Here is a 53739-nt window from a genome sequence, read left to right as displayed (position 1 = left end):
TCGACGAAGTCGTCGACGCCACCGGCACCGGCCACGCTGCCAACCTCGACACGGCGCTTGAGCGCGCCATCGCCCAGAGCGTCAACTCCCAACAGATCCTTGCCAGTGCCTTGGGCCATTTCACCACGCTGCGCCGCTGGCGCGTCGAGGTCGATGCCGGCAAGTCGCCCGGCGCGGTGCTCGACAACGCCCGCCCCAAGCCGCACTTTTCCCGTCGCTCCTCGATCGAACGGCAGCTTCGGCTGTGGACCGACGATGCGCTGAGCGCCGCGCTCGACCGGCTGCAACTCGCCGTGGCCGACAGCCGCAAGCGTTATGGCCTCGCCGACACCATCAGTCGCCGGGCGCTTCTGGCAGTTTGTACAATGGCTGCAGAGCGTTAGCCCAAGCGTTCCACGTGAAACACTTGTGAGTGTGCCCGCAGGGCGAGATCGCTCCAGTGGAACGAACTCAGGTAAGGAGGCCATGAGAGCTACGCTCGATTGGCAACGATGGTGACGCGGGCGCGGGACCGCCAGGACGCCGTCAAGCTCTCAAGATCAGTGCGCGTGGCGCCCCTCACCCCGGCCCTCTCCCCAGAGGGGCGAGGGGGCGTTGTGGCACGGCCGGTGCAAAGTGCGTCCCCTCGCCCTTCTGGGGAGAGAGTTAGGGTGAGGGGCGCCACACGCGCTGAGACCTCGTTCAACATCCCAGCCAGGCACGCCGCAAATGAAAGGGGCGCCCTGGGCGCCATCTTTGCCAACGTTGCCGCTCCACGTGAAACACTAAGCCGCCGGCTAAACCCCGTACCCGGTCAGCTTCATGCAAATCCCATCGAGCTGCTCGAGCGTCCGATAACGGATCTCTAGCCGGCCGCCCTGGTCCTTGTGGTCGATCGCCACATGCAGCCCGAGCACATCGGACAGACGCTTCTCGAGGGCCGCCGTATCGGCGTCCTTCTGCTCGGGCGCTGCCGGTTTCTTCTTCGGCGCATTGATCTCGCGCTGCGTCAGCGCTTCCGCTTCGCGCACCGAGAGCCCGCCACCGACGATGCGCTTTGCCAGCGCCACCGGATCTTCGGCCGTGATCAGCGTGCGCGCGTGCCCAGCCGTCAACTCGCCGCTCTTGAGCATGCCACGGACGTCGTCCGGCAGTTTCAGCAGGCGCAGCGTATTGGCGACATGCGAGCGGGACTTGCCGATCACCTGTGCCAAGTCGTTCTGGGTATAGTCGAACTGCTCGATCAACTGGCCGTAACCCATTGCTTCTTCGAGCGGATTGAGATCGACGCGCTGGACGTTCTCGATGATCGCCAGCTCAAGCGCTTCCTTGTCGTCGACGTCGCGGATGATCACCGGTACATCGTTGAGCCCGGCGCGCTGCGAGGCGCGCCAGCGGCGCTCGCCGGCAATGATCTCGAACTGGTTCGGATCATTGGTCGGCCGGACCAGCAGCGGCTGCATCACGCCCTTCTCGCGGATCGAGCTGGTCAATTCTTCCAGCTGGTCCGGGTCGAAATCCCGCCTCGGGTTGGCGCGGTTGGCAATCAGGAAGTCGACCGGCAGGCGCTTCGAGCTGCTGCCGTCAGCCAGCCGCGCTCCTTCCATCGTCGCCATGTCGCCGATCAGCGCCGCGAGACCGCGCCCGAGCCGTGATGGTTTCTCGTTCATTCCAACTTCCTCATGCGGCCATGAGCTGACGCTCACGCCGGATCACTTCGGTAGCGAGGCGCAGGTAGGCCTGGCTGCCGGCACATTTCAGGTCGTAGAGCAGCGCCGGCTTGCCGTAAGAAGGGGCCTCCGACAGCCGCACATTGCGCGGTATCACCGTGTCGTAAACGAGTGTTCCCATTTCCGACCGCACATCCGCAAGCACCTGCTCGCTGAGGTTGTTGCGGCGATCGAACATCGTCATTACAACACCCTGTATCGACAGCCGCGGGTTCAGGGTGGAGCGAATTTGCTCAATGGTCTGAAGCAGTTGGCTCAGACCTTCGAGCGCAAAGAACTCGCATTGCAGGGGTACCAGAACCGCATCCGCAGCCACCAGCGCATTGATTGTGAGGAGGTTGAGCGACGGCGGACAATCGATCAGCACATAGCTCACTGCCTGGCCATTGATCGTGAGGTCGTTCATGGCGCGGAACGCATCGCGGAGCCGGAAGGCGCGATCGGCCTGTTGTGCGATGGTCAGTTCCACCCCGAGCAGATCCAGTGTCGAGGCAACGATCGCCACATTCGGCACGCTGGTCATCACCGCCGCCGAGGCCACCTTGGCGTCGCCCATCAACAGGTCGTAGCTCGACACGTCACGGTCGGTGCGCGAAATGCCAAGGCCCGTAGAGGCGTTGCCCTGCGGGTCGAGATCGACGATCAGCACCCGTTCGCCAATCGCGGCGAGCGCAGTCGCGAGGTTGATGGCGGTAGTGGTCTTGCCGACCCCACCCTTCTGATTGGCGAGGGTCAGGATTCGAGGAGCCAAGGCACGGCCTCCGAGCGTTTCCGCTAACGAGTTGATTTCCGTCGCAAATTGCTGATCTCCAGCAACACGCCAGCCTCGTCGGTGGCGCTCTTGATTACTACCACGTCGAACTCCCACGCCAAACGACTTTCCTCGACCTCCACAGCATGATCCTTGCCCTTATGCAGGATCGCGCGGGTTTCCGGCCCGAAGAAGGGGTGGATAAGTTCCAGCAGCAGCGGCAGGGCGGCCAGTGCTCGGGAGGTGATCACATCAAACCCGAGACGGTCGCCGAGTGTTTCACGTGAATCAAAGCTGTCCGTGCGACCGGCATGCACCACTGCCGCAAGGCCGAGTTCCCGGATAACCTGTCTGAGAAACGCGACCTTCTTGCCGATCGGCTCCACCAAGGTGAAGCGTGCCCGGCCACCCCTGAGGGCGATTGCCAGCGGCAGGGCCGGCAGGCCGCCGCCTGAGCCAACATCGAGGAGTAGTTCATCCGTCGGTCGGAGTAACGGCAGGACCTGTAGTGAATCCAGCACGTGGCGCGACCACAGGGCAGTCTCTGTTTCACGTGAAACAAGATTCTGTACCGCGTTCCATTTCTTCAACAGCGCAGCAAACGATTCCAGGTCCCGCCGAACGGCGTCTTCCGGGCGAGTAAATCCCTCGGAGTAGGCCGCAAGGTCGCCCATCAACCCGCCTGACGCAGGCTACCGCGCCGTACCACCGACAGAATCAGCGTGATCGCCGCCGGCGTGACGCCATCAATGGCCTGCGCCTGGGCGATCGTCGCAGGCCTTTGTTGTCCAAGCTTCTGGCGCATCTCCATCGAGAGCCCCGGCAGGGCGGCGTAATCCAGCCAATCCGGAATTGCGCGGCTCTCGTCACGCTTTACCGCAGCGATATCGGCCTCCTGGCGCTGCAGGTAAACCGCATACTGCGCATCGACGGTCAGCTGCTCGAGGATGTCAGGCGCGATCTCGGCAATCTCGGGCCATAGCGGCACCAGATTGTCCGCCTCCACATTCGGATAGGACAGCAGCTCAAACGCGCTGCGCTCATGGCCATCCGCGTTGACTGCCAGGCCGACCTTGCGTGCAGCCGTGGGCGTAGTCCGCAGTCGATCGAGTGTCGCCCGGCCCGCGCTCAGCGCCGCAGAGCGCTCCTCGAAGTGCTGTTGCCGTTCTTCACCGACAAGGCCGACGGCCGCCGCGATCCGGGTCAACCGCTGGTCGGCGTTGTCGCTCCGCAGGTGCAGCCGGAACTCGGCCCGCGAAGTGAACATCCGGTAGGGTTCGCTGACGCCGCGGGTCACCAGGTCGTCGACCATCACCCCCAGATAGCTCTCGGTCCGCGACAGCTGCAGCAGTCCGGCACCCTTCGCTGCAAGGCCGGCATTGGCACCTGCATAAAGGCCCTGCGCGGCAGCTTCCTCATAGCCGGTGGTGCCGTTGATCTGACCGGCCAGATAGAGGCCGGGCAGTCGCCGCAGTTCCAGCGTTGGCCGGAGCTCGCGCGGATCGACATAGTCATACTCGATCGCGTAGCCCGGTCGGATGATCCGCACATTCTCCAGCCCGGGCATCGACTTGAGGAACGCCTCCTGCACCTCAGCTGGTAGCGAAGTCGACAAGCCGTTCGGATAGATCGTGTTGTCATCGAGCCCTTCGGGCTCAAGAAAAATCTGGTGGCTGTCACGGTCGGCGAAGCGAACCACCTTGTCTTCAATGGAAGGACAGTAGCGCGGGCCGCGGCTCTTGATCCGGCCGGAATACATGGCCGAACGGTGCAGGTTGTCCGAGATGATCCGGTGGGTGTCGGATGTTGTCCGGGTGATATAGCAGCTGATCTGTCGCGTGGTGATCGCCGTCGTCAGCGCCGAGAACGGCTCCGGCGGATCATCGCCGCGCTGCTCTTCGAGGCCGGAGAAGTCGATCGAGGTTGCATCGAGCCTGGCCGGTGTGCCGGTCTTCAGCCGGCCAAGGGTCAGCCCCAGCGCCTCGAGCCGGGTCGACAGCCCGAGCACCGGTTTCTCGCCGACGCGGCCTGCCGGCACCGTCTCCTCGCCGCGATGGATCAGGCCACGAAGGAAGGTACCGGTGGTCAGCACGACGGCCTTGGCGCCGAAGTGACGACCGTCGAGTAGAACCGCGCCAGCAATCCGGCCGTCGGTGACGATCAGATCATCGACCTCACCCTCAATCACGGTGAGGTTGGGTTGGCCGAGGATGGCCGCCTGCATAGCCTGGCGATACAGCTTCCGATCAGCTTGGGCCCGGGGACCACGAACCGCGGCGCCCTTCCTTCGGTTCAGTACACGGAACTGGATACCGGCCGCGTCGGCGACCCGCCCCATCAGCCCGTCCATGGCGTCGATCTCGCGCACCAGGTGGCCTTTTCCCAAACCGCCGATGGCCGGGTTGCAGCTCATCTCGCCGATGGTTGCGAGCTTATGGGTGATCAACGCCGTGGGCACGCCGAGCCGCGCCGCGGCCGCAGCTGCCTCGCTCCCCGCGTGTCCACCACCAACAACAATGACGCCGAAGTCGCTCATCTCTGGGAAATCCTTTGGAGCGGCGGGTCTAGTCCAATGTTTCACGTGAATCAACGTCCGGGCACCGCCGGCAATGTTCCACGTGAATCATTTGCCGATGCAGAACGCGCTGAACAGGCGGTCCAGCACCGATTCCGCATCCATCCGGCCGAGCAAACGCTCGAGGGCGAAGGACGCCTGCCGCAAGTCCTCGGCAGCCAGCTCGGAACTTTCGAGGTGCCCCGCCACCTGCCCAAGGCTAAGAACCGCCGCCACCAGGGCCTCACCATCGCGCTCATGACTGACCAACAGGTCCGATGCCTGGACCGAGCCGGCACCTGATGCCTCGTGGAGCCGCTCGAGCAGTGTGTTGATACCCGCACCGGTGGCGACCGAGACAGCAAGGTCGGCACCCGCAACCGGACCGAGGTCGCTTTTCGTACCGATGACCGCTATCGGTGGCTGACGGCCCGACTCCCCTGCGAGCGCCGGTGGCTCCGCCCCTTCGCCATCGACGTCCGGCGCTCGCAACCACAGCACCTGATCTGCACTGAGCATGGCCTGCCTTGCCCTTTCAACACCGATCGCCTCGGCCTTCGAGGCTGTGTCGCGGATCCCGGCGCTGTCCACCAAGATGATCAACTGCCCCTTGATATCGAGGGGTACCTCCTTGAGGTCCCGCGTCGTGCCGGGTTCGTCGGAGACAATTGCGGCATCCGAACGGGAGAGGGCATTGAGGAGGCTCGACTTGCCGGCATTTGGCGGGCCAGCCAGCACCACCCGGAAGCCGCTGCGGAGGATCCGACCCTGGCCGCGGGTGGCCAGCACGTCCCCGATTGCGTCACGCAACGCCTCGACCTCGGCGCCAAAGCTCGGCGGCAGCGCGCCGACGTCGCCCTCATCGGAAAAGTCGATCTGCGCCTCGATCTCGGCGCGAAGATCGAGCAACTGCTCGCGCCAGCCTTCGACTTGTCGGGTCAGACCGCCTTCAAGCCGCGCATAGGCGAGCGCTCGCTGGTTCTCGGTTTCGGCTTCGATCAGATCGCCAAGACCCTGCGCCTCGACCAGGTCGAGCTTGCCGTTCTCGAACGCGCGCCGGGTGAATTCCCCGGCCTCAGCCAGTCTGACGCCGGGTTGTGAGCTGAGCTTCCGCAGCAGCGCCCGCACCACCGCCGGCGAGCCATGCACCTGCAGTTCGGCGCAATCCTCACCGGTAAAGCTCTGCGGACCGGGCATCCAGGCCACGAGACCACGATCGAGAGTCTCGTCACCAATCCTTATATCAGCGAGCTTCAACTGCCGCGGGCGGGGCAGGGCGCCGAGCATGTCGCTCAGTACCGTGCCTGCCATCGGTCCCGATAGGCGGATGACCGCGACACCAGAGGGCACAGCGCCTGAGGACAGCGCGACGATCGTATCATCGCTACGCATGCCACCCTTTCCACCACCCGGTCATGCCAGCGAAAGCGGGAACTTCCGTTTCCGGCGCGCACCACGCCCTCCAAAACAGAGATCCCCGCTTTCGCGGGGACATCGTGTTTGCGGATCTGCTGGCAGGCATCCGAAGATGCTCGATCAGGTGTTCATCGAGTCGAAGAAATCGGAGTTCGTCTTGGTCTGACGAATCTTGTCCATCAGGAACTCCATCGCGTCGACGGTGCCCATGGGGTTGAGGATACGGCGCAGCACGTACATCTTCCTCAGGATATCCGGCTCGACCAGCAGCTCTTCCTTGCGGGTACCCGACTTCGTGACGTCCATCGCCGGGAACACGCGCTTGTCGGACACCTTGCGGTCAAGGACGATTTCCGAGTTGCCGGTGCCCTTGAACTCTTCGAAGATGACTTCATCCATGCGCGAACCGGTATCGATCAACGCCGTCGCAATGATGGTGAGCGAGCCGCCATCTTCGATATTGCGCGCCGCACCGAAGAAGCGCTTCGGCCTCTGCAGAGCGTTGGCATCGACGCCACCCGTCAGCACCTTGCCCGAGCTCGGCACCACGGTGTTGTAGGCACGACCGAGACGGGTAATCGAATCAAGCAGGATCACCACGTCGCGCTTGTGCTCGACAAGGCGCTTGGCCTTCTCGATCACCATCTCAGCGACCTGGACGTGGCGCGATGCCGGCTCGTCGAAGGTCGACGAGATGACCTCGCCACGCACCGAACGCTGCATGTCGGTGACTTCTTCCGGCCGCTCGTCGATCAACAGCACGATCAGGTAGCATTCCGGGTGATTGGTGGCGATGGATTGTGCAATATTCTGCAACAATACGGTCTTACCGGTACGCGGCGGCGCTACAATGATAGCGCGCTGGCCTTTGCCGAGCGGCGCCACCAGATCCATGATCCGGGCGCTCTTATCCTTGTTGGTCGGGTCCGGCAGCTCGAGCCGCAGGCGCTCGTCGGGGTAGAGGGGCGTCAGGTTGTCGAAGTTGATCTTGTGGCGGACCTTCTCAGGGTCCTCGAAATTGATGGTGTTGACCTTCAGAAGCGCAAAATAGCGCTCGCCTTCCTTGGGAGACCGGATCTGGCCTTCGACCGTATCGCCGGTCCTGAGCGAAAAGCGTCGGATCTGCGAGGGCGAAACGTAGATGTCGTCGGGACCTGGCAGGTAGTTGGCGTCAGGAGAACGGAGGAAACCAAAACCATCGGGCAGGACTTCCACCACGCCTTCGCCGGTGATGTCGACTTCACGCGCCGCCAACTCCTTGAGAATGGCGAACATCAGTTCCTGCTTACGCATGGTCGAGGCATTCTCGACCTCGTAAGTCTCGGCGAATTCAAGCAATTCGGCAGGCGTTTTGGCCTTGAGCTCGCTGAGCTTCATATTTTCCATTGCGCGGAAGACCCTTGGGCAATCGTAAGTGGCGGGAATGTACGGAGAGGGGGGTTCGCCCGGAAAGCGCCGGGGAGGCGCCCATCGATCAGGCAGTGCGCTTCAGATAGCTAAAAGCTTCGCCACATTCAAGCGGAATGCGGATTCACGTGGAACAACAGCTGCTCACGGTGGCGCTCAGAACGGCTTCACCACCACGGAAATCACGATGACGATGGCGATGACAAACGGCACCTCATTGATGGCACGGAAGAACTTCGCCGGCCTGGTATTCCGGTCGTTGGCGAAGTCGCGCAGTATCCGACCGTAGAAGCCATGGATGCCGCTCAGGAGGATCACCATCACCGCCTTTAGCCACATCCAGCCTTGACTGAAATCGACGATGCCGAAGCCGAAGGCCAGCCACAAGCCGAACACCCAGGTGGCGATCATCGCCGGCGTGGTGATACCGCGATAGAGCCGGCGCTCCATCACCTTGAAGGTTTCCGACTGCACGCCGCCCTTCTCGGCATCGGCGTGATAGACGAACAGCCGCGGCAAATAGAGCATCCCCGCCATCCAGGCGATCACCGACAGGATGTGCAGCGCCTTGACCCATTCCATCGTTTCAGGCTCCCCGCGCCACGGCAATCAGCCGTTCGACATGCGCAATCGGCGTTTCCGGCACGATTCCATGCCCCAGGTTGAAGATGTGCGGTCGTCCGCGGAATGCCGCAACGATTTCACGCACCCGATTGTCCATCTGCTCGCCACCCGCCAGCAGCCGAAGCGGATCGAGATTGCCCTGCACCCCCAGGCCCGCCGGCAGCTCGCCGGCAAAACCCAGCGGCATTGCATAGTCGAGCCCAAGCACATTGACGCCGGTTGCCTGTGCATAGGCCGGCAGGTTGCCTGCGGCGCCGCGCGGGAAGCCAATCACCGGCGCGCCGGGGATGAGCTTTCGCAACCCCTCGACGATCCGACGGTTCGGCCCAATCACCCAGTTGCGGAACGCCACTTCGTCGAGATTGAGTGCCCAGCTCTCGAACAGCTGCACCACATCGGCGCCGGCCCTCAGTTGCGCCGCCAGATAGGCGATGCTGGTTTCCACGAGGATATCGATGAGCTTGCCAAACGCCTCCGGCTCAGTCAGGGCGAACACGCGAGCGGCTGCCTGATCGGTGGAACCCCGCCCGCCGATCATGTAGGTCGCAACCGTCCAGGGCGAGCCGCAGAAGCCAATCAGGGCCTTGTCCGGAGCAAGGCCAGCACGAACCCGGCGGACGGTCTCGATGATCGGGCTGAGCTTCTCCAAAGCCCCTTCGGGATTGAGCCGACCAATCGTGTCGATCGTCACGGGCTCGAGTAACGGTCCTTCGCCCGCCTCGAAGCGCACGTATTGGCCGAGCGCATCGGGAATCACCAGAATGTCCGAAAAGAGGATCGCAGCGTCGAGATCGAAGCGCCGCAATGGCTGCATCGTCACTTCCGAAGCCAATTCCGGATTGTAGCAGAGGTCGAGAAAGCTGCCGGCTTTGGCGCGAAGCTCACGGTACTCCGGCAGGTAGCGCCCGGCCTGTCGCATGATCCAGATCGGCAGGCGCTGCTGGCGCCGTCCCAGCACCGTCTCGAGCAGCGGTTTAAGCACCGGCGTCTCGGTCATCGTCCTACCAATCCAAAAGAATCTAGATTCTTAATCATCATTATCATGGCGGTGTTTTGCAGGAATTCCGCTTTACCCACAACGGAAGTTGCGGCGACAGAAGCGCGCGGCGCAGCGGGTGATTGAGGCTGTGGATGGAGAACGGTGAACGAAGCAGAAGGCATCGGGAGTCGCCTGATTCACTAAGTCTTAACCATGTCACAATCGCTAACGATCGGTTAACGAGGTTGTTGATGACCGGGGCGAAGCCGCAAGCGGTTATCCCCATTGCCCACATTAAGCTTCCGTTAACGGTTCGGTGCGCTCGAGCTGTTGAAGGATCTCGTCCCAGCGGGGAGAACTCAGCCCCGTCTCGTCGCTTGTGGCTTTTCCACCGCCGCTGGACTTGAGTGAACAAGGACAGTGTGGAAAACCGGACCGATGCTGATACTCGCTTCCCAGAGCGCTACGCGAAAGGCCTTGTTGGCGGGCGCCGGGCTACGATTCGAAACGAGTCCAGCGCAAATCGACGAGCGCCGCCTCGAAGCCGAAGTGCTGGGGAAAGGCGGCGATGCGCGGCAGGTTGCGTGTCGCCTCGCCGAAGCCAAAGCCCTGGCCGTTGCGGCGTCGCCCACGGACATCGTTATCGGCGCCGATCAGGTGCTGGCCTGCGCGGGGGAACTGCTGCACAAACCGGAAAACCTTGCAGCCGCGGCAGCACAACTCGATCGGCTGGCGGGTAGAACACACCGTCTGCATGCCGGCTTGGCGCTTGCCGGTCATGGTCGGCTGCTCTGGTCGGGCACCGAGACAGCGGTCCTGACGATGCGCCGTTTCGATAGCGAAGAGCGCGATCTGATCCTCGCCCTCGAGGGTGGGGCGGTGCTGGGGTCGGTCGGAGCCTACCGGCTCGAGGGTCCGTCGATCCGCTTGTTCGAGAAGATCGAGGGCGACTATTTCACCATTCTGGGCCTGCCGCTGTTGCCTCTGCTCCAGGCCCTGCGTCAGCATGCGCCTGAAACCCTGAGCCAGTGATTCACGTGAAAAAAGCCTTCGTCATCGGGCATCCGATCAAGCATTCGCGCTCGCCGCTGATCCATGGCAGTTGGATTGCCGAGCACGGCATCGCCGGCAGCTACCAAGCGATCGACGTAGCGCCCGAGCACTTGCCCGCTTTCGTCGAGCGACTGCGGCAAGGCGAGTTCGCCGGCGGCAACGTCACCATTCCGCACAAGGAAGCGGTGTTCGCCCTCTGCGACAGCGTCGACCCACTGGCCAAGACCATCGGCGCGGCCAACACTCTGGTGCGTCAGCCTGACGGCCGCATCCATGGGTTTAACACCGACTATATGGGCTTTCTCGGCAATCTCGATCAGAACGCCCCTGGCTGGGCCCAGGGGCTCGAACGCGCCATCGTGCTCGGCGCCGGCGGCGCAGCGCGCGCCATCCTCGTGGCGCTCCGCGAACAGGGTGTCCCCGAAATCGTGCTGCTCAATCGCACAACCGAGAAAGCCGAAGCGCTGGCCAAGGAAATCCCCGGCCCGTTCGTGCCGGGGGCCCTCGCCGACTATCCCAACTATGCTGGCGCGGCCGGCCTCGTGGTCAACACCACCTCGATCGGCATGCACGATACCCGGTTTGACGATCTCGACCTGCGGCTGCTGCCCGGCACAGCGCTCGTCACCGATATCGTCTACGTCCCGCTGGTGACCCCGTTGCTCGCCGACGCGCGGGCGCTTGGGCTAAAAACCGTCGATGGCCTCGGCATGTTGCTGCACCAGGCAATTCCTGGCTTCGAGGCCTGGTTCGGCGTCCGCCCGGCGGTGACGCCGGCATTGCGGGCAAAAGTCGAGGCGACGCTCTGATGCTGAAGCTGGGCCTCACCGGTTCGATCGCCACGGGCAAGTCCACTGTCCTCAAGGTGTTCGCCGAGCTTGGCGTGCCGACCTTTTCGTCCGACGAGGCTGTGCATGAGCTCTACAGTGGCGCTGCGGTCGCGCCGGTCGAGGCAGCGTTTCCCGGGGTCACCGTCGACGGCGTCATCGATCGGGAAAAGCTCAGCCGTCAACTGCTCGGCGACCCCGAGCGACTGCGGCAACTGGAAGCGATCGTCCATCCCCTGGTCCGGGCCCGGATCCGGGAGTTTCTCGCCGATGCCGCCGCACGCGGTGAACCCATGGCGGTGGTCGATATCCCGCTGCTGTTCGAGAACGGCGTCGATTGGGGGCTCGACGCCATCATCGTCACCACTGTCGACGAAGCCGAGCAGCGTCGGCGCGCCCTGGCGCGGCCGGGGATGACGGTGGAAAAGCTCGACGCCATCCTTGCCCGACAGCTGCCGCAGGCTGAAAAGGTGAAACGCGCCACCTACATAATCGACACCTCCAGCACCATCGCAACGACCCGGCAGACGGCCGTCGAGCTGGTGCAGAGGCTGCGTCAACAAGCTCAGGCCAGATGACCCGCGAGATCGTCCTCGATACAGAAACCACCGGCCTGTCGCCGGTGACCGGCGACCGCATCGTCGAGATCGGCTGCGTCGAGTTGATCAACCACATCCCGACCGGCCGGCACTTTCACATCTACCTCAATCCCGAGCGTGATGTGCCCGACGAGGCGTTCAGGGTGCACGGGCTGTCGACGGAGTTTCTGCGCGACAAGCCGCTGTTCCGGGCCGAGGTGGATGGCTTCCTCGCGTTCATCGGCGACGCGACGCTGGTGATTCACAACGCCCCGTTCGACATGGGCTTTCTCAACTACGAACTCGAAAGGCTGGGCCGCCCGAGCCTCACCAACGAGGTGATCGATACCGTGATGGTGGCGCGCGAGCGCCATCCGGGCGCCCGCGTCAGCCTCGATGCACTCTGCAAGCACTACGGCATCGACAATTCGAAGCGCGTGCTGCACGGCGCACTGCTCGACAGCGAGATTCTCGCCGACGTCTATCTGGAGCTGATCGGTGGCCGGCAGGTGGCGCTGGCGCTGGTTGCCGACACCCATATCGAGAGCGGCATCACTGTCACTATCGCGCCGGCACGGCAGCGGCCGGTCCCGCTGCCGTCGCGCCTCAGCGACATGGAGTTCGCCGCACATCTGAAACTTCTGGGCACGCTCGGCGCCGACGCGTTGTGGAGTAACTATCCCACGGAGCAGGTAGCGGCCGAGTAGGCTAGGCCCAGACGAACGCCGATGCGTCCTAAGCTATCGCCGTGCCACAGCGACCGGGTCATTCCCGCAAAAGCCCGAACCTCTGTTTCCTTACTTGCGGTACCATCTCGAACGGAGATACCCGCTTTCGCGGGGATGACACGGCGGGTAGGGCCAGCACGGTGCGCACTGGCACCAACCGGCCTGAGCGAAACTAGTTCGGCTGCGCGTTTGCGGCCTGCTGCGCCTGCAGGTTCCGTACGTTCTGGATGTAGAGTGCCTGGAAATCCACCGGCTCCATCATCAGCGGCGGGAAGCCGCCGAGCTGGACGATGGTGGCCAGCACATGACGGGCGAACGGGAAGATCATCCGCGGGCATTCGACCATCAGGAGGGCCGGCAGTTGCTGCTCGGGCACGTTCTTGATCCGGAACACGCCGCCATAGACCAGCTCGACGTTGAACAGCACCGTCTTGTCGCGCTCGGCCTTGGCGTTGAGGCTGATCTCGACGGCGTAGAGGTCATCAGCCTGTTTCTTGACACCGACATTGATGCCGACGGTGAAGTTCGGGTTGCTGCCGCCGAGCATCACCGAGCCGGGCGCGCCCGGGTTCTCGAAGCTCAGGTCGCGGGTATACTGCCCAACGAGGCTGTAGCTGGGCGCCGTGCTGGCGTTCGCGGGTGCTGCCTCGGGCGGGGTCTGGTCAGCCATAGTCGAAAATTCCTCGAGCTTTCGGTGGCCGGCTGGCTAGCACCTTTGGCCCCGAGCCACAAGCATTGCGGCCTCAGCGCGGGCGCCACTCATCGGAATCGAGGTCGATCGTGCCGTCATCGACACGCCGCTGGGTGAAGCCGGGTCCGGCCCCGCCCGTGGTGGTCACCACTGTCACCCGCGACTTGAGGTAGGCGTAGATCGCCGAACGCACCGGCGGGATCAGCAACAGGATGCCGACGAGGTCGGAAAAGTAGCCAGGCAACAGCAGCAGCAGGCCGGCAAGGCCGATCATCATCGCATCGGCAAGCGCGCGGGCCGGCAACTGGCCACGCCCGACTGTCGAGCGCATCTCGTTGAGCAGCGACAACCCCTGCATGCGGATGACGAGGGAACCGATCAGCGCCGTCAGCACCACACCAGCCAGTGTCGGCCACAGGCCAATGGCGTTGCCGATCACCACGAAAAAGGCGATCTCGATCAGCGGCACCAGCAGAAAGAACAGGAACAACAGGCGGCCCAATGGGTAACCCTTTCGAAAGCGCTGCGTCATAAAGGCCTCGGCGGGCCCCTCAGCCAAACGTGAACTGGTTTCCGGCTGAGCGTTTCCCTATATATAGGGCACATTCCTGGCTCCGCGAGCCAGACGCCCCCTTTCTCTGGCGCGAGTAGCACGTCCGATGGATGAATTCTTCGATATCCCCACGCTCATCGTCATTGGTTTGGCGATCGTCGTGCTGTTCCGCCTGCGTCAGGTGCTGGGCACCCGCACCGGTCGCGAGCGCACGCCGCTGCAGCGCCAGCGCGAGGCCGCGCCGGTGAAGGCAGGTGAGGAGAACGTCGTGCAGATGCGTCCGCGCCCGGCCCCTGAAACCGACGAGGATCAGGCCCGCGCCGCCCGCAAGCTCGAAGCCGAGATCACCCAGTTCGCCCATGGCGACGACAAGGTGGCAGCCGGGCTCAAGGCGATTGCCGATGCTGATGGCAGCTTCTCGCCCAAGAGCTTCATGGAAGGCGCCAAGTCCGCCTACGAGATGATCGTCACGGCCTTTGCCGCGGGCGACCGGCAGACCCTGAAGAACCTGCTCGAAAAGGACGTCTACGATGGCTTCGAGCGGGTGATCAAGGATCGCGAGGCCGCCGGCCAGAAGGTCGATTTTACCTTTGTCGGCTTGCCCAAGATCGAGATCTCGGATGCCGAACTCGACAAACGCTCTGCCAATGTCACCATTCGTTTCCATGCCGAGGTGGTCTCGGCCACGCGCGACAAGGACGGCAACCTGCTCGAGGGCAATGCCGACCAGGTTACCAACATCGCCGACGAATGGACCTTTGCGCGCAACCCCAAATCGCGCGATCCCAACTGGAAGCTCGTCGCCACCAGCCAGCTCGAATAAGAGGCCACGCTCGGGGGCGATGCGATGGCCAAGCGCCGGTCGGATGGAAAGGGCCAGCTCCCCGACTGGCACCTTTGGCTCGAAGTGTCGCAGACGGTAGCGCCGCTCCGGCCGCAGCGGCCCATCGTCAACCTCGATGCCGAACCGCTGCCGATCCCGGCGCCCGCGCCTACCCCCAAACGGCACCGTCTGCTGCCTGCTATGGCGCCATATCAATCCGATGGCCGGCCCGGCCGGAAGGTGCCGCGAGGCGGAATCGAGCCCAATCTCAAGCAGCGGCTGCAGCGCGGTCGCGAGGAAATCGACGGCACCATCGACCTGCACGGGATGCGCCAGGTCGAGGCGCATGCGGCGCTCACCCGTTTCATCCACGCGCGCTCCGCCCGCGGCGACCGCACGCTGCTGGTGATCACCGGCAAGGGGCTGAAAAAGCTCGGCGACGATGCGGCGGTGATCGTCGAGCGCGGCGTGCTGCGTGCCATGCTGCCGGTCTGGTTGACCGAGCCCAACCTGGCGCCGCTGGTTGCCGGCTGGGACACCGCGGCGCAGGGCCACGGGGGCGACGGGGCCTTCTATGTTCGTCTCCGGCGGGAGCGCGATTACCGATGACACCACTGGGCCTCAAACTGCGCGCCATGCGCGAAGAGCGCGGGCTGACCCTCAAGGACATGGCAAAGGCACTGCGTGTCTCGAGCGCTTATCTCAGCGCGCTGGAGCATGGCCGTCGCGGCAAGCCGACCTTCGCGCTGCTGCAGAAGATCATCGCCTATTTCAACGTCATCTGGGACGATGCCGAGGAATTGCAGCGCCTCGCCGAGATGAGCGACCCGAAGATCACCATCGACACTGCGGGCATGTCGCCGCAAGCCACCGAGCTTGCCAACCGCCTGGCCCGCGATATCGGCCGGCTCGCGCCGGACGACTTGAGCTTTCTCAGCAACGAAGTTATGCGCCGGCTGAAATAGTCTGCCATCATTGCGTAACGGCAAGTACGCAGCCCCGTGTTGTTGCAAAAATATCGCAAAACAACCGTACCAATAATTACGCCTCGAAGTAATGCTTGCCTGGCATCAGCAACGGGCCTAAACGCCCGCTCCCCGGCGACGTGCCGGTGACTGGCAAAGGGTCGAGCTCGTGAGCTCTCGCCTGGCGCGGATGGCTTTGCCTCCCCGTGTACCGCCGGCCACTGGAACCGGGACCGCACATGTAGCTCAGCCTGGCAGAGCACCGGAGCGATCCGGAGGTCGTGGGTTCGAATCCCGCTATGTGCTCCACGATGTAGCTCATTTGGGTAGAGCATCAGACTGATAATCTGAGGGTAGAGGGTTCGACTCCCTCCATCACGGTCCTTCACCAGGGCCGCCAGCTTAGGGTGCTGGTTACTGAGACTAAGGGTTCTGGGGCCGGTCCACGTGGGATCGGCCGCGGCAGCAGAGGCGACAGCCCGCGCTGCCAAAGCCGGAACCGCCCTTCGAGGGGTGCTCCGGCACCGGCTGAAGGATGAACATGGTTCTGGCCCAGCCCGCGCACCCGTTTGCGCCACGGCTTCGCCATTCCCATCGACATCCCGCTCGCCGGCCTGCTCGCTACTCTCGTCGGTCGGCCGCCCCGGAACCTCATCTGCCATTCGACTGGTCTTGCACGGTGCGGGACCGCGAACCACCGGGCCCTATCGGGCCCAGACAAGTGAAAGGACGAACTCGGGTCATGACCTAGAGGCGTTTGAAGGAGGACTAACCATGGTGATCGAAATTCTGGATCGCGTGCGTGGTGTTTCGCGCGTGATCGTCAAGGAAAACCAGCGCGCCATTGCGCTGTACAAGGGCAAGTTCCATGGGGTCCTCACCCCGGGCGAGCACGTGCTGCGGGCTGACCGCGGCCGGCTGGAGATCGAGTGGCACGATCTCGCACGTCCGGAGTTCGTCTCGAGCTACGACAAGGCGCTGTTCCGCGACCACGCTGAGGTGGCGGGCCGGTACCTGACCGAGATTCGCGCCGGTGCCGACGAGGTGGTGGTCGTGTCTCGCGACAAGCGCCTCCATGCGGTGCTGAAGCCGGAGGAGCGTGAGGTATACTGGACCGAAGCCGGTCCGTGGACCGCCGAGCGGGTCGAGATCGCCGAGGACCTCGCCGTGCCGGTGGCGCTACAGAAGCGTTTGTCCGGCGTGGCGCGGCTCGGCCTCGTCACCGCTGTCGATGTTGCCGAAGGCCATGTCGGCCTGCTGTTCGTCGACGGCAAGTTCGTCCGCGAGCTCGAGGCGGGTGCGGCGATGTTCTGGGCCGTCGCCCGTAAGGCTTCGGTGAAGATCATCGATCTTCGCCGTCAGTCGCTCGACGTGACCGGCCAGGAAGTGCTGACCCGCGACCGCGTCACGCTGCGGGTGAACCTCGCCGCGGAATACCGGGTGGTCGATGCGGTGAAGGCTGCGACCTCGGTCAAGGATTTCGCCGATGCGCTCTACCGCGCCCTGCAGTTTGCGTTCCGCAAGTCGCTGGGTGCCAAGAGCCTCGATGAAATCCTCGCCGACAAGGTGACCGCCGAGGTCGAGGCGGTGGAGCGCGTGCGCGCCGACATGGCGGCGATCGGTCTTTCGGTCGGCGACATCGCGGTCAAGGACGTGGTGCTGCCGGGTGAGATGCGCGACATCCTCAACAAGGTTGTCGCGGCCGAGAAGGAAGCCGAGGCGAACGTCATCCGTCGGCGTGAGGAGACGAACGCCACCCGTTCGCTGCTCAACACCGCGCGGGTAATGGCAGAGAACCCGGTAATGCTGCGGCTCAAGGAGCTCGAGGCCTTGTCGGAAATCGCCGGCAAGGTCGAGCGCCTGACCGTGCACAACGGTACGGCGGGCCTGATGAACGATCTGGTCAAGCTCCGCGACCAGTAACGAAGACGGCCGCCGGGGGCAAACTCCGGCGGCCGAACCTGACGTCCGAGTGCGGCAGAGGGATTTGCCGGAGCCGGTGCGCTGCGTTACTTCAGTGGCGGGGGGTGACCGACCGTATGGGCCGACGCAGCAAGCTCGATTGCGACCTCGAAACCGAACGTTTTCATCTGCGTCGCTGCGGGCGACTACAGGCGTTTTTCTGGACGCGAGGGTGGCGGCGCGACCCGGAGCTACTCGAAGGGCTGTTCCAGTCGCCCCGATCGTATACCCTGCTGCAATGGTGGTTTCGCGGGCCGCGTCCCAACGGCCGCACGCGCTTTGCTCATGCCATTGTCAGCAAGGCCAGCGGCGAGGTCATCGGGCTGCACGTGGTCGTGCGTCGGCGCGACGGGTCTGTCGCCTATTGCCACGTGGCAATCCACGATCGGGCCTGGTGGGGACAGGGTGTTGTGGTCGAGGTGCGCGCGCGGATGCTCAGCCACTTCTTCGCCCATGGCACCGAACGGTTTGTCGCGACGATCGACGCCCGCAACGCACCCTCCATCTTCAACTATCGCCGGCTCGGCTTTAGGGCTATCGGGAATAGTACGACGCACAACCCCGATCCAGCGACCGGCCGGGGCCGGCCGGCAGTGGAGATGGAACTGCGCCGCAAGGATTGGGTCGCACCGGGGGAAGATCATCATGAGCTCTGAGCTTCGCGCCGCCGGGCTGGTTGCCCGGGCTCTCGACATCCAGGCCAGCGTGTCCGTGAACGACGACATGAACAGTCTCGCCGCCTGGTCCAGTCTCGCCCACGCCCGCCTCGTCCTCGAGCTGGAGGCGGAACTGGGCCGCCAGCTCACTGGGGAAGAGGTCGCTGGGATCATCTCGGTCGCTGCGGTGGCTCGGCTCCTCGGGTAGCACCGCGGATTCACGTGGAACATCGTCCGAAGGTGGACAGCCCTGCTGAACCAGCCTAAGCGCTACGCGACATATTCTGACTACTGCGGACAAGTTTCATGCTGCGCCGGTTCTTTGCCTATTATGGCCCTTACAAGCACCTGTTCTTTCTCGATTTCGGCTGTGCTGTGCTCGCCGGCATCCTCGAGCTCGGCTTCCCGCTGGCGGTAAAGCTGTTCGTCGACGACCTGCTGCCGGGGCAGAACTGGGGGCTCATCGCGGCGACCGCGGCGCTGCTGCTGGGCGTGTTCGCGCTCAACACCGTGCTCTCCGCCATCGTCAACTACTGGGGCCATGCGCTCGGCATCTCGATCGAGACCGATATGCGGCGGCAGGCCTTCGACCATATCCAGAAGCTGAGCTTCCGCTATTTCGACAACAACAAGACCGGCCAGCTGATCACCCATGTCACCAAGGATCTCGAGGAAGTCGGCGAAGTCGCCCACCATGGTCCCGAGGATCTGTTCATCGCGGTGATGACCTTCATCGGCGCCTTCGTGCTGATGTTCACCGTGCACTGGCAGCTGGCGCTGCTTACCACCATCATCGTGCCGCTGATGACCTGGCTGGTGAGCAAGTACGGCTCGCGCATGACCACCACCTGGCAGCAGCTGTTCCGCCAGGTCGGCGATTTCAACACAAGGGTGCAGGAGAGCGTCGGCGGCATCCGCGTCGTAAAGGCCTTCGCCAACGAGGATTACGAACGCGGGCTGTTCGCCAAGAACAACGAGGGCTACCGCGCCACCAAGCTCAGCGCCTACGCCATCATGACCGCCTCGATTGCGCTGAGCTATTTCAGCACCCGCTTCGTGCAGCTGGTGGTGATGGTGGCCGGCACCTGGTTCGTCATCGCCGGCGAGTTGAGTTATGGCGGCTTCGTCAGCTTCCTGCTGCTGGTCAACGTGTTCTTCCGGCCGATCGACAAGATCACCTCGGTGCTCGAGAGCTATCCCAAGGGCATTGCCGGCTTCCGCCGCTTCACCACGCTGATCGATACCGAGCCCGACACCGCTGACCGCCCCGGGGCGAAGCCTGTCGCGAGCCTCAAGGGCGATATCGTCTACTCGAATGTGAGCTTTGCTTACTCGGGCGATCCGACAGCCAGGGACAAGGTGCTCGACGGGCTCAACCTTTTGATCGCCGCTGGCGAAACGGTGGCCTTTGTCGGTCCGTCCGGCGCCGGCAAGACCACCATCTGCTCGCTGCTGCCGCGCTTCTACGATGTCACGGCCGGTTCGATCACCGTCGATGGTATCGATATCCGCGACATGACGCAGGCTTCGCTGCGCAGCCAGATCGGCATCGTGCAGCAGGATGTGTTCCTGTTCGGCTCGACCATCCGCGAAAACGTCGCCTATGGCCGCCTCGGCGCCAGCGACGAGGAAGTGATGGATGCGCTGCGGCGCGCCTCGCTCGACGAGTTCGTGCTGTCATTGCCCGACGGGCTCGACACCCCGACGGGCGAGCGCGGCGTGAAGCTGTCGGGCGGCCAGAAGCAGCGGCTCGCAATCGCCCGCATCTTTTTGAAGAACCCGCCGATCCTTATCCTCGACGAGGCGACTTCGGCGCTCGACACTGCCACCGAGTATGCCATCCAGCAGGCGCTGGCGGCTTTGTCGGAAGGTCGCACCACCCTGGTGGTGGCGCATCGGCTCGCCACCATCCGCAATGCCGATCGCATCGTGGTGGTGAGCAATGAGGGCATCGTCGAGCAGGGGACGCACGCCGAATTGCTCAGGCGCGAGGGCGCCTACGCCCGGCTGCACGGCGCGCAGTTCGGCGCGCTGGTCGATTCGTGAGTGGTTCAGTTTCAGCCGATAGCCGAGGCGGTCGCCTCCCTCCCCCTTGAGGGGAGGGATTGAGGGAGGGGGTGGTGCAGTCACCGCCGAGCGTCCCTCACCACCCCAGCCCCTCCCCTCAAGGGGAAGGGGAGCAGAGCGCTCAGCGCCCGAGAAACGCCTTCAGCCGCCCGACCCCGTCGCGAAGTTTTGCCGGATCGACGGCGTGGCACCAGCGCAGCCAGCCCTGGCCTTCCGATCCGAACGCGCCGCCGGGGGCGAGACCGAGCCCCGCTTCCTCGACCAGGCGTTTCGCCAGGGCCAGCGTGTCGTCAAAGCCCTCGATGCGGAAGAACACATACATCGCGCCGCCCGCATCGGGGACGCTGACACCGGGGATGCGGCTCAGCTCGTCGACCAGCAACTTCCGGGTGTCCGAAAGCTCTTTACGAAGTTTGGCAACTGTCGGCTCGCCCTCGGTGAGTGCAGCGGTCGCGGCGCGCTGCACCGGCTCGAGGATGCACGAGGTGTTGTACTCGATGACCTTGGTCAGGTCGTTCGACAGCGTCTCGGGCGTCGCCAGCCAGCCGACGCGCCAGCCGGTCATCGACCAGGCCTTGGAGAAGCTGTTCACCGAGATGATCCGGTCGCCCGGCTCGTAGCGGCGGAGGAACGAGGGGGCCGAGCGGCGCTGCGGGTCATGCACCAGCCGCTCGTAGACATCGTCGCTCAGCACCCAGATGCCGTGCTTGCGGCAATGCGCCAGCACCGCGTCGACCTGGTCCTCCTCGATGGTCCAGCCGGTCGGATTGTTGGGTGAGTTGATAATGGTAAGCCGGGTGTCGGGGGTCAGCGCCTCCAGCAATCGATCGAGGTCGAGCGACCATTTGCCGTTGGCGACGGTGAGCGGCACCCGCACCACCTCGGCCCCCAGAATTCTCGGGATCTCGACGATGTTTGGCCAGAGCGGCGTCACCGCTACCACCCGGTCGCCAGGCGACAGCACCATCTGCGCTGCGATCATCAGACCCGAGACGCCGGAGCCGACCGCGGCGATCCGGTTCGGCTCGACCGTCGTGCGGTGGAGGTTGCCGAGATAGCCGGCAATCGCTTCGCGCAGATACGGCCGGCCGAGATTCTGCGAGTAGAACGTCTCGCCCTCGGCCAGCGACGCCATCGCTGCCTCGCGGATGAAGCCCGGCGTCGGCTGGTCGGACTCGCCGAACCAGAACCGCAGCACATCGTTCCGGCCCATCCCGGCATTGGCGACGTCCCGGATCAGCGAGGCTTGCAGCGCCTGGATGTCGGGGCGGGCGGCGACGAGGTTGGTGCTCATTTGGCGAGATATGGCCGATGCGCCTCGGGCCCGCAAGCGTCCGCGGAGTGCGGTCCACCCCCAACCGAGCGACGCTAGTTCGCTTCGCTCACAAGCTTTGCTGCTCTCCCCACAAGGGGGAGGGAGGCGATAGCTGCAAGGTCGCGGTTCTGGCGTCTCCCTCCCCCTCGGGGCGACATCTTGTCGTCCCCTTGTGGGGAGGGATCAAGGGTGGGAGTGGCCCCGCGCTCCGTTGCTGAGGTTACAGCACGAACCGGCTGAGGTCCGTATCGGCTGCCATCTTGCCGATCCGCTCGTCGACATAACCCTTGTCGATGCGGATCGTCTCGCCGGCTTTGTCGGGGGCATCAAACGAGATATCCTCGACCAGACGCTCGAGGATGGTGGCGAGCCGGCGGGCGCCGATGTTTTCCACCGTGGCGTTGACGTGCACCGCCGCATCCGCGATCGCTTCGATCGCTTCGGGGGTGAAGTCGAGCGTCAGGCCCTCGGTCTTCATCAGCGCCACATACTGCTTGATCAGGCTCGCATCGGTATCGTTGAGGATGCCGATCAGGTCCTGTCGGGTCAGCGCCTTGAGCTCGACGCGGATGGGGAGACGCCCCTGCAGCTCGGGCAGCAGGTCCGAAGGCTTGGCCACATGGAAGGCGCCCGAAGCGATGAACAGGATGTGGTCGGTTTTCACCGGGCCGTACTTGGTCGAAACCGTGGTGCCCTCGATCAATGGCAACAGGTCGCGCTGCACGCCTTCGCGGCTGACGCCACCGCCGTAGCCGCCTTCGCGGTTCACGATCTTGTCGATCTCGTCGATAAAGGCGATGCCGTGGTTCTCGACCAGATCCACCGCTTCCTTGTTGAGCTGATCCTGGTCGAGCAGCTTGTCGGCTTCCTCGGCGACGAGCGGCGCATGCGCATCCTTGACCTTGACCTTGCGCTTGACGCCGCGACCGCCGAACGCTTTGCCCAGCATGTCCTGGATGTTGATCACGCCGATATTGGCGCCCGGCATACCGGGGATGTCGAAGCCACCCGGGTTGCCGGTCGGCTGCATCTCGATCTCGATTTCCTTGTCGTCGAGCTCGTTGGTGCGAAGCTTGTTGCGGAAGCTGTCGCGCGTCGATGGCGAAGCCGACGAGCCGACCAGCGCGTCGAGCACCCGCTCCTCGGCATTGTGGTGCGCCTGCGCCTGCACCTCGGCCCGCTTCTTGTCGCGCAACAGCGAAATGCCGGCTTCCACCAGGTCGCGGATGATCTGCTCGACATCGCGGCCGACATAGCCGACTTCGGTGAACTTGGTGGCTTCCACCTTGATGAACGGCGCCTGCGCGAGCTTGGCGAGACGGCGGCTGATCTCGGTCTTGCCGACGCCGGTCGGCCCGATCATCAGGATATTCTTGGGCGTCACCTCGGCGCGCAGGTCATCCGACAGCTGCTGCCGGCGCCAGCGGTTGCGCAGCGCCACGGCCACGGCGCGCTTGGCGTCATGCTGGCCGACGATATAGCGATCGAGCTCGGAGACGATCTCGCGCGGGGAGAAGTTGGTATCACTCATAATCCGTCACTTTCCGCTGCCCTCATCGAGGCGCAGCACCATGAGATAGTCATCGTAGAAGACGCCATCGACCTTGAGGCCGCGCGGGTCTTCGCCATAGATCACGAAGCCCTGCCGCTCGTAGAGCCGGCGGGCCCGGGGGTTGTCCTGCGTCACCGCCAGGTGCAGTTGCAGCACGTGGTTGCGGGCCTCGGCGATCACCGCGGCGATCAGCAGGTCGGCGCCGCCACGGCCACGTGAGCCGGGGCTGAGATAGACCCCCACCAGATGTCCGCGATGCGCCGATTTCTTCATCGCCTCGCGATAGAAGCCGGCAGTGCCGACCAGCGTATCGGCGTCGAACAGGCCGAAGACGAAGCCCTTGTCGAGCCGCTCGACCCACGCGGCGGCCGGCTTGTCGACCTCCTCGGCAAGGCTCGAGCCGAACGAGGCGGGCGAGTTCTGCAGCCCCTCGATCCGCAGCCGCCGGTAGGCATCCGCATCGGCAGCGGTGAGTCGGCGGGTGGTCCAGCTCACGCCAGCTCTCCGTCGGCGTTGCGCGCCATCATCAGCGCCGGGCCATATTCCGAGTGCCGGGTGTCGAAACGCTCGAACCCGGCCTTTTCATATGCCCGGATCGCTGCCACGTTGGCCGGATCGGGGTCGATGATCACCCGGATCGCGCCCTCATCGAACAGCAGTTCGACAAAGGCCTCGATCAGCCGCGGGCCGTGGCCCTTGCCGATCAGCTCCGGTAGCCCGATGAACTGGTCAATTCCCAGCGTGCCGGTTGGCTGGTCCTGGTACGGGTGCCCATCTTCGAGATGCGGGTCGTAGCTCTGGATGTAGCCGATCGGCTTGCCGTTGAGTTCGACGATGAAGGGCTCGACCGAAATGCTGTCGATATGACCTTCGATCGACTTCAGCCCTTCGAGGGGGTCGTCCCACCATTGCGCGACGTGCGGCTCCGCCAGCCAGCCGGCCAGAAGCGGCAGGTCGGCTCGCGTCACCGGCCGGAAGCCGTAGCGGTGGGCGTCAGACGGTTTCAATCGTTTCGACCGTCACGTTCTCGTTGGTGTAGATGCACACCTCGGCGGCGATCTTCATCGCTTTCCTGGCGATTTCCTCGGCGTCCATGTCGGTGTTCTCGCTCAGCGCCAGCGCCGCCGAATAAGCGTAGTTGCCGCCCGAGCCGATGGCGATGGTCGAATGGTCGGGGGTGAGCACGTCGCCGGTGCCGGTGAGCACCAGCGTCACGTCCTTGTCGGCGACGATCATCATCGCCTCGAGCCGGCGCAGGTACCGGTCGGTGCGCCAATCCTTGGCCAGCTCGACCGAGGCGCGCATCAGCTGGTCCGGATACTGGATCAGCTTGGCCTCGAGCCGCTCGAACAGCGTGAACGCGTCGGCCGTGGCGCCGGCAAAGCCGCCGATCACCTTGCCCTCGGCGAGCCGCCGGACCTTCTTGGCGGTATGCTTCATCACGGTGTTGCCGACCGAGACCTGTCCGTCACCGGCTACCACCACCTTGTTGCCCTTGCGGACGGCGACGATGGTCGTGCCGTGCCAGCCGGGAAACTCGTTGTCCTTCGACATCTTGGGAAAAACTCCAGAACTGTTCCGCCATATTTAGGGGCGCACCGGTGGATTGCAAACCGGGCTAGCCGGTTGGGTAGTTTCCTGGAGGTTACCGCGCGGAGGTTGCCTCACCACCGATGTCATTCCCGCGAAGTCGGGAACCTAGTGCGATCTCTCTACGCCATGGAGGTTGAAGCATCCCACTGGGTCCCCGCCTTCGCGGGGATGACACCGGTGAGTGGAAGGCGCCTTCACCGCATCTTCACCGCTCCGGCGCTATCTGCTACAGCCGCCGCGCCACGCCAGGGACTGCCAGGATGACGACCAACATGCGCACCGCCGAGATCAAGCGAAAGACCAACGAGACCGATATCCAGGTGTCGGTGAACCTCGACGGGGCCGGCAAGCACGACATGCAGACCGGCATCGGCTTTCTCGATCACATGCTGGATCAGCTTTCGAAGCACTCACTGATCGATATGACCGTGCGCGCCAGGGGCGATCTGCATATCGACTTCCACCACACCGCCGAGGATGTCGGCATCGCGCTGGGCGAGGCGATCAGGCAGGCGCTGGGCAACAAGAAGGGCATCCGCCGCTACGCCTCCTCCGACCTGCCGATGGATGGCACGCTCACCCGCGTGGCTCTCGACGTTTCCGGCCGTCCGTTCCTCGTCTGGAAGGTCGAGTTCACCCGCGACAAGGTGGGCGAGATGGATACCGAACTGTTCCGCGAATGGTTTCAGGCCTTCGCCATGAACGCCGGCATCACGCTGCACGTCGAAACCTTCTACGGCGACAACAACCACCATATTGCCGAGAGCGCCTTCAAGGCGCTGGCCCGGGCGCTGCGGTCGGCAGTCGAGATCGACCCGCGCGCCGCCGACGCCATCCCTTCGACCAAGGGCACGCTCTAGCCGCCGCTGATGTGAGCCGCTGGCCGCGGGTGGATGCCGACCCCCACCCCTAATCCCTCCCCCTGAACAAGGGGAGGGAGACGCTCTCTCGGAAGCTGGTGTCAGCCCGCACCCGCGCCCGAGCGCAGGCAGGAACTCAACTGAAGCCGTAATTGGCGCCGGCGGTGATCACCGTCAGGGTGAAGATCGCCATCAGTACGAGCAGCCCGACAGCGAGCCAGCCGATGAAGATGCCCTGGGTCGGTTCGGAACCCATGGTTCCATCGCCATGCGGGTCGTGGGAATCGTGCGACATGCAGCTCTCCTCAAGCCTGTTGAACAAACGGCGTGACTGGCGGTTGGGGCCCTCATCTTCCAACCGTGCGGATTTTGCTCTAAGGCGAACCCGCAACCACGCCGACCTGATGAGGATAACCGTGACCCTCTATTCCGTCTACGAGCGCCCGAGCGATGCGCCCACTGCAGTGGCCGATCGCTTCTCCTGGTCCGCAGCCCTGCTGCCGCCGGTACATGCGCTGTTGCACGGGCTGTGGTTGCTGTTGCTGCTCTGGGTCGTCGGTACCCTCGCGATCGCCGCCTTGGGCGTGCTGATCGGCGGCCAAGCAGCGTTCTGGCTCTATGTGCTGTTCGCCACTCTGATCGGATTTGAAGCCGCAAGTTTCCGTCGGGTGAAGACGGCGAAGCGCGGTGGTCTTTATCGCACCGAGATCGTTGCTGCCGGCGAAGACCTGGCACTGGTCGACTATCTGAAGCAGCAGACCCGATGAGCACCGTCACCATTATCGACTACGGTTCGGGCAACCTGCGCTCCGCCGCCAAGGCTTTTGAACGCGCTGCGCGTGAGGCCGGGACGGATGACGAGATTCTCGTCACCGATGACGTCGAGGCAGTACGCCGCGCCGATCGCATCGTGCTCCCCGGCGTCGGCGCTTTCGCCGATTGCCGCGCCGGGCTCGACGCGGTGACCGGCATGGTCGAGGTGCTCGAGGAGCGGGTGATCCGGGGTGGGGCACCGTTCCTCGGCATCTGCGTCGGCATGCAGCTGATGGCCAGCGAGGGTCGCGAGAAGGCGACGACCAGAGGCCTCGGCTGGATTCCCGGCGCAGTGGTGCGGCTCGAGCCAAAAGGCGATCTCAAGGTGCCGCACATGGGCTGGAACACTTTGACATTCCACAAACCGCATCCGCTGCTCGAAGGCATTCCCGACGGCGCGGCTGGGCTGCACGCCTACTTCGTCCACTCCTACCATCTCGCGACCGAACGGCCGGAGACGCTGGTTGCCACCGCGGAATATGGGCAGCAGGTCACCGCCATCGTCGGGCGCGACAACCTGCTGGGCACCCAGTTCCACCCGGAAAAGAGCCAGACGCTTGGCCTGACGCTCATTCGCAATTTCCTGGGGTGGAAGCCGTGATGTCGAGTGCTTGGCTACCCCTCACCCTAACCCTCTCCCCAGAGGGGAGAGGGGACGATTGGACCGCGGGCTGTGCAGCTATCGCCCCCTCGCCCCTTTGGGGAGAGGGCTGGGGTGAGGGGCAGCCGAGCGCTCAGGAGTCGGAGTTCTCCGCATGATCCTTTTCCCCGCCATCGACCTCAAGGACGGCCAGTGCGTCCGCTTGAAGCTGGGCGACATGGACCAGGCCACGGTGTTCAACGACGATCCGGCCGCGCAGGCCAAGTCGTTCGAGGACCAGGGGTTCGAATACCTGCACGTCGTCGATCTCAACGGCGCCTTCGCCGGCAAGAGCATCAACGGCGACGCCGTCGAGGCGATCCTCAAGGCAGTGAACTTTCCGGTGCAGCTGGGCGGTGGCATCCGCAGCATCGCCCACATCGAGGCCTGGCTCGGCCGCGGCCTCGCCAGGGTCATCCTTGGCACCATCGCGGTGCGCGATCCGGCGCTGGTGCGCGAAGCGGCGCGGCTGTTCCCGGGCCGGGTGGCGGTCGGTATCGATGCGCGCGGCGGCAAGGTGGCGGTGGAGGGCTGGGCGGAAACTTCCGAGCTCACGGCGATCGAACTGGGCCGGCGTTTCGAGGGGGCAGGGGTGGCGGCGATCATCTATACCGATATTGACCGCGACGGCGTGCTGAAGGGCATCAACTGGCCCTCGACGCTCGAGCTCGCCGAAGCCGTGTCGATTCCGGTGATCGCGTCGGGCGGCCTCGCCTCGATGGACGACATTCGCACCATGACCGAGCCGCGCTACCAGATCCTCGAAGGGGCTATCTCGGGCCGCGCCCTCTACGACGGGCGCATTGATTCACGTGAAGCAATGGCACTGCTGAAACAGCGAGCCGCCTGATGGCAAAGCTCCGGAACAAGCCCGTGCTGGTCAGGCGGGTGCGCCTCTGGTGGTATCCGCTGGCGCTGGCGCCCATCCTGGCGCTGGTCTATGCCGGCTTCACCGGCATCCTCCCCACCTTGTTCGGCCTCGCCGGGCTGTTCGCTTTCTTCTTCTGGGTGTTCTCCTTCGGTTTCGCCATCTATGCAAAGCTGAAGCGCCCGCCTTCGGATCTCCGCCAATGACCCTCAAGACCCGCATCATCCCTTGCCTCGATGTGAAAGACGGCCGCGTCGTCAAAGGCGTGCAGTTCGTCGACCTGATCGATGCCGGCGATCCGGTCGAAGCCGCCATCGCCTACAACGCCGCCGGTGCCGACGAGCTGACCTTCCTCGATATCACCGCCAGCCACGAGAACCGCGACACCATTTTCGATGTGGTGGCGCGCACCGCCGAGCATTGCTTCATGCCGGTGACGGTGGGCGGCGGCATCCGGAAGCTCGAGGATATCCGCAAACTTCTGCTCGCCGGCGCCGACAAGGTGTCGATCAACTCGGCGGCGGTGAACGACCCGGATTTCATTGCCCGCGCCGCCGACAAGTTCGGCGACCAGTGCATCGTCGTTTCGGTCGATGCGCGGCGGCGGCAAGTGCAGGCGCCGGGGCAGCAGAATATGGACGAATGGGAAATCTATACCCATGGCGGGCGCAACCCGACCGGGCTCGACGCAGTGGAGTTCGCCGCAAAGATGGTCGAGCGCGGGGCTGGCGAGCTGCTGGTCACCTCGATGGATCGCGACGGCACCAAGTCGGGGTTCGATCTGAAGCTCACCCGTGCGGTCGCCGACGCGGTGCATGTGCCGGTGGTTGCCTCGGGCGGCGTCGGCTCGCTCGACGACCTGGTCGACGGGGTGAAGGAGGGGCACGCTTCGGCGGTGCTCGCCGCCTCGATCTTCCACTTCGGCACCTACACGGTGGGCGAAGCCAAGGACTACATGGAGCGCCACGGCATTCCGATGCGGCGTGATTCCAACGCGGGAGAGTTTCTGTGAGCTTCAGCCTCGAAGACCTGGATAAGCGCATCGCTGCCCGTGCCGGCGCCTCGCCCGATGAAAGCTACACCGCAAAGCTCTTGGCCGGCGGGGTCGAACGCTGCGCCAAGAAGTTCGGTGAGGAAGCCGCAGAGATCATCATCGCCTCGGTGACCAAGGACAAGAAGGGCACCGAAGGCGAAGCCTCCGACGTGATCTACCACCTCTTGGTGCTGCTCCGCGCCGCCGGCGTGCCGCTCGCCGACGTGATGGCGCAGCTCGAGCGCCGCACGGCCCAATCGGGGCTCGAAGAAAAGGCGTCGCGCGGGAAGGCTCAGGGCTGATGGGGGTCAAGAAGCTCGAGCTCGCGCCCTACCACTATTTCAGCAAGGCCGAGTGGAGCGGCTTTCGCGCCGACGAGCCGATGACGCTCGACGCCGATGACGTCAAGCGTCTGCGCGCCCTGACCGACCCGATCTCGTTCACCGAGGCCGAGGAAATCTACCTGCCGCTGAGCCGTCTGATCTCGCTCTATGTCGAAGCGACGCAGCAGCTGCACCGCGCCTCGACCAAATTCCTCGGCGCCGACGGCCGCAAGGTGCCGTACATCATCGGCGTTGCCGGCTCGGTGGCGGTGGGCAAATCCACCACCTCGCGTATCTTGAAGGCGCTGCTCAGTCGCTGGCCGAGTTCCCCCAAGGTCGACCTCGTCACCACCGACGGCTTCCTTTACTCCAACGCGAAACTCGATGAGCTCAAGCTCGCCGACCGCAAGGGCTTTCCCGAAAGCTATGATCGCGGCGCGCTGATCCGGTTCCTTTCCGACATCAAGTCGGGCAAGCCCGACGTGAAGGTGCCGGTCTACTCGCACCTCGTCTACGACGTCATCGACGGCGAGTTCATCACCATCGACCGGCCCGACATCCTGATCGTCGAGGGGCTCAACATCCTGCAGCCGGGCGAGCTGCCGAAATCCGGCAAGCCGATCCTGTTCGCCTCCGACTTCCTCGATTTCTCGATCTTCATCGATGCCGACGAGAATGACCTGACCACCTGGTTCATGGAGCGCTTCCGGCGCCTCCGCGAAACCGCCTTCGCCGACCCCAAGAGCTTCTTTCACCGTTTTACCAAGATGAGCACCGAAGAAGCCGAGGCGTTCGGCATGTGGGCCTGGAAAGAGATCAACCTCCCGAACCTTCGCGACAACATCCAGCCAACCCGCAGCCGCGCCGACCTGGTGCTGACCAAGGGCCCGAGCCACGCGATCGAACGCGTGGCGCTGCGGAAGGTTTGAGAGTTCCGCTAAGGCGTGGCACGATCTCTCCGTGGTCCTCCACCGCGTGAGCGGGGGAGGGGGACCAAGCGAAGCTTGGTGGAGGGGGCGACCAAGTGCGCGGATCGATCGTCACGCTGAAGCGTGCCAAACGCTTGAGGCGAGAGATGACGCTGCCAGAGATCATTCTCTGGGGCGAGCTACGTCGCAGGCAGTTGGCAAAGCATTTTCGGCGCCAGCATCCGGCCGGTCCCTACATTCTGGATTTCTACTGCTCCAGCAGAAAGCTGGCCGTAGAGGTCGACGGCGCAGCGCATGACTTCGTGCAGCAGGCGCTGCACGACGAGCGGCGAGACGCCTGGCTTAACGAGCAGGGGATACGAGTGCTGCGGTTCAGTGCTGCCGACGTGCTGGATGATCGTTCGATCGAAGCGGTGCTGATCATGATCGGCCTGGCCCTGTCGGAGGTGGAGTAGCCTGTTCGTTTGGCCGCCCCCTCCACCACGCTGCGCGTGGTCCCCCTCCCCCGCTACGCGGTGGAGGACCAAGGAGAGATCGCGCCTAAATCCCGATGCTCTTCTCAGCCGCCAGCGCCTTGAGATCCGCCACCGGCCGGGCGCCGATATGCGAGATCACCTCGCTGGCGGCGAGGCACCCCGCCTGCAGTGCGGTGCGGAAGTCGCGTTCCCGCGCGATCGCCAGCAGGAATCCCGAGGCGAACAGGTCGCCGGCGCCGGTGACGTCGACCACCTCTTTCACCGCGTAAGCGGGGACGGTGATGATCTCGCCCTGGTGCACCACCATCGCGCCCTCGGCACCCATGGTGATGGCGGCCAGCTCCGCGTCCTTGGCGATTGCCTGCACGGCGCCGTGGAGGTCCGTCTGGTACAGCGACTTCAGCTCTTCGACATTTCCAAACACGATGTCCATGGTCTTCGACCGGATCAGGTCGAGGAACTCGTCGCGGTAGCGGTTGACGCAGAACGGATCGGAGAGTGTGAACGAGGCGGCGCGTTCGTGCTTGTGCGCGTAGTGCGCCGCCATCACGAAGGCCTTCTTGGCCTCGGTCGGGTCCCACAGGAACCCTTCCATGTAGGTGACCGTGGCGCCGCCGATCTCGTCTTCCTTGATGTCGGCGGTAGTCAGCTGGTGGCAGGCGCCCAGATAGGTGTTCATTGTCCGCTCGCCATCCGAGGACAGCAGGATCATCGAGCGGGCGGTCGCCGGGCCATCGGCGAGGCGCGACACGCCGTAGTGCACGCCGATGCGTTCGAGGTCGTCGGCGAACACGTCGCCCAGCTCGTCGTCGGCCACCTTGCCGACGAACGAGGCGCGGCCCCCGAGCGAGGCGACGCCGGCCGCTGTATTGGCCGAGCTGCCACCGGAGATCTGGCGCTTCTCCGCCGGCATCCGCTCATAGAGGTAGGCTGAGCGTTCGGCATCGACCAGATGCATGATGCCTTCCGACAGGCCTTCGCGTTCGAGGAAGCCGGGATCGATGGGAGCTATGACGTCGACGATGGCGTTGCCGATGGTGAGAACGTCGAACCGGGCCTCGGCCATCGGCGATCCTTCAATGAATGGGGGAAAAATGAGCCGCGCCGGGAATAAATGAGATTGCGCTCCCATGCAACGCCAACCTCAGGCGGGGTGCGGCTTGCCGAAGCGTTGCGCGTGCCGGCGGGTCAACGCTCGGATCAGCGGCTCGGCATTGGCGGCGGAAACCCCGAGCAACTGCTCGTCGAGCAGCAGCATCGAGAGCCCGTGAACGAAGGCCCAGGCGCTGATCGCTGCTTCGCCGGGGGAGTCGGGATCCGCCTTCGCCGCCGCCACCGCCAGGCTTTCATAGGCGGCATCGGCGGCGCGACGTAAATCCTTGTCCTCGAACCTGCCAAGCTCGGATGAGAACATCAGTCGATAGAGCCGCGGGTAGCGCAGGGCGAACTGCACATAGGCCTCGGCCATGGCCCCCAGTTGGTCCTCTGCTGCCACCCCCTCCTTGGCGCCGTCGACCGTTTCACGGAACAGCGCGAACCCGGCTGCCGCCACCGCCTGGATCAGCGCCTGCTTGTCGCGGAAATGCCGATAGGGCGCCGCGGCCGAGACGCCGACCCGGCGCGCCAGTTCACGCATTCCCAGCGCTTCGGTGCCACCCTCGATCAGCAGTTCCAGCGCCGTTTCCACCAGCGCCCGGCGCAGGTCGCCATGATGATAGCGGTCGGATGGTTCAGATGTTGACATTGCTCACATGCGGGATTATCTGGATGAGAACAGTGTTAACATGCTGCCTCCCACTGGTCGAGGCACATTCCGCCAGCCCAGGAGCGACATGATGACCGACCTGATCCTCGCCATTGCCCACCACCTTGCCGTTTTCACCCTGGTGGCGATCTTCGCCGCCGAGTTCGTGCTGTTGCGGCCGGGCATCGAAGGCAAGCGCCTCGGCCAGCTCGCTTCGCTCGACCGCGCCTACGGCGGGATGGCGATGCTGGTCATCGTCGTCGGCATCCTCAGGGTCACCTTCGGCTCTGCCGGTTGGGAGTACTATGTCGGCAACTGGGTGTTCTGGGCCAAGATGATCGCCTTCCTCGGCGTGGGGCTTGCCTCGATCGCGCCGACGGTGGCGGTCCTGCGCTGGGTGAAGGCGGCCAAAGCCGATGCGGGGTTTACGCCTGCCGCAGCGGAAGTCTCCAGCGCCCGCCGCTTTCTCTATCTGCAGGCTGTGCTGCTGGTGTTCATCCCGAGCTTTGCCGCCGCCATGGCGCGCGGCTATGGGGTGTAACGGGTCTCAACACTATCAGTCGGTGCCTTCTCCCCTTGCGGGAGAAGGCCCGGCTGCCGGGGGGGTCCGCTTCAGGTCCCCTTCGGCGGCGGCGTCTTCGGCTCGAACCGGCACCACTCGGAAATGATGCAGCGCCAGCAATCGGGTTTGCGCGCCTTGCAGATATATCGCCCGTGCAGGATCAGCCAGTGGTGCGCGTGCAGCAGGTACTGGTCCGGCACGATCTTCAGTAGCCCGGTCTCGACCTCGAGCGGCGTCTTGCCCGGCGCCAGCCCGGTGCGGTTGGCAACCCGGAACAGGTGCGTGTCGACCGCGATGGTCGGCTGCCTGAAGGCGATGTTGAGCACCACGTTCGCCGTCTTCCGCCCGACGCCCGGCAGGCTCTCCAGCGCCTCGCGATCTTCAGGCACCTTGGAATCGAACCTTTCGATCAGCTGCTGGCTCAGCGCAAAGACGTTCTTGGCCTTGTTGCGGAACAGCCCGATGGTCTTGATCTTGTCCTCGATCTCGGCGACGCCGAGCCCCACCATCTTCTCCGGCGTGTCCGCCAGCTGGAACAACAGCTTGGTCGCCTTGTTCACTCCGGCATCGGTCGCCTGTGCCGAAAGCACCACGGCAACCAGGAGCGTGAAAGGGTTGACGTAGTCGAGTTCGCCCTTCGGTTCGGGCTCGGCTGCCGCAAAAGCGCCGAAAATGGCTTCGACATCTGCTTTCGGCAGTCGCTTCACTTTTTGCTGCGCCATTTCCGTCATCCTGATTCTGAGCCTATAGTGATGCCCAAGATGACGACCCAAACGCAAGCGAGGCCGCTGTTCGCGGCAAAGCTGACGCCCCATCGATCGCTGGGACGCAAGGGTTTTCGCGTCGTTATCGTTCTGCTGGCGCTGCTTGCCACCATCCCCGGCATCATTTTCTTTTCGATGGGCGCCTGGCCGATCGTCGGTTTCCTCGGCCTCGATATTGCGCTGATCTGGTGGGCGATGCGTTCGAGCCAGCGCGACGGCAAGCGCTACGAGGAAGTAACGCTGTGGCCCGACCAACTCGAACTGAAGCAGGTCGACGGCACCGGCAAGGAGACGCTGAGCCGCTTCAACCCGTATTTCGTCAAGCTGGTGGTCGACCGCGATTACAATGAGCGCACGGTGGCTCTGCATTTGCGCACCCGCGACCGTGACATCGTGCTCGGCCAGTTTCTCAACCAGGACGAGAAGTCGAGTTTTGCCAAAGCCTTCGGCACCGCCCTGAAGCGGGCGCGGGTTTGATCGTCTGGCCAGTTTAGGACTCAGCGCCTCCACCCCACCGGTGTCATCCCTGCGCAAGCAGGGACCCAACGCTCAGCCAGCACCAGTGGAAAGATGGGTCCCTGCTTGCGCAGGGATGACATCGAGTATTTGGAGGTGCCATGCCTCTGAATACCCCTGTCCCACCGTCAAAACCGGGTCGCAACGGCGGCTCGGCGCGCCTATCTTCCGCTCATCATGAGCAAGCACGAAACCATCATCGCCAACTCGGACTACGAGACCGTCCAGGCCGCCATCGCTTATCTCAGCGAGACGCTGCCCGACGAAACCGATCTGCCGCGCTTTGCCCGCGCCCTCGGGCTGACCGAGCGGCAGCTCACCGATCTGTTCCGCCGCTGGTGCGGCCTGAGCCCCAAGAGCTTCGCCCAGGCCGTGGCGCTCAATCACGCCAAAAAGCTCCTGGCCGATCAGCAGAGCGTGCTCGACACCACCTATGAGGTGGGCCTCTCCTCGACCTCGCGGCTGCACGATCTGTTCGTCACCCATGAAGCCATGCCGCCCGGCGCCTTTCGCGCCCGCGGCGAAGGTCTCGAGATGGTCTGGGGCGCTGCTCCCTCGCCGTTCGGCACCGCGGTGCTGACCATGACCGAGTATGGGCTGAGCGGCATCGGCTTCGCCGACGAGAATATGTCGATCGAGGAAGCTTTCGACGATCTGGCCAACCGCTGGCCCAATGCCAGCTATCGGCGCGACGACAAGGCAGTGGCGCCGGTCGCCGCCCGGGTGTTCGACCCCAACCGCTGGGATCCCGAGCAGCCGGTGCGCGTCGTCCTGATCGGCACCGATTTCGAGGTGCAGGTCTGGGAGACGCTGCTGAAGATCCCGGTCGGCAAGGCCACCACCTACCAGAAGGTCGCCAATCATATCGGCCGACCGACCGCAGCCCGCGCCGTCGGGGCCGCGGTGGGCAAGAACCCGATCAGCTTCGTGGTGCCGTGCCACCGCGTGGTGGGCACCAGCGGCGCGCTGACCGGCTACCACTGGGGCGTGCCGCGCAAGCGGGCGATCCTTGGCTGGGAGTCGGGAGTGGTGGGAGCTTAAGGCTGACTGGAGCAGACGGCCCCTCCCAGCCTCCCCCATCAAGGGGGAGGTGAAGAACAGAGGCTCTGTCTTCGATCGTGCCAAGCACACTGGCAGGGCACCTCCCCCTTCATGGGGGAGGATGGGAGGGGGCCGTCTCTATCGGCTCCGCCGCCTAGATCGCCACCTTCTCCGCCAGCTTTCCATCGGCGCCGATCTTGTAGATCACCGGCTCACCGGTGCCGATTTCGCGCTTCAGGATCTCATCGGGCGTCAGGTTCTCGATCGCCATGACGATCGAGCGCAGCGAATTGCCATGCGCCGCGACCAGCACGGTCTTGCCGGCCTTGAGGAGCGGCACGATCTCGGCCTCGTAATAGGGCAGGGTGCGAGCCGCCGTGTCCTTGAGGCTCTCGCCGCCCGGCGGCGGCACGTCGAACGACCGGCGCCAGATCAGCACCTGTTCTTCGCCCCACTTGGCCCGCGCATCATCCTTGTTGAGACCGCTGAGGTCGCCGTAGTCGCGCTCGTTGAGCAGTTTCGACCGGGTGATCGTCACCTCGGTGATCCCGAGTTCTTCCAGGATCAGGTCGAGCGTGTGCTGGGCCCGACGCAGTGCCGAGGTGAAGTAGACGTCGGGCGTATAGCCGGCCGCCTTCAGCGTCTTGCCGGTGTGGCGGGCTTCGCCGACCCCCTGCTCGGTAAGGTCGGGGTTGCGCCAGCCGGTGAACAGGTTCTTGAGGTTCCAGTCGCTCTGGCCATGGCGAACGAGGATCAGCGTTCCGGTCATCTGAGATACCCTTGTCAGTTGAAGCCGAGCACGTCGGCCATGGAGTAAAGACCCGGCTGCTGGCCGCGGGCCCAAAGCGCCGCGCGCACCGCACCGTCGGCGAACAACGCCCGGTTGTCGGCGATGTGGTTGAGCTCGATCCGCTCGCTCGGCCCTGCGAGAATTACCCGGTGCTCGCCGATGACGTTGCCGCCGCGCAGCGTCGCAAAGCCGATACTGCCTGCCTCGCGCGGCCCGGTATGGCCGTCGCGCACCCGCACCGAGTGGCTCTTCAGGTCGACGTTGCGGCCGCGCGCCGCCGCCTCGCCGAGCATCAGCGCCGTGCCCGAGGGGGCGTCGACTTTCTTGTTGTGGTGCATCTCAAGAATCTCGATGTCGAAGCCCGGCAGCGCCGCGGCTGCCTGCTTCACCAGCCCCAGCAGCAGGTTTACGCCAAGCGAGAAGTTACCGGATTTGACGATGCGCGCTGCCGCTGCCGCTTCGCGGATCGCCGCGTCGTCCGCCTCGCTGCAGCCGGTGGTGCCGATGATGTGGACGAGCCCTCGCTTCGCCGCCTCCCGCGCCAGCGCCACGGAGTTGACGGGCGCAGTGAAATCGATGATCGCATCGGCACCCGCGAGCGCGGCCGCGACATCGTCGGTGATCGCGACACCAAGCGCCTCGATCCCAGCCAGTTCGCCCGCGTCCTTGCCGATGCCCGGCGTACCGGTGCGATCCAACGCGGAAATAACGGTAATGCCCGGGTTTGCGGCAATGGCACGGATGTTTGCCGCGCCCATCTTGCCGCCTGCGCCAGCGATGGCGACCTTGAGATCAGACATGCCTGCTCCTAACCCGAACCCCGTCGCCTATAGCCCAGCCGGCGCGGTCATGCCAGCCGGGTGCCGCCCGCCATCTCGGCGAGGATCGCCTGTGCGGCGCTCACCGGATCGGCCGCGGCGGTAATCGGCCGGCCGACCACCAGGTGCGAGGCGCCGGCGGCGAGCGCTTCGGCGGGACCAGTCACCCGTTTCTGGTCGCCATGTGCGCTACCCGCCGGCCGGATCCCCGGGGTGACGATGGCAAGGTTCGGCCCGACGATCGAGCGGACCATCTCGGCCTCGTGTGGTGAGCTGACCAGCCCGCCGATGCCAGCGTCGCGAGCCTGTTGCGCCCTGAGCGCGACGAGCCCGGCGGTGTCGCGGGCAAAGCCGGCCTCGGCGAGGTCGGCATCGTCCATCGAGGTCAGCACAGATACGCCCAGTACGCAGAGCTCCGATCCGGCCGCGCCGCGCACCGCCGCGCGCATGCACTGTGGATAGGCGTGCACGGTGACCATGGTGGCGCCGGTTCTGGCGATCGCCGCGACGCCCTTTTCGACCGTGTTGTCGATATCCAGCATCTTGAGATCGAAGAATACCCGCTTGCCGGCGTTGAGCAGCGCTTTGCCCAGGTTGAGGCCGTCGCCGCCATAGAACAGCTGGTAGCCGATCTTGTAGAAATCGACTGCATCGCCGAGTTGCGTGATCAAGCGTTCCGCCTCGTCTCGAGTGTCGAGATCGAGCGCGACGATCAGGGTGCCTGCCATCAGATGTCTCCGGATTTTCCGGTCAGTGCCATAGCGGAGCGAATCGGGCAAGCAAAAATGCCCGCTTGCGCGTGATGCTATGCCGCCATAGCGTCCACGCAACACGATGGAATCATAGATCAATCATGCAGCAGCAGGCGCTTTCCGCCATTGTCGCCTGGGTGCGGCTCGAGCGTGCCACCGAGGCTTTCCATGCCGACCTGAAGAAGCGTTTCGGCATCACTGGGCTGCAGCTCGCCGTGCTGCGTATCTGCGCCGAAAGGCCGCAGCTACCGCTCGCCGCATTGCGCAAGGCGCTGGTGATGCACCCAGCAACGCTCGGCCAATCGATCGACGAGCTGCGCCGCATGGACCTCGTCACGGTAAAGACCGATCCGCGGGATCGCCGTGCGCGGCTGGTCGGGCTGACCGAGGCGGGGACCGAACTGTTGTCGCGGGCGCCGCTGGCCGGCCCGACTCGCTTGCGTGAGATCGACCACGAGGTGGCACGGCTCGACCGGCTGAAGCTGGCGCTCGAGGATGCAGTGGAGCTGTTCGGATTAGGGGAGTGGGCGCCGGGCCGGAAGGACGGCGCCTAGGCGCTTCGGAAACACCGGCGGTGCCCACTGCGTCCCCTCGCCCCTCTCTGGGGAGAGGGTCAGGGTGAGGGGCAGCCAAGCACACCGGCAAATCAGTGGTCCCCATCAGACAGCGGACTGCAGCGCACTTGGGGCCCCTCACCCCGGCCCTCTCCCCAGAGGGGCGAGGGGGCGCTGTGGCGCAGCCGACGTCTAGAGCCCCTCGATCCTCGCCGGCAGATCCTCCATCGCGATCCAGTCGGTCAGCAATTTGCGATCACTTAGCCGCACCACGAAGACATTGCCGCCGCCCGGGTTGCCGATGCGGCGCTGGTCCTCGGATCGTGCGATCATCCGCCCGCCGAGATGGCACTTCAGCAGTGTCCCGACGGCGCCATGGCCGGTAAAGCCGATCGGCTTGGTCGCATCGTGCCCATCCAGCACCTCATTGAACCCATTAACCACCCGCCGCTGCGCGTCGCGTGCCGTCTCCCAGCCTTCCACCGACTCATCGGGACGGGCGAACAGCGCATCGGCCAGTGCCTCGAAGCGCGCCGTGGGAACAAAACCGGTACTCCGACGGTCGTTCTCATCGAACTTATCCCCGCTGTCCACAGGGGCTTTGCACCGCGTCGCAAGAATGGCCGCCAGCTCGAGTGCCTTGGTTTCCGTGCTCGAAACGAGGCGCGTCAGGTCATTCACCAGTGGGTGGTTCGCAAAACGTTCTGCGCGCTGGCGACCGAGCGCGGACAGCCCCCAGCGCGGTGTCGCCACATTGGGGTCGATCACCACTTCCGGGTGGGTGACGTAGAGCGCATACATCTCAGATGCCGCCGCGCGAGAAATGCGTCAGCTCGCGCACCATCTGGCCGACCTTCCACTTGATGTTGCCTTCGTTCGGCGCGCCGTCCTCATCCAGCACATCGGGGTAGGGGCCCAGCCCAAGCAGCGTCGGCACCACCAGGGCGCCGATCTTGCTCAGCGAGTCGCGCAGATGCGACAGCGCGAAGATCGTCGCATACTTGCCGTCGCTCATCCCGCCGATGCCGAACACCGCATGCTTGAACGGGTTCGGCTTCTCGCGGCTGACCCAGGAGACGAGGTTGGCGATCAGCGGCGTCACCCCGCCATTGTATTCGGGGCTGATGATCAGCACGATATCGTGCTCGCGGAACATCTGCGCCAGGCGTTTGGCTGCCTCGGGCGTCTCGCCGGCATCCTCGATATCCTGGTTGAAGATCGGCATCTCGAACTCGCGGAGGTCGAGATCGGTGACGACAACGCCGGCTTCGCGCAGCTTCGCCGACATGTGGCGGCGCAATGGCTCATTGATCGAGTCCTTACGCAGCGAACCACAGATGGTAATGGCAGTCTTGGGGGGAGGGGCTTCGATGGTCATGCGCTAGAGCTAGCCGATCTGGCGCTGCGCCGCAAAGGCCCCCTTACCCGCCGCTTCGCAGCGACCTCTCCCCCAGAGGGAGAGGTGAAGCTGTGGCATGATCGTGCCCCACGACCACCTCTCCCTGGGGGGAGAGGTCGGCCCGCAGGGCCGGGTGAGGGGGCCTTTATGCCGCGTATCTCACCTCAGTCGACCGCCCTAGTTCTCGAACAGGCTCTTCAATTTGGCGAAGAAGCCCTCACTGGTCGGAGAATTTTCCCGCGTCGACTCGCGTTCGAACTCCTCGAGCAGCTCGCGCTGGCGTTTGCTGAGGCTCTGCGGCGTCTCGACGTCGAGCTGCACGTAAAGATCGCCAAAATCCTTGGAGCGCAGCACCGGCATGCCCTTGCCCTTGAGCCGGACCCGTTGGCCGGGCTGGGTGCCGGACGAGACCTTCACCCGGGCCCGGGCCGCGTCCAGCGTCGGCACTTCGAATTCGCCGCCCAGAGCCGCGGTGGTCATAGCGATCGGCACGCGGGCGTAAAGGTCGGCGCCGTCGCGCTGGAACAGGTCGTGCGGCTTGATCGAGATGAAGATGTAGAGGTCGCCCGGCGGTCCGCCGCGCAGCCCCGCCTCACCCTCATTGGCGAGCCGGATGCGGGTACCGTCCTCGATGCCCTTGGGGATATCGACACTGAGCGTGCGGTTCTGCTGCCGGCGGCCCTGGCCACCGCAATCGGTGCAGGGCTGCTCGAGGATCTGGCCACGGCCATTGCAGATCGGGCAGGTGCGTTCGATGGTGAAGAAGCCCTGCGCCGCGCGCACCTTGCCCTGGCCATTGCAGTGGCGGCAGGTCGACATGCCGGTGCCCGGCTTGGCGCCCGAGCCTTCGCAGGTATCGCAGGTGGCGAGCGTCGGCACGTCGATGTCGACGGTGCGGCCGGCAAATGCCTCTTCGAGACTGATTTCGAGATTGTAGCGCAGATCCGAGCCGCGCAGCCGGGACTGGCCACCGCGGCCGCGGCCGCCCATGAAGTCGCCGAAGATATCCTCGAAGATATCGGACATCGACGAGGTGAACTCTGGCCCGAACCCGGCCGGCCCGCGTCCGCCATTCTCGAACGCAGCATGGCCGAAGCGGTCGTAGGCGGCCCGCTTCTGCGGGTCCTTCAGCGTGTCGTAGGCCTCGCTGATTTCCTTGAACTTATGTTCCGCCTCGGTATTGCCCGGATTGCGGTCCGGATGGAACTGCATCGCAAGCTTGCGGTAGGCGCCTTTCAGCACCGCTTCGTCGGCGCCCTTGGGCACCCCGAGCACTTCATAAAAATCGCGTTTCGCCAATCGGCCTTGTCCTTGGTTGCCTGCGCCCCGCATCAGGCATTCGGCCTAGATAAGTACTCTGATGCCCGACGGCAACACTATCGAGGCCAAGCTGTCGACGTACGTGCCCGGTGTGACTTTTCCACCAGAGGTCGGGTCAGGCGCCGAACGCCGCCGCAAGGTTCCGGCCGAGCTGGCCCTGCGCGAACATCGCCTTGTTGACGATGCGATAGAGCCCGAAGAAGCCGTGCGTCACGCCCTCGTAGGTTGTCATGTCGACCCAGACGCCGGAACGGCGCATCGCATCGGCCAGTGCCTCGCCCTCCGAGCGCAGCGGATCGGCATCGGCGAGAATGATCGTCGCCGGCGGCAGTCCGGCGAGGTCGGTGCGCCCGGCAATGTTCATCCGGGCGTCGTGCGCCTCGTCCTTCTTGCGGAACAGCTTGCGCGCCGCCCATTCGAGCGTCGCGGTGGAGTAGGGGAAAGTATGGGCGTGCTGGATGTGCGACGGCAGGTCGAACAGCATCGCCGCCATCGGCGTCACCAGACCCAGATGGATCGGCAGCGGTTTATCTTCGGCCCGCGCCCTGAGCGCGATGTTGACGGCCAGGTTGCCGCCCGAGCCCTCGCCGACAATCGCCGCGCGCCTGGCATCGCCGCCAAGGGATTCGGCATGTTCGAGCAACCAGTTCCATGCCGCGTAGGCGTCCTCGTGCGCGGCCGGGAAGCGGTGTTCGGGTGCCTGCCGGTAATGCGCCGAAACCACCACTGCGCCGGTGCGCGCGGCAATGGCGCGCGGCGTCGCGTCGTAGTTGTCGACATCGCCCAGCACGAACCCACCGCCATGCAGGAACAGCACCATCGGCCTCAGGCCCATGACGATATCGTTCTGCGGCACATAGATGCGAGCGCGGATCTCATCGGTGGGGCCGGGGATCAGCCGCATCTCCATGCCGACGCCCATGTCGTCGACCTGGTCGCGCAGGATCCGGCGCAGCGCCATGTCGAGGGTGGGCAGCGCACGCGCTTCGGGCGAGCGGCACTCGTCGATGCGCTTGCCGCCCATCGACTGCAGCACGTTGAGTACGTGGCGCATGTCGGCGTCGAGCCGCTCTTCAGGCGCGGCATCCGCTGCATGGAGATCGCCGTTTTCGGCGAACCTCCGCACCTCAACCGATGACATTGATAGTCCTTTCGAAGTCCGCCCTCAGCATCCGTTCCCCGGCCCTGGGTTTCGGCTGCTGCCTCTAGGCGCCCTGCTGCTGACAGTTGGCGCCACCTTCAGCCCGCCCAACATCGGCGGCGGATGTGAAAACAGTTGGGCCGACCTGCGGCAAGATTGCGGACAAATGGCCCTGATTCACGTGAAACGAAAAGGGCCCGGCGACTGCCAGGCCCTTCTCAAAGTTAGTTTTGTGGATCAGGCCGACCGCTTGTCGTCCTTGACCTCTTCGAACTCGGCGTCGACCACATCGTCGTCGGCCGGCTGTTCGCCGCCTTCGGCCTTGGCCTCGGCTTCCGCCTGGCTCTGCTTGTACATCGCCTCGCCCAGCTTCATCGAAGCTTCGGCCAGCGTCGCGGATTTCTCCTTGATCGCGTCGGCGTCGTCGCCTTCGAGCACGCCCTTGAGGTCGGCGATCGCCGTTTCGATGGCGGCCTTCTCTTCGGCCGTGACCTTGTCGCCGTAGTCCTTCAGCGACTTCTCGGTCGAGTGGATCAGCGATTCGCCCTGGTTCTTGGCTTCCACCGCTTCACGCTTCTTCTTGTCGGCGTCGGCGTTCTGTTCGGCTTCCTTGACCATCCGTTCGATATCGGCGTCCGACAGCCCGCCCGAGGCCTGGATGCGGATCTGCTGCTCCTTGCCGGTGCCCTTGTCCTTGGCCGAGACGTTGACGATGCCGTTGGCGTCGATGTCGAAAGTGACTTCGATCTGCGGCACGCCACGCGGCGCCGGGGGGATGCCGGCGAGGTCGAAATTGCCGAGCAGCTTGTTGTTGGCAGCCATCTCGCGTTCGCCCTGGAACACGCGGATGGTCACCGCGTTCTGGTTGTCCTCGGCGGTCGAGAAGGTCTGGCTCTTCTTGGTCGGAATGGTCGTGTTCCGATCGATGAGTCGGGTGAACACGCCACCCAGCGTCTCGATGCCCAGCGACAGCGGGGTCACGTCGAGCAGCAGCACGTCCTTGACGTCGCCCTGCAGCACACCGGCCTGGATGGCGGCGCCCATGGCAACGACCTCGTCAGGGTTCACACCCTTGTGCGGTTCCTTGCCGAAGAACTGCTTCACCGTCTCGATGACCTTGGGCATGCGGGTCATGCCGCCGACCAGCACCACTTCGTCGATCTGCGCGGCCGAAACGCCGGCATCCTTCAGCGCCTGCCGGCACGGCTCGACGGTCTTCTGGATCAGGTCGTCGACGAGGCTCTCGAGCTTGGCGCGGGTGAGCTTCAGCGTCAGGTGCTTGGGACCAGACGCATCGGCGGTGATGAAGGGCAGGTTGATCTCGGTCTGGGTCGAGCTCGAGAGTTCGATCTTGGCCTTCTCAGCCGCTTCCTTCAGGCGCTGCAGTGCGAGCTTGTCGCTCCTGAGGTCGATGCCCTGATCCTTCTTGAACTCGGCCGCCAGGTAATCGACCAGACGCATGTCGAAGTCTTCGCCGCCGAGGAAGGTGTCGCCGTTGGTCGACTTCACCTCGAACACGCCGTCGCCGATCTCCAGAACGGAAATATCGAAGGTACCGCCGCCCAGGTCATAGACCGCGATGGTGCCGGTGTTCTTCTTGTCGAGTCCGTAGGCAAGCGCTGCCGCCGTCGGCTCGTTGATGATGCGGAGCACTTCCAGCCCGGCGATCTTGCCGGCATCCTTGGTGGCCTGCCGCTGCGAATCGTTGAAGTACGCCGGCACGGTGATCACCGCCTGCGTGACGTTCTCACCGAGATACGACTCGGCGGTTTCCTTCATCTTGGTCAGGATCATCGCCGAGACTTCCGAGGGAGAATACTTCTTGCTCTCGACCTCGACCCAGGCATCGCCGTTGTCGGCGTTGACGATCTTGAAGGGCACCAGGCCCTTGTCCTTTTCGACCATCGGGTCGTTGTAGCGCCGACCGATCAGGCGCTTCACGGCGAACAGCGTGCCTTCCGGGTTGGTGACCGCCTGGCGCTTGGCCGGCTGCCCGACGAGGCGCTCGCCGTCCTTGGTGAAGGCAACCATGGAGGGCGTGGTGCGTGCGCCTTCCGCGTTCTCGATGACCTTCGGCGTCGAACCGTCCATGACGGCAACGCAGCTATTGGTCGTACCGAGGTCGATTCCGATGACTTTACCCATACTTACTGCCTCTTTCCTGGCGAACCCGGATGAAACCCCATCCGGCAGTTCCTGATCCCTCGCGGGTGTCCGGGTTCCCGTGTTGAAATTGACCCGTGACCGGGCCTTGAGCGCTATATAGGAGGGGGTTTTTGGGGGTGCAAGCGCAGTCCGGGCACAAAGTCCCGGCTTTTGGCGGGAACTGACCCAGATCGGTCGGCTTTTCGTGCCCGGTGTACAGAAACGTACCGCAACGGGCGCAGCAATCCGATTGCCGTCAGGTCGCGTCGCTCAGTGTGTATTCACCTAGTTCGCACAGGTCGACTGCCGGTTCGATGAACTCGGAATCGTCCTCGAGCACGAATTTCATGTCATAGACACAGCGCTCGCGGCCGTCGCCGATGGTGACCTCGACATAGTTGCCGGCCGGCAGGTACTTGTCGGCGAACACGTCCTCTTCCCAGGTGTCGACATCGGCCGGCGAGGTGAACAGGCTCTTCACCGCATAGGACGAATTGTTGGTCAGGGTGAAGGTCAGGTCTTCCGCCAGCGCCGCGCCCGGCAGCACCACCAGCAGCAGGGCGGCAGCCCCGCTCAGCATCGTCAGTTTCAACATAGCCCCCAGAAAGCGGGATCGGTACGCGCAGGAAAGCTTTCGGCTCGACCCCGCGATCACCGAAACCCTGGCGCACGGGATGCTGGCGCCGGCTTTCGCTTAGCATTTTAGTTCATTATGCCTCAAAGGCCGGCTATCGCCTTGGTTAGAGAAACCTCACCAGCCGCTTCTGGGGGGCGCGGCGCGCCGACCCGGCTTGTCGTTGCCGCCCCGGTTATGGTCTAAGAAGCGCTCGTTGCCGGCTTGGGGACACGACTATCTTGGGGAACGCGACTATGCTGAGGTTCCTTCTCATCGTCCCGGTCTGTGCGGCCCTGACCCTGCTGCCGCGCGCGGCCCTGGCCCAGGAAGTGCCGGCCGAAGCGCAGATGGACATGTGGTGCGGCACCGCCTTCGAGCTGATGACCCGCGACGCACCGGCCGATGCCACGCCCGAAAAACTTGCTTCCGCCAAGGTCTATGCCGATGGCGGGGCGTTGCTGCTGCAGCGTGCCATCCCGATCTACCTTGAAGCCGGCTACACCGACGAAGCGCTGGCCGACTATCGTAGTGACCTCGAAGACTCCATCGGTCGCGTCGTCAACGGTTCCGGCAGGGCCAGCGACAGCGCCGCCTATTCATTTCAGGATTGTTCGGCCCTCATCGGCCAATGAGATAGATAAGACCCGCATGGCCCTCACGCCCCGTTCCGACGACCTCTTCCTCGTGGTCGACCTGCAGTATGATTTCCTTCCGGGCGGCAAGCTTGCCGTTGCCGGTGGCGACGAGATCATCATCCCGATCAACCGGCTCGGCCGCCGCTTCGAAAACGTCGCCATGACCCAGGATTGGCACCCGGGCGGCCACATCTCGTTCGCCTCGAGCCACGCCGGCGCCAAGCCCTTCGAGATCATGGAGCTGCCCTATGGCCCGCAGGTGCTGTGGCCCGACCACTGCGTCTGGGACACCCACGGCGCCGAATTCTCTACCGATATCGAGCTGCCGCATACCCAGTTGGTGATCCGCAAGGGTTATCACGAGGTGGTCGATTCCTATTCCGGCTTCCAGGAGGCCGACCGCAAGACCAAGACCGGGCTCGAAGGCTACCTGCGTGAGCGCAAGTTCAAGCGGCTGTTCATCGCTGGCCTTGCCACCGATTTCTGCGTCAACTGGACGGCAGTCGATTCGGCCAATGCGGGCTTTGAGACCTACGTGATCGAGGACGCCTGCCGCGCCATCGACACCTCGGGGTCGCTGGCCCAGGCCTGGGCCGATATGAACGCCGCCGGGGTCAAGCGGATCCTCGCCGGGGAAATCGCCTGAGGAAGACATGCTGCGGGTTGCTGCGCTGAAAGGATTGCTGATCGGGCTGCTGGCCCTGCCGGCTGCGGCGGGCGAGCCCTCGGCCGCCGCCGATCGGCTGCTCTGGTGCGGCAGCGCCTTCTACTGGCTCTCGACCGACGCCTATGATTCCGGCAACGACGCCGAAGGCGACCAGTATGGCGCCTGGTCCGACGATCTCGCCAGCCGCGCCGATATGATGCTGGAAGCCGAAGGCAACGACGACGCGGCGATCACCGCGTTGCGCGATGCTTATGACAGCCGCGTCGTCGCCGAGATGGGCAAGCCCGGCGCCAAGTACGACGTGACCAGCTGCCCGGACCTGGTGGTTTCGTCGGCGAACTAGCGCTTTGTCACCTCTCCCCCGAGGGAGAGGGGACGACAGGGGCGCCGCCGGGTTAAGCGACCATGCACAGACACACCTGCCGGTGGCTCGCCGCCGTCAGCGGCCCGCGCTCGAAATCGCCGAACCGCTCGATCAGCCGCAACCCGCCTGCCTCCAGCAGCAGCGGCAGTTCCTGCGGAAAAATCTGCCGCAACTCCAGCGGGGTGTGCCGGAAATCGCGACGCTCGGCGGTCGACCAGTACCAGTCGGTGCGCATCACCTGGCTGATCGGATCGTAGCTGATCGTTTCCTCGATCGTGACCTCGCCCAGCTTCGGATGCGCAAACACCCCCAGCAACTCGCGCTGGTCGGCTGGCAGGCTGAGCAGCCGTGGGCTCGGCACGAACACGTCGAAGACCAGCCGGCCGCCCGGAGCCAGGTGCTGGCGGATGGTCGAGAAGGCCCGGTCGAGATCGGCTCGGCGCGTGAGGTGCATCAGCGAGTTGGCGGCGATGACGATGGCGTCGAAATGCCGGCCGAGGACGAAGTCGCGCATGTCGAGTTGCACGAAATCGGCCGACACACCGCGGTCCGCCGTGGCGGCGCGAGCCCGCGCCAGCATGGTCTCGCTGAGGTCGCCGCCCACCACCAGCGCGCCGCTCTCCGCCAACGGCACGGTGAAGCGGCCCGAGCCGCAGGCGAGGTCCAGCACCCGTCGTCCCGGTCCACCTGCCGCTTCGACATAGAAGCGCGCCATCGTCGCGTCCGGTGGTGAAACCAGATCGTAGAGCTCGGCATCGTCGTACAGGCTGTCCATGGGGCTCCTCCTCCGCGACCGGGCAACAAAAAGGGCGCCGGAGCGCCCTTTGAAAAACTCACCGATCTCGGTGAAATCAGACGCTCTTGTCGATCGTGCCTTCGGCCGGGGCGCCGTTGGCGCCGCCGCCCTTGGCGACGCCGACCATGGCCGGACGCAGCACCCGGTCGCCGATGGCAAAGCCCGCCTGCACCACCTGCACCACCGTGCCTTCCGGCCGCGACGGATCAGGAACCTCGAACATCGCCTGGTGCTTGTGCGGGTCGAACTTCTGGCCTTCCGCCTCGATCGGCTTGACGCCGTGCTTGGCCAGCAAACGCTGCATCTCGCGCTCGGTCATCTCGATGCCCTCGATCAGCGATCTGATGGTCGCGTCCGAGCTGTCGCGCGCCTCGGCCGGCAGCACCATCAGGGCGCGGCTCAGCGAATCGGTGGCGGTCAGCATGTCGCGGGCAAAGCCGGCAATGGCATAGGACCGGGTATCGGCGATCTCGCGCTCGGTGCGTTTGCGCAGGTTTTCCATCTCGGCGATGGTGCGCAGCAATTTGTCGCGCATGTCCTGGTTCTCGGCCTTGAGGGCCTCGATCGGATCCGGCGTCGCCGCCGGCTCGGACGTTTTCTGCTCAGTGGTGCCCGTGGTCTCGGTCGCGGTGGGAGCGGCCTTGTCGTCCTCGGGCTTGTTCGTATCGTCGTTCATTGGGACCTTGGATTTTGTCGCATCGCGTTTGCCCCGCATATCGGCCAATGAGCGATAAGATTCAAGCCTCGGAAAGGTTCCGCGCCGCTTCGCCTCAGGCTTTGCGGGCCATCATCGCCGAGACGACATTGGCAGTGTAATCGACCACCGGCACGATGCGGGCGTAGTTGAGCCGGGTCGGGCCGATGACCCCGAGCACCCCGACCACCTTCTGGTTGGCATCCTTGTAGGGGCTGAGGATCACCGACGAGCCCGACAGCGAGAACAGCTTGTTCTCCGAGCCGATGAAGATCTTCACCCCTTGCGCCGTCTCGGTATCGCCGAGCAGCTCGATCAGCCCGTCGCGGCTTTCGAGCTCGTCGAACAGCTGCCGCACCCGGCTCAGCTCCTCCGACGCCATGGTGTCGTTGATGAGGTTTGCCCGGCCGCGCACGATCACAGTTGGGGGTGAGGCGCTGCCCGAGCCGGAAAGCGTCGCGAGCCCCGCGTCCACCAGCTTTCGGGTCAGCTCGTCGAGCTCATGCACCGTGGCCTCGCGCTGCGTCTGCAAGGCCTTGCGCGTCTCGTTGAGCGTCTTGCCCACGGCGAAATGCGCCAGGTAGTTCGAGGCCTGGGTCAGGGCGCTCGCCGTCAGCCCCGGTGGCAGCGGTAGTACCCGGTTCTCCACCGAGCCATCCTCGCCCACCAGCACCACCATGGCGCGCTCGGCATCGAGCCGGATGAACTCGATATGCTTCAGCACCAGGTCGGATTTCTGCGCGATCACCACGCCGGCGCCGTGGCTGAGCCCGCTCAGCAACTGGCTGGCCTCGGTCAACAGATCTTCGACCTGGCCATGCACTGCCGGTCCGTGGATCTGCTTGGCGATCGCGGCCTTTTCGTCTTCGTTGACCGCACCGATTTCCAGCATGGCGTCGACGAAGAAGCGCAGCCCCTGCTGCGTCGGCAGCCGGCCGGCCGAGGTATGGGGCGAGGCGATCAGCCCCAGGTCTTCGAGGTCGGCCATCACATTGCGGACCGAAGCGGGGCTCAGTCCGACGCTCAGCATGCGCGCCAGATCGCGTGAGGCCACCGGCGTGCCAGTATCGAGATAGCGCTCTACCAGCTTGCGGAAGATGTCCTGGCTGCGTGCGTTGAGCACCGCGAGCACGTCTTCGGGAGCTTTTGTGCGATCTGCCATATTCACCATTTAGGCGGAAAGGCCTGTGCCGCCAAGTTGCCGCTGCTTGTTCGAGGGGGCGGTCAGGGTTAAGAGGCGGTTAACAGCATTTCCAAGAACGAGTGATTTGACCATATGCGGCCCTCCGGACGCCAGCCAGACCAGATGCGGGCCGTAACGCTCGAACGTAACGTCGCCCCCAAGGCCGAAGGCAGCTGCCTCGTCACCTTCGGTTCGACCAAGGTGTTCGTTACCGCCTCGGTCGAAACCACGCTTCCCTCCTGGCGCCGCAGCTCCGGCATGGGCTGGGTGACGGCCGAATACGGCATGCTGCCCCGCGCCACTGGTTCGCGCACCAAGCGCGAAGCGGCGCAAGGCAAGCAGTCGGGCCGCACCCAGGAAATCCAGCGCCTGATCGGCCGCTCGCTCCGCGCCGTGGTCGATATGCAGGCCCTGGGCGAGAACCAGATCACGCTCGATTGCGACGTGCTGGAGGCTGACGGCGGTACCCGCACCGCCTCGATCACCGGCGCCTATGTGGCGCTGGCCGATGCGATCAAGTGGCTCGAGGCCCGCGGTCTCACCAAAGGCCCGGTGCTGCGCGATTCGGTCGCGGCCATTTCCTGCGGCATCTACCGCGGCACCCCGGTGCTCGACCTCGACTATCTCGAGGATGTCGAGGCCCATACCGATGCCAATTTCGTCATGACCGGCACCGGCAAGTTCGTCGAAATCCAGGGCACTGCCGAACAGGTGCCATTCAGCCGCGACGAGCTCGATAGCCTGATGCGGCTGGCCGAGCAGGGCATTGGTGAATTGACCACCATGCAGCAGGCGGCATTGGCATGACCCTGAAAAGTGGCGACGGTTTTCGGATGAAGGTCATGCCGCAAGGAAAGACCGGCTGATGGCAGGCAAGCTCACATTGCGGCGCGGCGACCGGCTGGTGCTGGCGACCCACAATGCGGGCAAGCTCGCCGAGTTCAAGGAACTCCTGGCGCCATTCGGCCTCGACCTGGTCTCGGCCGGCGAGCTCGGCCTGCCCGAGCCGGAAGAGACGGGCACCGCCTTCGTCGAGAATGCCCGCATCAAGGCGCATGCCGCTGCGGTGGCTGCCAACAATATCGCGCTGGCCGATGATTCCGGCCTCTCGGTCAATGCCATCGGTGGCAAACCGGGCGTCTACACCGCCGACTGGGCTGGGTCCTCGGCGCATGGCGGGCGCGACTATATGGTCGGCATGCGCCGGGTCGAGGATGCCTTGCAGGCGGTCGGCGCCATTACCCCGGGCGAACGCCGCGGCAGTTTCAATGCCACGCTCTGCCTTGCCCATCCCGATGGGCGCGAGGTGATCTACGAGGGCAAGGCCGAGGGCACGCTGGTGTGGCCGCCGCGCGGCGACAAGGGCTTTGGCTTCGATCCGGTGTTCATGCCCGACGGCTACGACATCACCTTCGGCGAGATGCCGTCGGAGGCCAAGCACTCCTGGGCCCCGGGCAAGGTGGGCCTGAGCCACCGGGCGCGCGCCTTCGCCAAATTCGTCGATGATGCATTGGGAGGCGGCGTTGAGCACTGAAACGTTCGGTCACAACTCCGTCGACCCCCGCTCCAACGGCCTGTTCGGCATTTACGTCCATTGGCCGTTCTGCGCTGCCAAATGCCCGTACTGCGATTTCAACTCGCACGTGCACCGCGGCGAGTTCGATGAAGCGACCTATGTCGAATCCTATGCCGCCGAGCTGGCGCATTTCGCCAAGCAGACGCCGGGCCGCACCGTGCAGTCGATCTTCTTCGGCGGCGGCACCCCGTCGCTGATGGATCCGCGCTCGGTTGAGGGCATTCTCGACGCAATTGCCAAGCACTGGGTCATCGATCCGCGTGCCGAGATCACCCTCGAAGCCAATCCGACCTCGGTCGAGGCCGAGCGCTTCCGCGGCTATCGCTCAGCCGGCGTCAACCGCGTGTCGCTCGGCGTGCAGTCGCTGCGCGAGGGCCCGCTGGCCGAACTCGGCCGTCGTCATACGGTGGACGAGGCCATCGCCGCGGTGCGGCTGGCGCAGTCGATCTTTCCGCGCTCGAGCTTCGACCTGATCTATTCGCGGCCGCGCCAGACGCTGGACGAATGGCAGGACGAGCTGACCGAGGCGCTGTGGCTGGCCGAAGCCGGGCACGTCTCGCTCTATCAGCTCACCATCGAGATGGGCACGCGCTATTACGACCTGTTCCGCGCCGGCAAGCTGAAGATGCCGGACGAGGACCTGAGCGCCGATTTCTACGAGATGACGCAGGAACTGACCCAGCAGGCGGGCCTGCCGGCCTACGAGATTTCGAACCACGCCCGTCCCGGCCAGGAGAGCCGCCACAACCTGATCTATTGGCGCTATGGCGAGTATGTCGGCGTCGGCCCCGGCGCCCACGGCAGGCTGCTGATCAACAACCAGCGCCACGCCACGGCGACCGAGAAGATGCCGTTCGACTGGCAGAAGCGCGTGCAGGCGCGCGGCCACGGCATGGTCACCGACGACATCCTGACCTGGGAAGAAGAAGGCGACGAACTGCTGGTGATGGGACTGCGGCTGCGCGAGGGCATCGACCCGCGCCGCTTCCACAAAATCTCCGGCCGCGCCATTTCCGAGCGCCAGATCAACGAGCTGCGCTCTATCGGCTTCGTCGAGACGCTCCCCAACGGCTTTATTCGGGTCACCGACAAAGGCTGGCCGGTGCTGGATGCAGTGGTCGCGGATCTCGCAGCATAGATCGGATTCTTGTCCGACCGCCCGGCGTGGGCAATTGGTCACCAAAAGCGTCATCAAACTCGATGTCATCCCTGCGAAAGCAGGGACCCATCCATCCACCTGCGCGGGCTGTGAGCTGGGTCCCTGCTTTCGCAGGGATGACACCGGTGGGGAGGAGCGCTTTGGGTCAGGCCCGCCGGAAGGGTGGCTGACTTCCCGGGCGCTCTAAGCCCGTAGTCGCGTCACTGTCGGCGCCGATTGCTCGGCGTGGAACAGCGTGCTCACCGACTCGCCGCTGTTGATCCGGCGCATCGCCTCGGCCAGCGCCGGGGCGATCGACAGTACTGCCAGCTTGGGGTGGCGGCGGGCCTCGGCGATCGGCAGCGTATCGGTGCAGACGATCTCCAGCACATCCGGCTCGGCCGCCAGCCGGGCGATCGCATCGTTGGCGAAGATGCCGTGCGTGCAGGCGATGCGCACCGAGCGGGCGCCGTGCTGCCTGAGCTGCCGCAATAGCTCGATCATCGAGCCGCCATTGGCGATTTCGTCGTCGAGCACGATCACATCGCGTCCCTCGACCTCGCCGATGATCGCGGTGATCCTCACTTCGGTGTCGCTGATTCGCTCCTTGGCGCCCGCCGCCACCGGCACGCCGAGGCGTTTGGCGAAGGCCGCCGCATTCTTGGCGTTTCCGAGGTCCGGCGACACCACCACGGCGTTTGCTGTGTCGTAGCGCCCGAAATAGTCGGCCAACTCGCCCAGCGCATGCAGGTGATCGACCGGTACGCTGAAGAACCCGTGCACCTGCGGCGAGTGCAGCGTCATGGTCAGCACCCGGTTGGCGCCGGCGGTCTGCAAGAGGTCGGCGACCATGCGGCCGCCGATCGAGATGCGCGGCGCATCCTTCTTGTCGGAGCGGGCATAGGCATAATGCGGGATGACTGCGGTGATGCGGGCCGCCGAAGCGCCGCGCGCCGCGTCGAGCATCAGCAGCAGTTCGACCAGGTGGTCCTGCACCGGCGCACTCAGCGTCTGGATCAGGAACACATCCTGCTCGCGGCAATTGGCCTGCAGTTGCACTTCGATGCAGTCATTGGAAAAGCGCTTCACCCGGGTGGGCAGCAGCGGCACGCCGAGCTCGGCGCAGATCTTTGCCGCGAGGTCGGGATGAGAGCTACCACTGAAGATGGCAATCTGGCTCATCGCGGCTGTCCTCGCTGCGTGGGATCGAGGCCGGCAGCTTATGGCAAAATGCGTTATCGCGAGCAAGCGTTGGCGCTGAACAGAGATTGCTCACCGCCTTGCTGCCGTCCCTAGGTTGCAGCGCATTGCACTCCCGCTCGTAAACCGCTTTACTAAAGCGTTGCACATCCCCGGAACGCGCCGATGCACCTGCCCGACGACCTGATCCTCAACGCCGAGGACGAAGTTTCCATTCGCCAGCATCTGACGCTGGTGGCGCTTGCCAAACGTCCGGCGGACCTGGTGATCGAGGTCGGCAGGCTGCTCTCGGTCCACTCGCGGCATTGGCTGGAGGACCAGGAAATCGTCGTCTCCGGCCGGCGCATCGCCTTCGTTGGCCCGCGCGGCAGCTACAAGGGCGAAGTGCAGGCGCGGGTGAGTTACCCGAACCTCAGCGCCGTGCCGGGCTTCGGCGAAGTGCACAAGCACATCGAATCGACCCACATCACCCCCGAGTTCGAGGCGGCCCTGGTGCTGCCGCGCGGCAATACCTGGACCTGCGAGGCGAGCCACGAGTTCGCCAACGTCAACGGCCCCAAGAACCAGGAGTTCTGGCAG

63 protein-coding genes, 2 tRNA genes and 1 pseudogene (1 of these 66 only partly in view) are annotated in these 53739 nt (G+C 64.6%); 34 read left to right on the top strand and 32 right to left on the bottom strand.

Annotated features, from left to right (window positions below):
- A protein-coding gene (gene holA / locus VGV07_RS01635; protein ID WP_326866942.1) for a DNA polymerase III subunit delta crosses the window boundary here: on the top strand, positions 1-383 show its final stretch. It extends 637 nt beyond the left edge of the window; 383 of the gene's 1020 nt are visible here — the last part of the coding sequence; the start codon falls outside the window, past its left edge; it ends in the stop codon at positions 381-383.
- A 393-nt stretch (positions 384-776) separates the two neighbouring features.
- On the opposite strand, the gene VGV07_RS01630 is transcribed toward holA, so the two are convergent.
- The 8 genes from VGV07_RS01630 to hemE form a co-directional block, all read right to left on the bottom strand.
- On the bottom strand, positions 777-1649 hold the full coding sequence (locus VGV07_RS01630) for a ParB/RepB/Spo0J family partition protein (protein WP_326866941.1): 873 nt from the start codon (positions 1647-1649) through the stop codon (positions 777-779).
- Positions 1650-1659: 10 nt separating this feature from the next.
- Entirely contained in the window at positions 1660-2460 is an 801-nt protein-coding gene (locus VGV07_RS01625; protein WP_326866940.1) for a ParA family protein, read from the bottom strand.
- Positions 2461-2483: 23 nt separating this feature from the next.
- Positions 2484-3134, bottom strand: a complete 651-nt coding sequence (gene rsmG / locus VGV07_RS01620) for a 16S rRNA (guanine(527)-N(7))-methyltransferase RsmG (protein WP_326866939.1) — start codon at positions 3132-3134, stop codon at positions 2484-2486.
- On the bottom strand, positions 3134-4996 hold the full coding sequence (mnmG, locus tag VGV07_RS01615) for a tRNA uridine-5-carboxymethylaminomethyl(34) synthesis enzyme MnmG (RefSeq protein WP_326866938.1): 1863 nt from the start codon (positions 4994-4996) through the stop codon (positions 3134-3136). Before mnmG ends, rsmG begins: the two co-directional genes overlap by 1 nt.
- Before the next feature lie 87 nt (positions 4997-5083).
- Positions 5084-6406 carry a tRNA uridine-5-carboxymethylaminomethyl(34) synthesis GTPase MnmE gene (gene mnmE / locus VGV07_RS01610; RefSeq protein ID WP_326866937.1) on the bottom strand — a complete coding sequence of 441 codons (1323 nt, stop codon included), beginning with the start codon at positions 6404-6406 and terminating at the stop codon, positions 5084-5086.
- Between the two features lie 144 nt (positions 6407-6550).
- Entirely contained in the window at positions 6551-7816 is a 1266-nt protein-coding gene (gene rho, locus VGV07_RS01605) for a transcription termination factor Rho (protein WP_326866936.1), read from the bottom strand.
- A 177-nt stretch (positions 7817-7993) separates the two neighbouring features.
- Positions 7994-8419, bottom strand: coding sequence for a protoporphyrinogen oxidase HemJ (hemJ, locus tag VGV07_RS01600; RefSeq protein ID WP_326866935.1), 426 nt, complete (start codon positions 8417-8419; stop codon positions 7994-7996).
- 4 nt (positions 8420-8423) lie between these two features.
- The gene (gene hemE, locus VGV07_RS01595; RefSeq protein ID WP_326866934.1) at positions 8424-9458 is read right to left on the bottom strand and encodes a uroporphyrinogen decarboxylase; all 1035 of its coding nucleotides are present in this window, start codon (positions 9456-9458) and stop codon (positions 8424-8426) included.
- Positions 9459-9878: 420 nt separating this feature from the next.
- On the opposite strand from hemE, the gene VGV07_RS01590 reads away from it, so the two are divergent.
- The 4 genes from VGV07_RS01590 to dnaQ are packed head-to-tail and all read left to right on the top strand — an operon-like array spanning position 9879 to position 12605.
- Positions 9879-10472: a Maf family protein gene (locus VGV07_RS01590; RefSeq protein ID WP_326866933.1), complete on the top strand. Its 594-nt coding sequence runs from the start codon at positions 9879-9881 to the stop codon at positions 10470-10472.
- Complete coding sequence (locus tag VGV07_RS01585; RefSeq protein WP_326866932.1) at positions 10469-11302, top strand: shikimate dehydrogenase; 834 nt, start codon at positions 10469-10471, stop codon at positions 11300-11302. The genes VGV07_RS01590 and VGV07_RS01585 overlap by 4 nt, the downstream gene beginning before the upstream one ends.
- The gene (gene coaE / locus VGV07_RS01580) at positions 11302-11898 is read left to right on the top strand and encodes a dephospho-CoA kinase (RefSeq protein WP_326866931.1); all 597 of its coding nucleotides are present in this window, start codon (positions 11302-11304) and stop codon (positions 11896-11898) included. The genes VGV07_RS01585 and coaE overlap by 1 nt, the downstream gene beginning before the upstream one ends.
- Positions 11895-12605 (top strand): DNA polymerase III subunit epsilon, encoded by a 711-nt coding sequence (dnaQ, locus tag VGV07_RS01575; protein WP_326866930.1) that lies wholly within the window; start codon positions 11895-11897, stop codon positions 12603-12605. Before coaE ends, dnaQ begins: the two co-directional genes overlap by 4 nt.
- A 193-nt stretch (positions 12606-12798) precedes the next feature.
- Here dnaQ and secB read toward each other — a convergent pair whose 3' ends face one another.
- Both secB and VGV07_RS01565 read right to left on the bottom strand, forming a co-directional pair.
- A complete protein-coding gene (gene secB, locus VGV07_RS01570; RefSeq protein ID WP_326866929.1) occupies positions 12799-13296 on the bottom strand; it encodes a protein-export chaperone SecB in 498 nt (165 codons plus the stop codon).
- A gap of 73 nt (positions 13297-13369) precedes the next feature.
- On the bottom strand, positions 13370-13849 hold the full coding sequence (locus VGV07_RS01565; protein WP_326866928.1) for an FxsA family protein: 480 nt from the start codon (positions 13847-13849) through the stop codon (positions 13370-13372).
- Positions 13850-13976: 127 nt separating this feature from the next.
- On the opposite strand from VGV07_RS01565, the gene VGV07_RS01560 reads away from it, so the two are divergent.
- The 9 genes from VGV07_RS01560 to VGV07_RS01520 all read left to right on the top strand — a co-directional run bounded on the left by VGV07_RS01560 (position 13977) and on the right by VGV07_RS01520 (position 20322).
- Positions 13977-14693, top strand: a complete 717-nt coding sequence (locus tag VGV07_RS01560) for a Tim44/TimA family putative adaptor protein (RefSeq protein ID WP_326866927.1) — start codon at positions 13977-13979, stop codon at positions 14691-14693.
- A gap of 24 nt (positions 14694-14717) precedes the next feature.
- Positions 14718-15302 carry a Smr/MutS family protein gene (locus tag VGV07_RS01555; RefSeq protein WP_326866926.1) on the top strand — a complete coding sequence of 195 codons (585 nt, stop codon included), beginning with the start codon at positions 14718-14720 and terminating at the stop codon, positions 15300-15302.
- Positions 15299-15658 (top strand): helix-turn-helix transcriptional regulator, encoded by a 360-nt coding sequence (locus VGV07_RS01550; protein WP_326866925.1) that lies wholly within the window; start codon positions 15299-15301, stop codon positions 15656-15658. The genes VGV07_RS01555 and VGV07_RS01550 overlap by 4 nt, the downstream gene beginning before the upstream one ends.
- Before the next feature lie 235 nt (positions 15659-15893).
- Positions 15894-15967: transfer RNA gene (locus tag VGV07_RS01545), tRNA-OTHER, on the top strand.
- 1 nt (position 15968) lies between these two features.
- A tRNA-Ile gene (locus VGV07_RS01540) sits at positions 15969-16036 on the top strand.
- A 396-nt stretch (positions 16037-16432) separates the two neighbouring features.
- Positions 16433-17581 carry a slipin family protein gene (locus VGV07_RS01535; RefSeq protein WP_326866924.1) on the top strand — a complete coding sequence of 383 codons (1149 nt, stop codon included), beginning with the start codon at positions 16433-16435 and terminating at the stop codon, positions 17579-17581.
- 104 nt (positions 17582-17685) lie between these two features.
- Positions 17686-18276: a GNAT family protein gene (locus VGV07_RS01530; RefSeq protein ID WP_326866923.1), complete on the top strand. Its 591-nt coding sequence runs from the start codon at positions 17686-17688 to the stop codon at positions 18274-18276.
- Positions 18266-18484 (top strand): hypothetical protein, encoded by a 219-nt coding sequence (locus VGV07_RS01525; RefSeq protein ID WP_326866922.1) that lies wholly within the window; start codon positions 18266-18268, stop codon positions 18482-18484. Before VGV07_RS01530 ends, VGV07_RS01525 begins: the two co-directional genes overlap by 11 nt.
- Positions 18485-18582: 98 nt before the next feature.
- Complete coding sequence (locus tag VGV07_RS01520) at positions 18583-20322, top strand: ABC transporter ATP-binding protein (RefSeq protein WP_326866921.1); 1740 nt, start codon at positions 18583-18585, stop codon at positions 20320-20322.
- A gap of 142 nt (positions 20323-20464) precedes the next feature.
- Here the strand turns inward: VGV07_RS01520 and VGV07_RS01515 are convergent, their stop codons facing one another.
- The 5 genes from VGV07_RS01515 to hslV all read right to left on the bottom strand — a co-directional run bounded on the left by VGV07_RS01515 (position 20465) and on the right by hslV (position 24764).
- Positions 20465-21637, bottom strand: coding sequence for a pyridoxal phosphate-dependent aminotransferase (locus VGV07_RS01515; protein ID WP_326866920.1), 1173 nt, complete (start codon positions 21635-21637; stop codon positions 20465-20467).
- A 241-nt stretch (positions 21638-21878) separates the two neighbouring features.
- Complete coding sequence (hslU, locus tag VGV07_RS01510; RefSeq protein ID WP_326866919.1) at positions 21879-23189, bottom strand: ATP-dependent protease ATPase subunit HslU; 1311 nt, start codon at positions 23187-23189, stop codon at positions 21879-21881.
- A gap of 6 nt (positions 23190-23195) precedes the next feature.
- A complete protein-coding gene (locus tag VGV07_RS01505) occupies positions 23196-23705 on the bottom strand; it encodes a GNAT family N-acetyltransferase (RefSeq protein WP_326866918.1) in 510 nt (169 codons plus the stop codon).
- Complete coding sequence (locus VGV07_RS01500) at positions 23702-24217, bottom strand: GNAT family N-acetyltransferase (protein WP_326866917.1); 516 nt, start codon at positions 24215-24217, stop codon at positions 23702-23704. Before VGV07_RS01500 ends, VGV07_RS01505 begins: the two co-directional genes overlap by 4 nt.
- Positions 24204-24764: an ATP-dependent protease subunit HslV gene (gene hslV, locus VGV07_RS01495; protein WP_326866916.1), complete on the bottom strand. Its 561-nt coding sequence runs from the start codon at positions 24762-24764 to the stop codon at positions 24204-24206. Before hslV ends, VGV07_RS01500 begins: the two co-directional genes overlap by 14 nt.
- A gap of 311 nt (positions 24765-25075) precedes the next feature.
- On the opposite strand from hslV, the gene hisB reads away from it, so the two are divergent.
- Positions 25076-25663, top strand: a complete 588-nt coding sequence (hisB, locus tag VGV07_RS01490) for an imidazoleglycerol-phosphate dehydratase HisB (protein WP_326866959.1) — start codon at positions 25076-25078, stop codon at positions 25661-25663.
- 136 nt (positions 25664-25799) lie between these two features.
- Here the strand turns inward: hisB and VGV07_RS01485 are convergent, their stop codons facing one another.
- Positions 25800-25958 carry a hypothetical protein gene (locus VGV07_RS01485; RefSeq protein ID WP_326866915.1) on the bottom strand — a complete coding sequence of 53 codons (159 nt, stop codon included), beginning with the start codon at positions 25956-25958 and terminating at the stop codon, positions 25800-25802.
- 121 nt (positions 25959-26079) lie between these two features.
- Here VGV07_RS01485 and VGV07_RS01480 point away from each other — a divergent pair, with 121 nt between their 5' ends.
- From VGV07_RS01480 to VGV07_RS01445, 8 genes are all read left to right on the top strand, one after another.
- Positions 26080-26430 (top strand): DUF2628 domain-containing protein, encoded by a 351-nt coding sequence (locus tag VGV07_RS01480; RefSeq protein WP_326866914.1) that lies wholly within the window; start codon positions 26080-26082, stop codon positions 26428-26430.
- Positions 26427-27077 (top strand): imidazole glycerol phosphate synthase subunit HisH, encoded by a 651-nt coding sequence (hisH, locus tag VGV07_RS01475; protein ID WP_326866913.1) that lies wholly within the window; start codon positions 26427-26429, stop codon positions 27075-27077. Before VGV07_RS01480 ends, hisH begins: the two co-directional genes overlap by 4 nt.
- A gap of 154 nt (positions 27078-27231) precedes the next feature.
- On the top strand, positions 27232-27966 hold the full coding sequence (gene hisA, locus VGV07_RS01470) for a 1-(5-phosphoribosyl)-5-[(5-phosphoribosylamino)methylideneamino]imidazole-4-carboxamide isomerase (RefSeq protein WP_326866912.1): 735 nt from the start codon (positions 27232-27234) through the stop codon (positions 27964-27966).
- Positions 27966-28190, top strand: a complete 225-nt coding sequence (locus VGV07_RS01465; protein WP_326866911.1) for a hypothetical protein — start codon at positions 27966-27968, stop codon at positions 28188-28190. The genes hisA and VGV07_RS01465 overlap by 1 nt, the downstream gene beginning before the upstream one ends.
- On the top strand, positions 28187-28996 hold the full coding sequence (hisF, locus tag VGV07_RS01460; protein WP_326866910.1) for an imidazole glycerol phosphate synthase subunit HisF: 810 nt from the start codon (positions 28187-28189) through the stop codon (positions 28994-28996). The genes VGV07_RS01465 and hisF overlap by 4 nt, the downstream gene beginning before the upstream one ends.
- Complete coding sequence (locus tag VGV07_RS01455) at positions 28993-29319, top strand: phosphoribosyl-ATP diphosphatase (protein WP_326866909.1); 327 nt, start codon at positions 28993-28995, stop codon at positions 29317-29319. The genes hisF and VGV07_RS01455 overlap by 4 nt, the downstream gene beginning before the upstream one ends.
- Entirely contained in the window at positions 29319-30269 is a 951-nt protein-coding gene (coaA, locus tag VGV07_RS01450) for a type I pantothenate kinase (protein ID WP_326866908.1), read from the top strand. Before VGV07_RS01455 ends, coaA begins: the two co-directional genes overlap by 1 nt.
- Before the next feature lie 95 nt (positions 30270-30364).
- The gene (locus VGV07_RS01445) at positions 30365-30724 is read left to right on the top strand and encodes an endonuclease domain-containing protein (protein WP_326866907.1); all 360 of its coding nucleotides are present in this window, start codon (positions 30365-30367) and stop codon (positions 30722-30724) included.
- 85 nt (positions 30725-30809) lie between these two features.
- On the opposite strand, the gene VGV07_RS01440 is transcribed toward VGV07_RS01445, so the two are convergent.
- Complete coding sequence (locus tag VGV07_RS01440) at positions 30810-31811, bottom strand: adenosine kinase (protein ID WP_326866906.1); 1002 nt, start codon at positions 31809-31811, stop codon at positions 30810-30812.
- A 78-nt stretch (positions 31812-31889) separates the two neighbouring features.
- Positions 31890-32489: a TetR/AcrR family transcriptional regulator gene (locus VGV07_RS01435; protein ID WP_326866905.1), complete on the bottom strand. Its 600-nt coding sequence runs from the start codon at positions 32487-32489 to the stop codon at positions 31890-31892.
- Between the two features lie 91 nt (positions 32490-32580).
- On the opposite strand from VGV07_RS01435, the gene VGV07_RS01430 reads away from it, so the two are divergent.
- Positions 32581-33030, top strand: coding sequence for a DUF2214 family protein (locus VGV07_RS01430; RefSeq protein ID WP_326866904.1), 450 nt, complete (start codon positions 32581-32583; stop codon positions 33028-33030).
- A gap of 71 nt (positions 33031-33101) precedes the next feature.
- Here VGV07_RS01430 and nth read toward each other — a convergent pair whose 3' ends face one another.
- Positions 33102-33773 (bottom strand): endonuclease III, encoded by a 672-nt coding sequence (gene nth, locus VGV07_RS01425; RefSeq protein ID WP_326866903.1) that lies wholly within the window; start codon positions 33771-33773, stop codon positions 33102-33104.
- A gap of 39 nt (positions 33774-33812) precedes the next feature.
- Between nth and VGV07_RS01420 the strand changes: the two genes are divergently transcribed.
- On the top strand, positions 33813-34292 hold the full coding sequence (locus VGV07_RS01420) for a DUF2244 domain-containing protein (RefSeq protein WP_326866902.1): 480 nt from the start codon (positions 33813-33815) through the stop codon (positions 34290-34292).
- Between the two features lie 216 nt (positions 34293-34508).
- A complete protein-coding gene (locus VGV07_RS01415; RefSeq protein WP_326866901.1) occupies positions 34509-35372 on the top strand; it encodes a methylated-DNA--[protein]-cysteine S-methyltransferase in 864 nt (287 codons plus the stop codon).
- A gap of 154 nt (positions 35373-35526) precedes the next feature.
- Here VGV07_RS01415 and VGV07_RS01410 read toward each other — a convergent pair whose 3' ends face one another.
- Genes VGV07_RS01410 through pyrF form a run of 3 tightly spaced genes read right to left on the bottom strand, consistent with a single transcriptional unit; the run spans position 35527 to position 37708 of the window.
- The gene (locus VGV07_RS01410; protein WP_326866900.1) at positions 35527-36141 is read right to left on the bottom strand and encodes a 2,3-bisphosphoglycerate-dependent phosphoglycerate mutase; all 615 of its coding nucleotides are present in this window, start codon (positions 36139-36141) and stop codon (positions 35527-35529) included.
- Between the two features lie 14 nt (positions 36142-36155).
- Positions 36156-36962 carry a 4-hydroxy-tetrahydrodipicolinate reductase gene (dapB, locus tag VGV07_RS01405; protein ID WP_326866899.1) on the bottom strand — a complete coding sequence of 269 codons (807 nt, stop codon included), beginning with the start codon at positions 36960-36962 and terminating at the stop codon, positions 36156-36158.
- Between the two features lie 47 nt (positions 36963-37009).
- Entirely contained in the window at positions 37010-37708 is a 699-nt protein-coding gene (gene pyrF / locus VGV07_RS01400) for an orotidine-5'-phosphate decarboxylase (protein ID WP_326866898.1), read from the bottom strand.
- Positions 37709-37833: 125 nt separating this feature from the next.
- Between pyrF and VGV07_RS01395 the strand changes: the two genes are divergently transcribed.
- A complete protein-coding gene (locus tag VGV07_RS01395; protein WP_326866896.1) occupies positions 37834-38286 on the top strand; it encodes a MarR family transcriptional regulator in 453 nt (150 codons plus the stop codon).
- 192 nt (positions 38287-38478) lie between these two features.
- On the opposite strand, the gene VGV07_RS01390 is transcribed toward VGV07_RS01395, so the two are convergent.
- From VGV07_RS01390 to VGV07_RS01365, 6 genes are all read right to left on the bottom strand, one after another.
- Entirely contained in the window at positions 38479-39087 is a 609-nt protein-coding gene (locus tag VGV07_RS01390) for a histidine phosphatase family protein (RefSeq protein ID WP_326866895.1), read from the bottom strand.
- Position 39088: 1 nt separating this feature from the next.
- Positions 39089-39664: an NAD(P)H-dependent oxidoreductase gene (locus VGV07_RS01385; protein WP_326866894.1), complete on the bottom strand. Its 576-nt coding sequence runs from the start codon at positions 39662-39664 to the stop codon at positions 39089-39091.
- Positions 39665-39862: 198 nt separating this feature from the next.
- Entirely contained in the window at positions 39863-40984 is a 1122-nt protein-coding gene (gene dnaJ, locus VGV07_RS01380; RefSeq protein WP_326866893.1) for a molecular chaperone DnaJ, read from the bottom strand.
- A 136-nt stretch (positions 40985-41120) separates the two neighbouring features.
- On the bottom strand, positions 41121-42146 hold the full coding sequence (locus VGV07_RS01375; RefSeq protein WP_326866892.1) for an alpha/beta hydrolase: 1026 nt from the start codon (positions 42144-42146) through the stop codon (positions 41121-41123).
- Between the two features lie 237 nt (positions 42147-42383).
- The gene (gene dnaK / locus VGV07_RS01370; protein WP_326866891.1) at positions 42384-44291 is read right to left on the bottom strand and encodes a molecular chaperone DnaK; all 1908 of its coding nucleotides are present in this window, start codon (positions 44289-44291) and stop codon (positions 42384-42386) included.
- Positions 44292-44547: 256 nt separating this feature from the next.
- Positions 44548-44883, bottom strand: a complete 336-nt coding sequence (locus VGV07_RS01365; RefSeq protein ID WP_326866890.1) for a hypothetical protein — start codon at positions 44881-44883, stop codon at positions 44548-44550.
- Positions 44884-45161: 278 nt separating this feature from the next.
- Here VGV07_RS01365 and VGV07_RS01360 point away from each other — a divergent pair, with 278 nt between their 5' ends.
- From VGV07_RS01360 to VGV07_RS01350, 3 genes are read left to right on the top strand one after another with little or no spacing between them, the layout of a single operon-like run.
- A complete protein-coding gene (locus VGV07_RS01360) occupies positions 45162-45539 on the top strand; it encodes a hypothetical protein (protein ID WP_326866889.1) in 378 nt (125 codons plus the stop codon).
- A gap of 16 nt (positions 45540-45555) precedes the next feature.
- Positions 45556-46188, top strand: a complete 633-nt coding sequence (gene pncA / locus VGV07_RS01355; RefSeq protein WP_326866888.1) for a bifunctional nicotinamidase/pyrazinamidase — start codon at positions 45556-45558, stop codon at positions 46186-46188.
- Positions 46189-46195: 7 nt separating this feature from the next.
- Positions 46196-46552 (top strand): hypothetical protein, encoded by a 357-nt coding sequence (locus VGV07_RS01350; RefSeq protein ID WP_326866887.1) that lies wholly within the window; start codon positions 46196-46198, stop codon positions 46550-46552.
- 52 nt (positions 46553-46604) lie between these two features.
- On the opposite strand, the gene VGV07_RS01345 is transcribed toward VGV07_RS01350, so the two are convergent.
- From VGV07_RS01345 to hrcA, 3 genes are all read right to left on the bottom strand, one after another.
- On the bottom strand, positions 46605-47348 hold the full coding sequence (locus tag VGV07_RS01345; RefSeq protein ID WP_326866886.1) for a class I SAM-dependent methyltransferase: 744 nt from the start codon (positions 47346-47348) through the stop codon (positions 46605-46607).
- Between the two features lie 76 nt (positions 47349-47424).
- On the bottom strand, positions 47425-48045 hold the full coding sequence (grpE, locus tag VGV07_RS01340) for a nucleotide exchange factor GrpE (RefSeq protein WP_326866885.1): 621 nt from the start codon (positions 48043-48045) through the stop codon (positions 47425-47427).
- 94 nt (positions 48046-48139) lie between these two features.
- Positions 48140-49225, bottom strand: a complete 1086-nt coding sequence (gene hrcA, locus VGV07_RS01335) for a heat-inducible transcriptional repressor HrcA (RefSeq protein WP_326866884.1) — start codon at positions 49223-49225, stop codon at positions 48140-48142.
- Positions 49226-49339: 114 nt separating this feature from the next.
- On the opposite strand from hrcA, the gene rph reads away from it, so the two are divergent.
- From rph to hemW, 3 genes are read left to right on the top strand one after another with little or no spacing between them, the layout of a single operon-like run.
- Positions 49340-50053: a ribonuclease PH gene (gene rph, locus VGV07_RS01330; RefSeq protein ID WP_326866883.1), complete on the top strand. Its 714-nt coding sequence runs from the start codon at positions 49340-49342 to the stop codon at positions 50051-50053.
- A 58-nt stretch (positions 50054-50111) separates the two neighbouring features.
- Positions 50112-50780, top strand: coding sequence for a non-canonical purine NTP pyrophosphatase (locus tag VGV07_RS01325; RefSeq protein WP_326866881.1), 669 nt, complete (start codon positions 50112-50114; stop codon positions 50778-50780).
- Positions 50770-51960 carry a radical SAM family heme chaperone HemW gene (hemW, locus tag VGV07_RS01320; protein WP_326866880.1) on the top strand — a complete coding sequence of 397 codons (1191 nt, stop codon included), beginning with the start codon at positions 50770-50772 and terminating at the stop codon, positions 51958-51960. Before VGV07_RS01325 ends, hemW begins: the two co-directional genes overlap by 11 nt.
- Positions 51961-52164: 204 nt before the next feature.
- Here hemW and VGV07_RS01315 read toward each other — a convergent pair whose 3' ends face one another.
- A complete protein-coding gene (locus VGV07_RS01315) occupies positions 52165-53142 on the bottom strand; it encodes a ribose-phosphate pyrophosphokinase (RefSeq protein ID WP_326866879.1) in 978 nt (325 codons plus the stop codon).
- A gap of 183 nt (positions 53143-53325) precedes the next feature.
- On the opposite strand from VGV07_RS01315, the pseudogene VGV07_RS01310 reads away from it, so the two are divergent.
- Positions 53326-53739 (top strand): annotated as a pseudogene (locus tag VGV07_RS01310) (adenine deaminase); the annotation flags it as partial.

Source organism: Devosia sp., from assembly GCF_035944845.1.
Taxonomy (GTDB): Bacteria; Pseudomonadota; Alphaproteobacteria; order Rhizobiales; family Devosiaceae; genus Devosia_A.
Note: the sequence above shows the minus strand (reverse complement) of the source record. Positions and strands in the feature narration are given on the sequence as shown.

What these genes read in the sequence shown, in the direction of transcription:
- VGV07_RS01630 (WP_326866941.1), bottom strand. Translation starts at nt 1,649, where the DNA reads ATGAACGAGAAACCATCACGGCTCGGGCGCGGTCTCGCGGCGCTGATC.
- rsmG (WP_326866939.1), bottom strand. Translation starts at nt 3,134, where the DNA reads ATGGGCGACCTTGCGGCCTACTCCGAGGGATTTACTCGCCCGGAAGAC.
- mnmG (WP_326866938.1), bottom strand. Translation starts at nt 4,996, where the DNA reads ATGAGCGACTTCGGCGTCATTGTTGTTGGTGGTGGACACGCGGGGAGC.
- mnmE (WP_326866937.1), bottom strand. Translation starts at nt 6,406, where the DNA reads ATGCGTAGCGATGATACGATCGTCGCGCTGTCCTCAGGCGCTGTGCCC.
- rho (WP_326866936.1), bottom strand. Translation starts at nt 7,816, where the DNA reads ATGGAAAATATGAAGCTCAGCGAGCTCAAGGCCAAAACGCCTGCCGAA.
- hemJ (WP_326866935.1), bottom strand. Translation starts at nt 8,419, where the DNA reads ATGGAATGGGTCAAGGCGCTGCACATCCTGTCGGTGATCGCCTGGATG.
- hemE (WP_326866934.1), bottom strand. Translation starts at nt 9,458, where the DNA reads ATGACCGAGACGCCGGTGCTTAAACCGCTGCTCGAGACGGTGCTGGGA.
- VGV07_RS01590 (WP_326866933.1), top strand. Translation starts at nt 9,879, where the DNA reads ATGCTGATACTCGCTTCCCAGAGCGCTACGCGAAAGGCCTTGTTGGCG.
- coaE (WP_326866931.1), top strand. Translation starts at nt 11,302, where the DNA reads ATGCTGAAGCTGGGCCTCACCGGTTCGATCGCCACGGGCAAGTCCACT.
- dnaQ (WP_326866930.1), top strand. Translation starts at nt 11,895, where the DNA reads ATGACCCGCGAGATCGTCCTCGATACAGAAACCACCGGCCTGTCGCCG.
- secB (WP_326866929.1), bottom strand. Translation starts at nt 13,296, where the DNA reads ATGGCTGACCAGACCCCGCCCGAGGCAGCACCCGCGAACGCCAGCACG.
- VGV07_RS01565 (WP_326866928.1), bottom strand. Translation starts at nt 13,849, where the DNA reads ATGACGCAGCGCTTTCGAAAGGGTTACCCATTGGGCCGCCTGTTGTTC.
- VGV07_RS01560 (WP_326866927.1), top strand. Translation starts at nt 13,977, where the DNA reads ATGGATGAATTCTTCGATATCCCCACGCTCATCGTCATTGGTTTGGCG.
- VGV07_RS01555 (WP_326866926.1), top strand. Translation starts at nt 14,718, where the DNA reads ATGGCCAAGCGCCGGTCGGATGGAAAGGGCCAGCTCCCCGACTGGCAC.
- VGV07_RS01550 (WP_326866925.1), top strand. Translation starts at nt 15,299, where the DNA reads ATGACACCACTGGGCCTCAAACTGCGCGCCATGCGCGAAGAGCGCGGG.
- VGV07_RS01535 (WP_326866924.1), top strand. Translation starts at nt 16,433, where the DNA reads ATGGTGATCGAAATTCTGGATCGCGTGCGTGGTGTTTCGCGCGTGATC.
- VGV07_RS01525 (WP_326866922.1), top strand. Translation starts at nt 18,266, where the DNA reads ATGAGCTCTGAGCTTCGCGCCGCCGGGCTGGTTGCCCGGGCTCTCGAC.
- VGV07_RS01520 (WP_326866921.1), top strand. Translation starts at nt 18,583, where the DNA reads ATGCTGCGCCGGTTCTTTGCCTATTATGGCCCTTACAAGCACCTGTTC.
- VGV07_RS01515 (WP_326866920.1), bottom strand. Translation starts at nt 21,637, where the DNA reads ATGAGCACCAACCTCGTCGCCGCCCGCCCCGACATCCAGGCGCTGCAA.
- hslU (WP_326866919.1), bottom strand. Translation starts at nt 23,189, where the DNA reads ATGAGTGATACCAACTTCTCCCCGCGCGAGATCGTCTCCGAGCTCGAT.
- hslV (WP_326866916.1), bottom strand. Translation starts at nt 24,764, where the DNA reads ATGTCGAAGGACAACGAGTTTCCCGGCTGGCACGGCACGACCATCGTC.
- hisB (WP_326866959.1), top strand. Translation starts at nt 25,076, where the DNA reads ATGCGCACCGCCGAGATCAAGCGAAAGACCAACGAGACCGATATCCAG.
- VGV07_RS01485 (WP_326866915.1), bottom strand. Translation starts at nt 25,958, where the DNA reads ATGTCGCACGATTCCCACGACCCGCATGGCGATGGAACCATGGGTTCC.
- hisH (WP_326866913.1), top strand. Translation starts at nt 26,427, where the DNA reads ATGAGCACCGTCACCATTATCGACTACGGTTCGGGCAACCTGCGCTCC.
- hisA (WP_326866912.1), top strand. Translation starts at nt 27,232, where the DNA reads ATGATCCTTTTCCCCGCCATCGACCTCAAGGACGGCCAGTGCGTCCGC.
- VGV07_RS01465 (WP_326866911.1), top strand. Translation starts at nt 27,966, where the DNA reads ATGGCAAAGCTCCGGAACAAGCCCGTGCTGGTCAGGCGGGTGCGCCTC.
- hisF (WP_326866910.1), top strand. Translation starts at nt 28,187, where the DNA reads ATGACCCTCAAGACCCGCATCATCCCTTGCCTCGATGTGAAAGACGGC.
- coaA (WP_326866908.1), top strand. Translation starts at nt 29,319, where the DNA reads ATGGGGGTCAAGAAGCTCGAGCTCGCGCCCTACCACTATTTCAGCAAG.
- VGV07_RS01440 (WP_326866906.1), bottom strand. Translation starts at nt 31,811, where the DNA reads ATGGCCGAGGCCCGGTTCGACGTTCTCACCATCGGCAACGCCATCGTC.
- VGV07_RS01435 (WP_326866905.1), bottom strand. Translation starts at nt 32,489, where the DNA reads ATGTCAACATCTGAACCATCCGACCGCTATCATCATGGCGACCTGCGC.
- VGV07_RS01430 (WP_326866904.1), top strand. Translation starts at nt 32,581, where the DNA reads ATGACCGACCTGATCCTCGCCATTGCCCACCACCTTGCCGTTTTCACC.
- nth (WP_326866903.1), bottom strand. Translation starts at nt 33,773, where the DNA reads ATGGCGCAGCAAAAAGTGAAGCGACTGCCGAAAGCAGATGTCGAAGCC.
- VGV07_RS01420 (WP_326866902.1), top strand. Translation starts at nt 33,813, where the DNA reads ATGACGACCCAAACGCAAGCGAGGCCGCTGTTCGCGGCAAAGCTGACG.
- VGV07_RS01415 (WP_326866901.1), top strand. Translation starts at nt 34,509, where the DNA reads ATGAGCAAGCACGAAACCATCATCGCCAACTCGGACTACGAGACCGTC.
- VGV07_RS01410 (WP_326866900.1), bottom strand. Translation starts at nt 36,141, where the DNA reads ATGACCGGAACGCTGATCCTCGTTCGCCATGGCCAGAGCGACTGGAAC.
- dapB (WP_326866899.1), bottom strand. Translation starts at nt 36,962, where the DNA reads ATGTCTGATCTCAAGGTCGCCATCGCTGGCGCAGGCGGCAAGATGGGC.
- pyrF (WP_326866898.1), bottom strand. Translation starts at nt 37,708, where the DNA reads ATGGCAGGCACCCTGATCGTCGCGCTCGATCTCGACACTCGAGACGAG.
- VGV07_RS01395 (WP_326866896.1), top strand. Translation starts at nt 37,834, where the DNA reads ATGCAGCAGCAGGCGCTTTCCGCCATTGTCGCCTGGGTGCGGCTCGAG.
- VGV07_RS01390 (WP_326866895.1), bottom strand. Translation starts at nt 39,087, where the DNA reads ATGTATGCGCTCTACGTCACCCACCCGGAAGTGGTGATCGACCCCAAT.
- VGV07_RS01385 (WP_326866894.1), bottom strand. Translation starts at nt 39,664, where the DNA reads ATGACCATCGAAGCCCCTCCCCCCAAGACTGCCATTACCATCTGTGGT.
- VGV07_RS01375 (WP_326866892.1), bottom strand. Translation starts at nt 42,146, where the DNA reads ATGTCATCGGTTGAGGTGCGGAGGTTCGCCGAAAACGGCGATCTCCAT.
- dnaK (WP_326866891.1), bottom strand. Translation starts at nt 44,291, where the DNA reads ATGGGTAAAGTCATCGGAATCGACCTCGGTACGACCAATAGCTGCGTT.
- VGV07_RS01360 (WP_326866889.1), top strand. Translation starts at nt 45,162, where the DNA reads ATGCTGAGGTTCCTTCTCATCGTCCCGGTCTGTGCGGCCCTGACCCTG.
- pncA (WP_326866888.1), top strand. Translation starts at nt 45,556, where the DNA reads ATGGCCCTCACGCCCCGTTCCGACGACCTCTTCCTCGTGGTCGACCTG.
- VGV07_RS01350 (WP_326866887.1), top strand. Translation starts at nt 46,196, where the DNA reads ATGCTGCGGGTTGCTGCGCTGAAAGGATTGCTGATCGGGCTGCTGGCC.
- VGV07_RS01345 (WP_326866886.1), bottom strand. Translation starts at nt 47,348, where the DNA reads ATGGACAGCCTGTACGACGATGCCGAGCTCTACGATCTGGTTTCACCA.
- grpE (WP_326866885.1), bottom strand. Translation starts at nt 48,045, where the DNA reads ATGAACGACGATACGAACAAGCCCGAGGACGACAAGGCCGCTCCCACC.
- hrcA (WP_326866884.1), bottom strand. Translation starts at nt 49,225, where the DNA reads ATGGCAGATCGCACAAAAGCTCCCGAAGACGTGCTCGCGGTGCTCAAC.
- rph (WP_326866883.1), top strand. Translation starts at nt 49,340, where the DNA reads ATGCGGCCCTCCGGACGCCAGCCAGACCAGATGCGGGCCGTAACGCTC.
- VGV07_RS01325 (WP_326866881.1), top strand. Translation starts at nt 50,112, where the DNA reads ATGGCAGGCAAGCTCACATTGCGGCGCGGCGACCGGCTGGTGCTGGCG.
- VGV07_RS01315 (WP_326866879.1), bottom strand. Translation starts at nt 53,142, where the DNA reads ATGAGCCAGATTGCCATCTTCAGTGGTAGCTCTCATCCCGACCTCGCG.